We start from the raw sequence: 57671 nt of genomic DNA on the forward strand, positions 1-57671 counted from the left end.
TATTCCAGTCAAATATGCATCACTTGCATTTTGAACTAAGTGATTTATAAAACTTCTGTAAGCCTTATATCCTGGATATTTTTTCTTCATAAACGAAGCTTTCCAATAAAGCAGGTTTGTTTTAAATGATTCCAAATCTGACGCATGGTTTAAAAAGTCGTGATCATCAATAAATTCAACATATGTATTTTGCCACATAGTCAAAATATTTTTTTCCACAAAACTATTGTATCGACTTTTTATATTAAATGTTTCATCCCAGCTTTCAAAATCATCTATTTCATTAGCAACTTTAGCTTCAATTAAAAATTGCCAACTTCCATATTCTTGTTCAAAAGAGGGTTCTTCAATAAAAGCAAATCTAGCATTAATACCGTTATAGTTCTTATATGGATAGTATGCTAATTTTCTTTCCCCATTTTCATTGATTAAAATGTTTTTATTGCCTTTTGCTGGTCTAGAATTACACTTATCACCTATTGGGATAAGATTATTAAAATTAACAGATGAAAAAGGAAAAATATCTTGACAAAGCCAATGGTCTAAAGCTAATCGAGCTTGTCCATCTAAATTTAAAAAACCTTCTAAACCACAAATTGGACATACTTCAATCTTATGGTGAGTAATGAATTTATCAATCGAAGTACCAATAGTTATATTCACATAGTTTGTAAATAAATGATAATTACTAGAAGTGTTGTATAAATAAGAGAACAGATTTTCGATTGGCTGCTTCAAAGAGGCATGAATATCATTGATTGTAATTATTTCTAAAGTTTGGTCATGACCACAGATTCTTTCTATTTCATTACTATCTTTAAAAGCTTTAATTATTTTATCTCTTTCATCTTTTGCTGCAATAAGTTTATAAGCATCATATACAGCCTTGAATTTTTTTTGCAAATCTGTATTCTGAAAAACTTGTATTGACCAATTAGGAAACAGATGATTTCCAAAACTTTCACTTTCTTCTATTTTCTTAAAAAAATATTTAGGTATACTATGTAAAACTGCTATTCTAGTCTTTACTTTCTGTATGTTTAAAATCATTGTTATCTTCTGTTAATTCGAAAATTTTTTTAAAAATAAACTGTTTCTGACTAGATTCTCCATAAAAATCGACAGCACTTCTTAACTGATCCAATGAACCTGATTTAATCAACTCTTTCATCTCATCAAAAGATTGAGCTGATATCATTTGAGTCTTAAAAATATTTTTTAAAATATAATCTACTCCCGCACCATAAGTATTAATTCCTAACTGTGAAGCTTTTTTAACTTTCAACTTGTTAGTTTCTTCATCCTTATCAAAAAATAAAACAGACACTTATATATTTAGATGTACCAACATATTAAACAAAAAATCCACTTCAAATGAAGTGGATTTTTTGTTAGTACATTTCTGCCATCATAGAATTAACCTTATTTACTAGTTTAAGCATTCTAGCTAGTTGGTCAGGAGTCATATCAGATTTAACTCTATCCATTTTCTCACCCAACTCCTCAGCTTTCTCCATAAGTGCTGGTAAATCACCTAAAGCACTCATATCACTATTCTTGACCTTCTTCATGTAATCCATGTAGTCATTCATATAGCTTTCATAGCTATCAAGCAAATCATCAATATCTCTTGAACTTACTTTACTAGTTGTTTCTTCTTCATATTCACTAATATCATCCGAAGCATCATCAACAATACTTTCTGATTCATATTTAGTTTCGTTTTCTTTAGATTCTTTTGAGTTACAACCAACAAATACAAGTGTTGATAATGATAATATACCTACGATAATTCCTTTTTTGTTCATCAGTTTAAATTTTAAGATTAATTAAATATTCGATTCAACATCATATAATATGATGCAAAACAAAAAGGTATTAAGGAGGTATCTTTAATCGTATAAAATTAAAGAACAACAATTTTCAATCTAAGTATTATTGTACTTGATTTGTTTGTGTAGTTCTTTAATGTAGTAAGTAATTGTTTTCATTTTTTGTGGTATTTTAGGTTTATAAATAAAAGAAGCGTGGACATTGCAAACACACTAAACCTAGGAATACCACTCCCTAAAAAAGCAATGAATACAAGCCACGCCATATCGGCATACTCTCATATACATTATTTGCTTTATATTATTCGATGTGGTATTTCGGTTTAGCAATAATGCAATTAAGCACGTTTATTCTTTTCGTAAAAAGCAAAGATAGAAATTATAAATAACAAAAAACAGCCTAGATTCAAAAATAATCTAGGTTGTTCTTGTTGTTTAATTATACATATATAAATTAAAATGAGTTATGAAAAAAGGTGTGTTGACAGAATACAAAATAAACGAAAATAAATATTCTAGTTATATAATTGGAAATGATTATGAAGATATAAAGATAAAATTATATAAAAGAAATTTAAATGAAATTATTACTAGTAATTTAATGGAATTAGACAATATAATAAAAGATTATTCTAAATTAGATGATAATACTTTAATGTTAGAATATTCTAGTTTTTTACACACTATTTGTTTTTTATCTTATTTATGTTACAGATCTAATTCTATTGATGTTGAAAACTTGTTAAATGATGAAGGTATACTACATGAAGTTATACATATTAAAGATAGAAATTGTTTCACAAATAAAGAACTTGAAAAATCTCGTTCTTTATTTGTGAAACTTAAAAGAAATGTTATTGGCGCTTTTTAACCTTTATATCCATTTCTTTTTGCATTGTCAATACAATCTTGTCTATTCACATATCCTTGTGTTGATGCACCAACAATTCTACCATTAGATGCAGTTCTTCTCCATCTCCAATGACCTGATGGGTCAGTATACAATTCCCATTTATCCATTTTATAAAAATTTATGTTATTAAAATATTAACAAATATAATTAAAAATATTCTTTAAATAAAATTATGATAATAAATGAAATTATTTTTAAAATTTATCTATAAGTTCTTTGTATTCAAGTTTATCATCAGCTGATATTAGGGCAAGGTTGAATCGTTCACCATCAGTTAATTTTCTTGTATTGAATCTGAAGGTAAATTCATCACAATATTTTGATAGGTGTTTTGGACTTGTTATGTGGTATATACCAATAATACCTCTTTTTAGTTGACTCCAAAAGCCTTCTATACTATTTGTATGGAATTGATCTTTAACATATATTCCTTTATTATGTTCAATTATTTTATGGATATATTCTTTAGAAAGTCCTTTATAACCTTTCCATCCATCAGATACAATAATAGAACCTTTAACTACTAAGTCATCTATAATACCTTTTAAAGTTTTACCTTTAGTATCAGGAATAACTTTAGTGTATACATATCCATTAGAAATTAATCCAAATACAGGTATTTTAGATTTTAAACTTCTACCTTGAGTATTATCAATTTTCTTATTTTTGCTTCTATTTTTATTTTTACCTCCAATATAAGTTTCGTCAACTTGAGTAATACCTTCAAATACAACTTCTGATTTATCTCTAAAATTATGACGTATTCTACTTAGCATAAACCAAGCTGTCTTTTGAGTTACATTTATATCTTTTGATAATTGTACGCTACTAATACCTTTTTTATGTGAAGCAAATAGATATATAGCCAAAAACCATTTTTTCAATTTAATATGTGAACCTTCAAACATAGTACCTATGGTTACAGTAAATCTATTTCTACAATGTTTGCATTTATACATACCATTAAATATACCTTTAGCTCTTAATCTATAATGATTTTCTGATACACTTCCACAATGTGGACAAATAGGTTCATTATTCCATCTTAAGTTCTCTAAATATTCTCTACAATCATTTTCTGTTTGCAAAGTTTCCATCAAATTAATTAATGATTTAAATATTATAGTATTTGAATTCATTTTTTATTTAATTTAATACTTTTTAACGAAAGTAAAAAACATTATTTGATTAATTTTTATTAAAAGTATAAATGATTTAAATACTTGATGTATTTTGTTGTTAGATTATAATTATAAGAAATTCAAAACATTATGAATAAAATAAAAAGACACTTTGTATTAACAAAAATTGCTTTATATAAGTTTTTAAGTAAATTTATACCTTACTTTAAAAACAAGTTATATATGTCATCAATTATATTGAAAAATAAAATAGAAGAAGAAATAAACTTATTATTAAAAAATGAATTTAATGGAAAGTTTAAATTAGAAGATATTAGTAGTAGTTATATTAATCCAGAATATGAAAATATTTTTATTAATAGTACTTCACGTGTAGGTTACAAACATAACAATTATGTAGAATCAGCAAAACTATGTTTTGTTATGAATATGAAACATACTAATTTAAAAATAAAAGTAAGTGTTATTTATTTGGATAATAATCTTGAAATAAAGTTTCAAGTACCAGAAACAAATACTAGTGTTTTTGATGACTGTAAAATATTTGAACAAATAATAAAAGATAACAAGAATATAATAAACGATGCATTTAGGACTTATATTAAATAAAAAATGACTTGAATTTAAAATTCAAGTCATTTTTAGTTATTACCTACCATTGGTACAATGAAATATATAAGTGTCTATTATATTTAGGCGGATAAACTCTATCTAACGTGATACTAGTATCAAGACTATCAATCCTACCAGTAAATGGTGGGTTAGCTAAAATTTTAGTATACTTAACTCCTGCCTCTTCTTTATCAAAATTTTGCGATAAAGAATCTATATGTTTTATATGAGGTTCCTTGATATTATGCATCATTAGATTCATCATACCTAAACGAATCATTGTAGTATCGATATCATAGCCAAAAAATGTTCCTGTAGTTAATTTTTTAGCTTTTTTTGAATTTGGTTTTATTGCACTAGCTGATGTTCTTACTTTAAAACCATCAGTATCTGTTTGCCACTCTTCGTTTCCAGAGTTTTGAGCAATAATATATTGATATGCACCAACTAAAAAACCAGATGTACCACAAGTAACATCGCAAATTTTATCATCAATTGTAGGTTTCAGCAATTCACACATAAAATGAATGATATGACGAGGAGTTCGAAACTGTCCATTTTTACCAGCTTCTCCGGTTTGAGATAGAATCAACTCATAAAAATCACCTAATGTATCCTGAAAATATTGACCTTCATTTCTTTCTTTTTCCGCTTCAGCATAAATTTCATTAATAATATCTATCGCAGCTCTTAATAATGAAGGTTTAGAAATTTCAAACTTTGCGCCTTCCATAGCTTTTGTAAAAGGCTCATGTTCACTATTGATTGTTTTTAAATACTCAAAAATATCTGACATTGTTTTAGGTAAATCAATATCTGGGCATTGAGTATAAAAAGACCATTTGTATATATCCTCATCAACTATGCCTACATCTTCTGCTCTACGCATAAAAAGCAAGTAAGATATTTGTTCTAAAGCAGTTAGCGGATTAGAGGTTCCAGCTGCCCAGAACATTTCCCAAAGACTACTAATTTTAGTTTTTATTGTTGAATTTAGCATCTATTTTTTTTTATATCTTTTTTAATTTGAATCTCTTATTTACTAGAGTTCAATAATTCTCTTACATCAATCTTGAGTAGATGAGCAATCTCTAATAATTTTTCCACTGATGGCTGAACTTCATTAGTACACTAACGAGAAACTGTACTTTCACTCTTTTTCAATTCTTTAGCTAGCCATTTATTGATTTTTGAATGCTCTAACAAGATTATTTTTAGTCTATTGAGTTTCATTTAACTTCAATTAATACGCATCGAATGCGAATTTAAGTTTTATTCTCATGATAGAAGCATCAAGAGATATAATTTTCATACTAAATTTAAGTAAGTAGGATAAGTAAGCTTTGCCAAAAAGATATTTTTATAATTCGCAAAAATATTAAAACAAATTTAAAGGTATAATAAGAAGCAAAATTTGAGAAATAAATGCTTCCTAATTGTGTTGAATATTTTTTCGGACTTGTTTTTAGCTTAGCTAAAATGAAAATATTACTGTTTCACTTATCTCTGTTCAAGTTGAAAAATGAAGTAAATGCTTTGTCTTTTTAGATTTCTCGACAGACTCAAAATGACAGTTTATTAATTTAAAAACTAATTTTACCTTATTGGATGGTTGAGATTTGAATTTAACTTTGAAAAAATAATTTTTCTACCTAATATAGGATAAATATACAGTATTTTTATATTCGAATCAAACGATTCCAATCATAGTTAAAAACTTTCTGAATAAGGTGCGCGCAACAATTTAAAAAAGTGAACATCCCTATTTATAAAGCATACGGCATAAAAGAGGCTAGCCCTCTTTCTCCGCAAAGAAAACCGATGATGAAAGTTATCGGTTTTTTTATGTCTATTCCCCTATTTAGGCTATCTAATTCCTTTCCTTTAAAACGAGGAAAATTATCAAACCAAGCTTAGCCAAGTCTTCGGAAAGTTTTATTTTTACCTAAAATAGAATGTTATGAGAAAGCGGTTATTCCTTTTGTTATTCGTTGTAATCTCTTTGGCAATGAGTAGTTGTAAAGAACAAGAAGCAACGAAACCCTATGAAATAGAAGATTTAGTAGGTAAATGGGAATTAGTATCCGCTAAACTTTACGATAGAGAAGCTAAGTTTTTAACCGATACGAGTCCGAAGAATGAAATGGGATGTGGACCGCTAACTTGGGTGTTCACTGCAGATCAACTAGAGATTCACACTTTTACAGGAAAAGATGAAAAGGGACATTGCATTGAAGAAGTTATTCGTTTAAGCTATACCCTTCAAAACAGTACTATCCATACGATAGATGATATGGGCGTAAAAGAAGAAATGCTCATTACCCAGTTGACGGAAGATGAATTCACTTTTATGACTTCCTTACCTCTTCCGCTAGACGATAAGGTTAATGCGATTAAATATACTAAACTTAGGTGCAGGAGAGTGAAATAAGAGGGGTTCCCCTTCTCCATTTTGACTAGTTCCTTCCATTCAAACGGAAGGATATCCCTTTTAATTCCATTTACATGATGCTGAGTTTCTCATAGATTTGATTGCGGTAACTCAATCCTATAGGAATACTTTTTTTATTCGTTAACACAATCATATGTTGCTCTACATACTGAATCTTATGGAGGTTAATGAAATACGATTTATGCACCCTACAAATGTAATCGAGGTGTTTTAAGTGTTCTTCAATCGTAAGGAGTGTACCGTGCACGACTATTTTTTCTGTTTCTGTATAGAGGCAAATATAATTGCGCATCCCTTCGATATAAATCAATGCAGCTGGATTGACTTTGATCAGGCGTTTGTCACTTTTTACATAAAAAAAGGAATTGCTGTTGTTGTCCGTGGGTAGTGGCGTTGTTTGAAGGGAAGGTCTGAGATACTGACTTGCTTTTTGTATGCTTTTTGAAAATCGTTCCAGCGAAATGGGCTTCAACAAATAATCCAGCGCATTTTGGCTAAAAGCATCTACTGCATAGTTGCTGTATGCCGTTGTATAGATAATTGCCGGAGGATTCGCGAACATAGACACAAAATCAGTTCCACTGATTTCAGGCATTTTGATATCCAAAAAAATCAGATCAATTTCTTTATTCTTATTTAGAAAACTAATCAGTTCAAAAACAGTATTGCAAATGCCTTCCAACTGTAATACATCAAATTTTGAAATATGGTGAACTAAAACTTCTTGCGCAAGTTTTTCATCATCAACAACTAAACATCGTATTTTCATCATTTCTTAGAATTTTATTTCCAGGGTTACACTAAAGGTTGCTTCTTCTTTTTTAATTTGTATTACATGCCTTGAGGGATAAAGCAATTGCAAGCGTTTGCGTATGTTTTCAATGCCAATTCCTCCAATATCCTTGGTTGCTTTTTCTTTATAACTATTTTTACACTCAAATCGCAAGTTGTTGTCGTCACAGTATAAATGAGCCTCAATATAAGAATCATCAATTGTCGAATCAACACCGTGTTTAAAGGCATTTTCGATCAAGGGCAACAACAACATAGGAGCTATCTTGATTGAATCCTTTCCTCCAACATACTGAAAGGAAACGCGAGCATTTGAAGGTATTCTCAATTGCTCAATAGCAATATACGTCTGTAAAATATGGATTTCTTGACTGATTGTAATTTCTCTCTCTTGGGTTTCATACAAAGAATAGCGCAAGATATCAGCCAGTTTTAAAATAACATCAGGTGTTTCTTTCGCTGTTTTAAGTGATAGAGCATACAAACTATTTAAGATATTGAACAAAAAATGCGGGCTAATCTGTGATTTTAGTAAAGCTAGTTCTGCCCTATTTTGTTGTGCAAGGATCGCTTCCTCTTTTTTAATTTTAAATCCATATTCTTGTACGATATAACCAATAGCCATGATAGCCATCAACAGGAGTATTCCAGGAAAGACATCAAAGTAATGTTGATAGGCTGCTAATGAAGAAGGAACTGAAGCATGGATTGCAAAGGGAGTAAAATCAGCGAGTTCACTTTTTTCAAACTGGCTATACAGCCCTTTTAAGTATTGCCCTAAAACGATGACCGAAGTTAGAAAAAGCAGCAGTACCGCTAGCATATAGCGCCTGATATTTTTATGAAGACGCAGCTTGGGGAATAACCAGAAATTATTGATCCAGGCGGGTATAAAAAGGAGCACATTATACAGCAGAAGATACCCCACAGGTAAAACGATACGGTTGTTTTTAATGCTGATAAATGCTATAAAACTTGCAAATACTATATTTAGCAAGAGTCTTGACAAATTAAACCGATGGATTGCATTCATTCGTGCGTGATACTATAAAAGTGTAAAGTTAATTTTTTTCTGAAACGGCTTCCTTTTTTTTACACGAATGGCTCGTATTTATAGACAAACAAACGAAAAACCACCTTGAATTTTTATGTCCCCATTTCTGTGCGATTGGTCAAAAAGCGAAAAAAAAATGCTACATGCCTTACTTTATTTGTACAAAACAAGGATAAAAGATGAAAACAATTTTACTTCTACTGGTATTCAGCATTTCGGGTTTACTCGTTGCACAACATTCAGATTACGCTAAGTCCATTGATAATTTGATGCGTTCTTTAGCAGAAAATAAGGCTTTTTCGGGAAGTGTGTTGCTTCAAAAAGAGGGAAAGACAAGTTATAAAGGCGAATTCAATACCGTGGGAACCCCTTCAGATAAATATAGAGTGGGTGCTATTACTGAGGTTTTTACGGCTATTATTATTTTTCAGCTGATTGAAGAAGGTAAATTAACGCTCGAAACCACACTAGATCAGTATTACCCAACAATTAAAAATGCGGATAAAATCACAATAACCCAACTTTTAGGTCATCTAAGCGGGATCTACAATTACGCGGAATGGGACGATTATTATACTTCAAAGCACAAGAAATTTACAAAAAAAGAAATGTTAGCTTTAATTGGACAAGGGAAACCCGAGTTTAAACCTGGACAAGATCGCAGTTACAGCAAGGCTAACTATGTTCTCTTAGGCTATATTATAGAAGACATTACCCAAGCAACTTATGCAGAAAATGTAGCCATCAGGATTGCAAATAAACTAGGCTTGCAAAACACCTATTGTGAAACGGATGAAAAAGAATACCCGAAAAGGAATGCGTCTTATTTATATAATGGAGCAACATGGGTGAAAGAAACAGATTCACATCCCAGTTTTACCTTTTCTGCGGGCGCAATAGTTTCCACTACAGCAGATTTGTCAAAACTAATAGAGGCTCTGTTAACCGGAAAATTAATTGCTGAAAAATCCTTGGCACAAATGAAAAAAACCAATCAAAAAGGAATTGGGTATGGGCTATTAAAAATGCCTGTTTTTGACCAAATAGGATATGGACATTTTGGCAACATCGATGAATTTCAATCGTTTATAGGCTATTTCCCAACGGAGGGATTATCGATTGCTGTGTTGTCAAACGCATCGAATGTCAAACTGAATGATGTGATTCTAGGTATAGCCTCAAAGTATTTCAATAAGGCGTATCAACAACCCGATTTCACCACGTATCAAAATCAGGCTTCATCCTCAACCAAAATTTATACGGGTGTATACAAAGCGACCTTGATTGGGCTTATTGATGTAGGGGCATTCCAGATACGTGAAGCAGCAAACAACCACTTATTTTTAACTATTTATGCCGATGGGAAAGATGGACAAAAAATACTATTGGAACCAAAAGGGGAAAATAAATTTTATGGGAGAAAAAATAATTCGGAATTTGATTTTACCATCAACAAAAAAGGAGACGTTACTGGAATGAAAGTTACCCAAAATAAACAATCGCTCAACTGTAAGAAAATCATGTAAATAAAAGTAAAGTCTAAAAGTACTTCCTGTTTCTATGCTCAAACAACTAGATTAAATGCTTCGAATTACGCCTTGGTATCTGGGGTATAAAGCGATCGTTACTTGGCTACATACGACAAGATCACATCGTGGTAGAAAAGACAATCATCACATACCGTTTTGAATCCTTTATTTTGAATCGAAATGTTAATTATCTTAGCCTCTGTCTTTTTACACCTGATGTACGTTTTTATTTCTTACATTTAATTTGTACAAAGAAAAACATTTCATTAATACTAAAAAAAGCTATGGGATTTGATATCAGCTACCATCCAATAAGTGAACAAGAAATACACACCTGGTATTTTGATGTACTCGAAGACGAATCGAGCCTTGAAAAACTAGCACAAGAACATGATATTGACGAATTCTACGTTGAAAAGTATAGCAATACAATTGACGTAGCTAAAGCAACTGCTCCTACCGATTATTTTGACAAGACACACGGTTATTTTATTGCGGTAATACAGGGCTTTTTCAGGACGTACTTTTACACCCGAGGTTCTGCCTTTTCCTTTTTCCTTCAAGACAACCCTCAGTTTAAAGCGTACACCACTTCTTGGGAAGCTATTTTAAAAGTAAAAGTACCCAACCCTATCGCCAATAGTTTGGTTGAAAACTACAGTTCTGGCATTTATATGAATGCACAGCAAGTGGCAACCTTGCTGTCTGATTACCACACGAAGGAAGAAGTAAAAAAAGAGTTAGACGATTTTTATTCGCATAACCGAATCAATGTTTTTCTGAAAGCACTAACTTATGCAAAAGAAAACAACCTTGGACTTTTAGAAGCTACTGAAGTAGTTGAACCCAATCCGCTGAACCTCAACGAATCGACTTGCTATTCCAATTTATTCCATTGCGATACCGAAGGTGCCTTGTTGTATGAAGAGGCAATGCTAGAACAATTAAGGGAATTTGAGGGAAATCAAGGGTTAAATGACAACGAAATTCTTGAACATACGGAACGCGTCATCATCAACCATGAACCAGTGGTTCCAGAAAAGAAAAAAAGTTTTTGGCAAAAGCTGTTTGGGAAGTAAAAACCTCTTTATTTCATATTGATTTCAATGCTTTTGTTCAACGTATTTACAACACTAGATTAACTTCATCAATAACCTAAATCCATATCATCTATGTCTTTTTTCAGCAAACTATTCGGGGTAAAGAATACCCCTCAACAAGTAAACGAGGTAAAACCAATGGAGGAAACAGGACCAACTGCAGAAAACCACTCTCCTTTTACCTTGAATCGCATCGCTTGGGCTTTTTCGGCTCAGTTTTATACAGATGCGGAGGAGTTTAACCAAGAAGTAATCGATTACCAAAATCGTATTTATAAAACAAGTGAAAATTGGAAGCCCAACGAAGTTGTTTTTGACTTTCCTAAACTACAAATTCAGTACATGGCTTGGGTGAAGGGCGTATCGGATTTACTTGAAAATGAAACGTTAATTGAAGAAGATCGAGATGTTTTTGAGGAAGAACCTGATGAAGAGGAAGATAATATGTATCAGGTTGAGCTTTTAGCAACGTTTACCGCTGACAATGGCAAGCATTTTACGGCTTTAGAATTTCTACTAAAAACACATAATCAACAGGTAAACAAAGAACTTGGTGATCACGTATTTTTTGAAGGTACGGATGAAAACCCTTCCATTAGTAACGATTTACCCACTTGTTATATCGCTTGTGGTAGTTAAACAGAAATAAAAGGAAAACAACTAGTCAAGCAAAGAGTGAAGTCGTTCCTTTTTACCTAGGACATGACCAAGCTCTTTGTGCAGACAATTCAACATATAACAAAAAAACAACTTACAAAAAAACAACCTACAAAAAAACAACTTACAAAAAAACAACCTACAAAAAACAACCTACAAAAAACAACCTACAAAAAACAACCTACAAAAAACAACCTACAAAAAAACAACTTACAAAAAAACAACCTACAAAAAACAACCTACAAAAAACTATCCTTTTACTTGCTCGTTTCTAATCGTCACACTAATTAATTTATACCCCTCATCTGTTCGTAAAAACTCAAAGTGATTTTGGGTAAAGTTCTTTTTATCTTGGTGAGAAACCACAATCGTCATCGTAGGATAGAGCCAATCTTTTGCTTCCCTACACCCATTAAAATAGGGGTCAAACTCATCGCCTTCAAACAAGAAGGGATTGAGTCCATCTTTAGAAATAAAATAGTCACAATTGGGTTGTATGATGGCTAATAATTCTCTTTTCAACAGGGGGAAATTAGCGCGTATAAACGTTTCTTTGTCAGCCTTTGCCCATCCTTCTGTTGATTCCCAAATCAACGTATCATAGGACCCTTGGATCAATTTCTCTTCCGTTAAATCGACAAACAAGTCGTTGATCAACCATTGTTTAAATTCGGTTTCAAAATCCATAAACGAATAATACCATCCGTCTTGTCCTAAAAACACTTTTCGGTTAGTATCTGTAGGAGGGGTTTTTGTTTTCTCGAGGGAGTAAAAGTTGAGCGCATGATCATAAGAAAAATTGTCGACCAAGATATTATTCAACGTATCAAGCAATACTTCTTGTCCTCCTGACCAGCTAAAATGATTACACCCTGCATGATCTCCAGCAGACCAATATTTTTTTTCGGCTCCCTTTAATCCGATAATCATTCCGTTTCTTACTCTCGTTAAATCACTATATACAGCAGGAATAGCAATATCTCCTTTGCTATTGAACATCCCTGCTTGATCTGTTTTTGAATCCCTGAAACGAATAAAACCTTCGCTTTCACAATCGGATCCGTTGTCAAAAATATACAAACTATCCACGCCTACACTTCTCCCCTCTTTCGTTAGGTAGTAATTTTTCCAACTTTCTCCTACTTCTTCTGACACTGCTATAATATTGTCAAACTTATAGGCATAGGAATATCCGATAAACTTGGGTTCAATTTTAACTACTCCCTGTTGGTCTTTATAGCCAATTCGGATGCTATCATTCGCAAAAAAGGCAGTCCAACTATCTTGGTTCTGTCCAAACATTGTACAACTCCAAGAAGTTAAAAGGAAGATTAAAAGGAAATGTTTCATTATGGGTTGGGTTGTGAAAGAGTAAAAATTCGCACTATTGTTTACTCAAAGGTAGTAATTATAAATAAAAAATAGGGGTTCAAAAAATGTAGAACAAATAGGCTCAAAAAGCAAAACCTTTTGAGCCTATTCGTACTATATTTTTTGGAAATACCTTTATTGTAGATTTTCTAACTCGTCTTCACACCAAGCGATACAAGCATTTCGTCCACTTTCGTTTTCATTTCTTGTATGTAAATAATCAATAACAGCTTGAAGACTTTCCGGATTATAATCTTCATAATATCCAATATCAATTTGAGTCCTTTTATTATTTCCTTCCTTGTAGTGTGGCATTTTAATCCCTATATGCAGGTGATGTCTTGCTGGATCACCTATATACTGCTCTTTTAAAAGTAGATTTTCATATAGCATGTGAATAGGAGTTTCTATGAGCATTTCATTTGTCTCCAAATCCCTTACTCCTCCGAAATCATAAGATGTATTTGCTTTAAAATTTAGAATAAATATACCATCAACCAAAGTATACGTTTCCGTTTTTGTCACATAGTATAACACTTCACAGTTTTTTGTTTTCTCTGAAGAAGAATTATCAATTGTTACTTCATCTTTGGTTGTAAACTTCCTCGTTTCATTATACTTGTATTCATTAATCTTAGATTCGAATATTTTCTTATTGAACATCATTTTTAGAATGGCTTCATTAACAACATGGGATGACCCTTTTGCTAACTTTGCTACCAATTCAAATTCAGCCTTTGATTCTGATTTGTGATGTACTTCAATCTCTGTTTTGATTTCTGTAGTCACTTCAATCGTATTAATTTCTGACTTACTAATACTATATTCAAATTCCTCCGTAAGCACTTTATTGTATTTACTTTTAGAAGGAACAAAAAGAGGTACTTTTTTGCATATTTCTGTTGAATTAACAACGACATATTTGGATTCTACCGTATCACTTATGGAAAGCGTTTTAGTAGCCTCATCTTTAATCCACTGATCGTATTGAAACGTAGAAGACGTATTCAAATTGGTTTCTTCTTTTGCTACTCTTACTACTTTGATATCAGATAATAACCAATCGCTGCCTATATATTTACAATCACTTCGGATAGCCAATTCGTATATTTTTCCACAATCTCCTCCGAAATCCCCAAAAGGAATCTCAAATTTATCAGTTTGATTTCTTTCAAACGCATTCCCCGTAATATAGCCATTCAATCGTACTTCTCTGGAAGTCATTTTGTTTCCTTTTAAAATAAGGAAAATATTGGAGTCCGTTCCTGCGTAAACTTCGTCTCCTGTTTTTATTTCAAATTTATAAGTGCTCATTGTTTTTTTCTTTTGGTTTGTCCTATAGATGCATGCATTTAAAAATAAAAAGGAGGAGTTCTCCTCCTTTTTGTTTATCTCCTGAAAATGGTTTCACGGTAGTACATAAAGCAGGTTACGCCCATTTTATCGTATACAGTTCTGCTATATTTTTAGGTCGTGTTTCTTTGCCATCCAAAGCTTCTTTGGTTTTAGATGGAACTGGTGTAACAAGATTGGTAGTAGGTCCTGATCCACCTGTTGTAGATTGGGTGGTATTCACGGTAAAGTTTACTGGATGCTCATGTTTGAGAAAAGAATCTTGTTCCACTGTACTCACATGATCTCCTGTTAGTATTCCTTTGCCTGGAGCAGCCCGATCTGAAGCATTAGCATCAACAAGTGCTCCATTATCCCACGCTCTACTAAAATATCCGCGCATATCGATTAGCAAAGAATTACCCTTCTCTCCTTGGCCAAATCGATAATTAAGCACGGAATTTAATCGGGTGTACTGGTCATCTAATTCCATCGCTGCTTTACACAAAGACAGTTCTTCTGCAGGTGGATTTTCAGTGGCAATATATTGTTTTCGCTCGCCTATGATTCCCTCTACCATACAAGGTAAATGCTTTACACTTACTTTTCCGATATTGACATAACACTGTTTCACTCTAAATTGAATGAGTGGTACCTGTGTTTCTATTTTCAATACCAATTGTGTCGCTTTTTCCTCTATTTTTAACTGTAAATCAATGGTCGACGCCCCTTTTGTCGATTTGGTTACTGTATAGGTAGAAAGTCCATCGGACAAACTAATGTGTATGGCCCCATTATTTTCAGTAGATAGCTCTACTTTACCTGTAACTATTTCCCCACACAGCATTTCTTGCCATCGTGGGAATTCATGAAGCGCCTGTGTAAAGGTCAAGGTTTCATTTCCATCACTTTTTATCAATATTACTTCTTGTGTAGTGGCATCGAATTTAATATACCCATCCTTTCCTTTATCGGTATATACCCAGCCATCAGGTACCCCATAATCTTCGTTGTTTCGATTGCTGAAGTACTTAAAGTTGTAGTTATAGACCAGGTTTCTTTGCCCTAAGGCATAAAGATGATCATGGATTGCTATTTTCATCGTTCCTTCTTTTTTAAAAGGATTGCTTTTCCACAAAAGCAATCCTTTTAGATTTACTTTTATCGCAATTACGCTTTGGGTGCACCTGGTTCAACTAACCACTCTCCTTTTTCGGTTAACGTAACCGTTACCTCAAGGCTTTTGAAGCTTGAAAGTTCAATTTTAGCAGCTTCATTAGAAATTGTAGCAATATCTGCTAAACTATTACTTGTAAAATCACCTGTTGCAATATAAAAAGCAAATTTTGGGGTCACTGTACTTTTATCATTAGGTGATGGAGCCCAGGTAACGCCCATAAATCCATTGGCAGATTCAATACCAAAAGACATGTTGCTATACCATTTTTCATTTTCATTTTGAACTTGATTAAATTTATTCGATTTAATCCCAATGGTATTGGCTGGACTTTTTTCACCTTGACTAATACTCAAGTTAGGTCCTTGTTTTGGGGGTGCAGTAGCATATTCTGCATTCCATAATTGCTCTAATTGTGCATCTTTGATTACACTAGAATCAATTTTTACATTTAATCCTACTGCTTGATTGGTTGCTCCTGCTCCTACTTTGTACTGCAAAGGGATAGTGAACCAGTTTTTTCCGTCATAATTAGGTACCACACTTAACATGGCATCTGAGTTTGCATACACATCCGAAGTTGGAACCCCTTCTGGTTTTTGCAAAAAACACCAAAAGTTTTTGGTTGAACTTCCTTTATTTACAAGATAAATTTTGTAGTTGGTTGTTGCGCTAAATTTTTCTAAATTAATCATACTCTTGTTCTTTGGTTTTCCTACTCTATTCAAAAGCGGGCTTTTCGGAATACGCCCTTGTTCACTAGTAGGTTGAAGCTTCAGGTAAATGAACAAGACAAAGTAACGAGCCGAAACGCTCAAATTTTACAGTAGAAAACACCAAATTTAGTTTTGCGTATTTATACGGAATCAAAACAAAGTTTGAGGCGTATAAATAGCATGGGCAATAGCATAGATGACGATACCCACCGTATTTTTTGCTCCTATTTTTTCAAGAATACGCTGACGGTGACTTTCTACTGTGCGTTTACTGATAAAAAGCTGATCGGAAATCTCTTGATTGGTGAACTCTCTACAAATTAATTGCACCACTTCAACCTCTCTATCAGATAGGGAAACAGAGAGGCCTAACTTCTGATTCTTGGGGTTATCCCTTACGTAATTGAGCAGCATCTGATGATCATCTTTGGTTAGAAAAATTCCTGTTTCGTGTACTTTCTCAATGGCTTCTAATAGTAGTCCTTTAGAGGCATTCTTCGGTAAAAATGCGGATACGCCCATCTTAATCATATGCCCAAACATCAGTTGTTTGTAATGAGATGAAAGTACGATGATCTTGAGTTCAGGATAGGTCTCTTTGACAATTTCAATCAGCTCTAAACCATTCATGGGTTCCATTTGCAGATCAATCATAATCAAATCCGGAAAAGTATCTGGGGGTAAATTCTTCAAATTCGTTACAAACTGAGGCCCTTTATTTGCGCTACTTACGATGGATAGCGTATCGATATTGGATAACAATAAGATGAGTCCCTCTAAAAATAAAAGTTCATCATCAATTAATGCAATTTTAATCTTTTGTTTCATTGTTTTGAAATTAGAATAAGTAGTTGAGTTCCTTTTCCTTCAGTGCTTTTCCATTTAAAAGCAGCTTGAATGACTTGAATCCTAGCTTCTATATTATGCAAGCCCATTCCCTTTTTTACTTCCGTGAGATTAAAGCCTTTTCCGTTATCAGCCAGTAAAACAGCAAAATAATACTCCGTACTTCTCAAGTGAATGTACATTTGAGAAGCCTGAGCATGCTTTAGCACATTATTCAAAAACTCTTGAATAATTCGATAAAGCTGTATCTCAATGGCAAGAGATGGAGCCTGATAAAGGTGTAAGAGAACAAGTTGTACGTTTAACGAGGCGGAGACATTAACAGCCATTTCTTCTAGCGTAGCAATTAGTCCAATATGTTCTACATCCACAGGGTATAAAGCATGCGAAACTGTTCGCGTAGCTTCAGATAAAGCGGGTAATTGTTTTAGTATAATCTCTTTGGCTCTTTCACTCTGCCAAGCCTCTGGGTTATTTAACCACACCGAGAGAATGTGAACCCGATTGCCAATGTCATCATGTATGATTCTCGCTATGCGTTTTCGCTCTTCTTCTTGGACATCCACGCTAATTTTTACGATATTTTTTTGATGTAAAACCTCTGCTTTTGACCTTTTCAACTCTGTATCCAAGATCTTTTTCAAAGACTTTTGATGCAAAAGAAAAAACAAAAAGGTAAAGACAATAATGAATAAAAGAATAACAATCAGATAAACAATTAGAACGGAGGGGTCTTTCCATATTTCCATAAAAATCGCGTAATAATTACATAAAAAACACCACAAGAAAGGGCGTATATCATCCAAAAAATAAACTTTAAATCTGAAGGAACATGAATCAGAAAATCAAGCAATAAAAAATGAATAAACGTGATCGAAAAATAAAAAAGCAAGGTGTAATAAAACCTGACTTGCGGGCCTAATTCAAAGTTTACAAACAAGTGCCTAAAGACTAAGCTTATGATGACCAATGAATTAAAAACACGTCCTATATTCATAAAACCAGGAAATATTTCTTGTATTTGAAAGAGGTCAGCTAAACCGATCAAAACTCCTATAAACAACAAGATATAAGCAATATAAGTCCTTTGTTCCTTTTTAAGAAAATACAAGAATAACGCTAATTCAATGCTATTAAAATACGGCAAAAGTCCGATGTTTGATTTTCCGTAATAGGATAATCCCCACCCTATCAGATCAAAAACACAGCAACTAATAATGTAAAATGATAAAGCCTTGTAATTTTTTTTTACTCCACGTCTCAACAGTATTCCATTAAACACTGCTAAAATTACAAGGCTTATCGACAAACAAATGGTAAGGTAATTAGCGAATTCAGAAAGATTTATCGACATAAATAAAATCTAATAATCCAAAAGAATTTCGATCAACTTGCGTTTTAAAAGGAGGGCAAAGACGAGCCATATCATAATACTCAAGAGTTGTATCTCCTGTAATTCTAGAAATCACAATATCAGGAACTACTAGTCCTTTTTCCTCTTTTATCGCAAAATATCCCGTCAACGTAGTCGGTAGTTTTGTTGAATCGAGATCTTCGGCTGGAATCTGAAAACCATTAAACACCTGATTATACGAAATCCATGCATCGATAGTTGTCCATGCCTCAATTCGCTTTAACGCTTCTTCATCTGTGATTTTAGTATTCGTACAATTGAATTTAGTTTCAATTTTATTTGAAGTCATCCAATCCGCTAAGGTTTCCTTATTTTTTTTAATATTCTGCATCGTATCAGCGGATGCTGGTACAATGTGCATATACAATTGAGGTTTTTCCTCTTTTTCATTTCTTAGATAGGGATATAAATCTAACCCTAAGTAAAAATGATAAAATTTTTCATCTCGTTTTTTAGGTAGTGTAATTTCAAACGCATAAGAATTATGCAATAGTTCAGTGATGAACTTTTTATCCTGTTTGCGTTGTTGCCAAGCATTCATGCTATTGATTATAAAATCAAAGGAAGGGTTTTTCATTTTTAAAATTTTAGTCGTTTTGTTGGTTTAACAAATATAACCCAAAATACCAAAAGACTATCTCTTCATTTCTTATATTTAGTAAGTAAATGCACATTTATCCTTAATTAAATATCATTTCAATACCACTATAACGCATCAAACCTAAAACAACTTCATATTTAGTATAATTTAACACTATTAAAAAACAAGTAATCTTTCATTTCTACAACCTAGGCAGCGCAGCGTGGCAGTCCGACGATTTAATCAATTAACTCAGACAACACAAAAAAATCAAAATGTGTTATTTTGTTACATATACTATATTTTATTATAAAATTTAGTTTTATTTTTACTATATATTTTAAAAAATTTACATGTAAAAAACACAAAACACAATCAAAAAATGCCAACAAAAACCACCTTAATTGAACAGTTGGACCCCCTAAGAGGGAATGATTTGTATCCTTCACAGGAAATCAAAGATCAATTAATCCAATTGTATTTGCCTGCATCCGTATCGGATTTGGCACTTAACTTATCCAACATTACTTCGCAATTTTATGCGTTACTTTTGCAATCGATTGGTGCAAAATACGGGGTAGCCGCCGTACAGGAGCACTCTGAAACGCTCTTCCATCATCTTGGAAAAGTAAAAGCAGAACAAGCCTTACTCAAGGACCCATCCATGCATCGAGATTGTCGATCTTTGATTCTAGTAGTTATTTCGGCTATTTACACCTCAAGTCCGGAATATACTTTTACAATCAAAAAATTTACGGCAGATGAATCGATCATTTCATTAGCGGGAATTGACCGCTACCACAGAGCAGCTAAACAGTTTGGTATTGATACCATGTTAAGCTTCCCTACGCTTCTTTCCTTTATGCATGGGATTAAAGATTACTTGGAATTAACGGATGTGGAAATAACAGCTTCTGACACCTCGTATGATGCCAACTCCAATGTGACGAACACCTACACCTTTAAAAAACAGCCTAGATAATATGAAAGATATCGCGCAATGGTTAGGTGAGCATCCTCCTTATTTATTTCCGCTTAACACGTTAATTATTCAGGATTCAAACGTAGCCTATACTCCATCGAGCAGCTTGTCAAATTCCTTTGAAGAATTTTATAAAGTGCTGCAAATAGCTTCATCATTAGGAAGCATAGCCCTACTGCAAAAAATGAATGTGGTTTCTAAAACTTTCTTCTTGGGTGAGAAAATGAGAATCCGAAAAATCCTACATGGTGAAGTTCGCAATGAACTACAATACCAAGCACAAAGCTTGCTATTTTCTGAACGAAAGGGAAAGTCTCTAGTTGATATCTTTAATCAACACCATCAATTGGCGTATACCTTTGAACTAGATTATGTCATTTTTTCAGAAGATTCTTTTCAACGGGTTTTTAAATCGTTTTACACCCCTGAACTTGCATTAAAAAACACGAATAACATTCAAAATGAAGTAAGAATAACACCGCTTTGTTCTTCTTATTTCCAGGTTGTTATCCAAGGTTTTTCAACCGAACAATGTGCGGGTCATTTCGATCATTATCCTATTGTACCCGCTGTTTTTATTGTTAACCGATTATTATATGCCATTGAGGCTTTTTTTAAACTACAAAGCAAAGACTTATCAACTAAAACGCTTATTGTGGATAGTTTAGAAATTTTTCCGAACATTGCTACTCCACCGAATACGGAGTTACATTCTCATGTGTATTATCGTCAAGTAACCAAGAATAGCTATTTATTTGTCTGTCCCATTAGTAGTGGTCAAATAAAACATGGTAACTACCTGATTACCATACAATTACAATAAGTACAATCTGTATGCGAATTATGGATTAGTATCAAAGCCAATAACCTGTTGTTATTGGCTTTTTTCAATCGCATCTCTTAGTCCCAATGATACGCTTTTAACTAAGGTAAGAAGGCTACATTAAATTATCGCTTTTTCTCATTCAGAGTTAACATATTGATAATATAGGAATAACCTTTACTTTAAAGTAAACGATGTCTTTTGTGCTAATGAAACAGCTCTATATTCTTACACGAAAAAATCTGCTTATTCTCTCATCTTTACTCCTATTTTCATGTGGAGACAAGAACCATTCAATCAAGATGAAGGGATCGGATACAGAGGTAAACCTTGCTGTAAACTTAGCAGAAAAGTATACAGCAGTAGACGCCGATTTTAGTATTGCAATCTCCGGAGGAGGTTCGGGAATCGGAATTACTTCTTTATTAAATGGTCAAGCGGATATTGCAAATTCTTCTCGTCCTTTATCCGATAAAGAGATTCAACAATTTGAAGACAAAAAAATCAAGGTACGCACCGTGATTTTTGCTGAAGATGCCACTGCCTTTGTTGTTCATAAAGACCTTCCTATCGACGTGATTGATCTTGAAACCTTAGCCAAGATTATGAAAGGTGAAATCACCAATTGGAATCAACTTGGTTTGGTTGATTTACCTATTAATATTTACGGGCGTCAAAGTAGTTCAGGAACGCATTCTTTCATCAAAAAGAAGCTTAAAATCGAATTTTCTAATGCAGCCAAAGAAATGACGGGGAATGCTCAAATCCTTGAAGGAATCAAAACAGATAAATCTGGGATTGGATATGTTGGGGCAGGTTATATCTCTCATGAATCTGCTACAAATCCAACGGTAAAAATTTTGAGCATTAAAGAGACTCCTACTTCTACGGCCTATTCTCCCATTGATGCACACGCCATCAACAACAGCTTGTATTTCTTTCAACGCCCTCTTTATCAATTTATCTTGGAGGACTCTTGGGAAAAGGTAAAGCCATTTATTGATTTCGAAAATAGTACAATGGGGAAAGAACTCATTAAAGAACACGGGTATTACATCATAGAACGACCACAAAATGAAATATAAAGTTAGAATTAGTTTAGATATTGTCTTCAAATATATCTTTAAAGCAACAGGTCTTTTAGTTCTGTGCTTATTGGGTGGAATTTTAGCCTTGTTAGTTTACAATTCTTTTTCCTTCTTCATGGATGTGAAGCCGCTTGATTTTATCACAGGTATGGAGTGGAATCCAACAGCTAAAACTCCAGTATATGGTATGCTTCCTTTAATTTTGAGTACGACACTCGTTACCTTTGGGGCTATGCTAATTGCCATTCCTTTGGGAATTGGAACTGCAGCTTTTATCTCTGAATATGCGGGAACGCGATTGAAAAACATCTTAAAGCCTGCGATTGAAATGCTCGCAGCTGTACCTTCTGTCGTTATTGGATTTTTGGGTATTGTTGTGGTGAGTCCAGGTTTAGCGGATATGGCGGGATTGCCAAATGGTCTAAATGCTTTAAACGGCGCTATTTTACTAGCTGTTATGGCTTTACCTACGATTATTACCATAGCAGAAGATGCGATTCACGCCGTTCCTAAAACCTATAAAGAAGCCAGTTATGGCGTGGGAGCTACCAAATGGCAAACGTTGCGCAAGGTGATTATCCCTGCTGCTGCGCCTGGAATCATCTCTGCCATTATGCTGGGTGTAGGTCGAGCGATTGGAGAAACCATGACGGTTCTGATGGCAACAGGTAATGCTGCCTTAATTCCGACAGGATTCTTTGATTCTGTAAAAACCATGACCGCTACAATCGCTATCGAAATGGGAGAAGTTCCCTACCAAACGACACACTACTACGGATTATATGCTTTAGCTACGGTTCTATTCTTTATGACCTTAATAGCCAATCTTGTAGGAGAATATTTTATCAACCGATTAAGAAAATACCATGCAGCTTAATAAATTCAAATTATCTTCTATCATCGAATGGGGAACCTTAGTGGGAACAACACTCATCGTTTGCTTTTTCCTCGTTGTGATTCTCTTTGAAATTGTAAGTAAAGGTGCAGGGAGTATCTCATGGGAGTTTATTTCTAGTGTTCCCAAAGAAGGAATGACAAAAGGAGGTATCTTAACCCCCATCATAGGAACAGTACTCATTACGCTCATTACTGCTTTATTTAGTATTCCCTTTGGAGTATGCTGTGCGATCTATTTAAATGAATATGCAGAAAATAATTGGTTGACACGCATCATCCGTGCAGCTATTCGAAATTTATCGGGTGTCCCATCGATTATATATGGGTTATTTGGTTTAGCTTTATTTGTACAAACCTTACAATTGGGTACTTCATTATTCGCTGCGGGATTAACCCTAGGCTTGTTATCCCTTCCTTATATCATCACGACCACAGAAGAGGCTTTGATGCAGATTCCGAATAGTACACGAGAAGCAGCTTTAGCTGTGGGTGCCACAAAATTTGAAACGATTAAAGACGTGGTCATCCCTTCTGCCGTTCCAGGAATTTTAACGGGTGTTGTATTAACCCTGTCAAGAGCAGCTGGAGAAACCGCTCCAATTCTATTTACGGGAGCAGCCTTTTACATAAGTGATACCAATGGCTACCTCAACCAAGAATTCATGGCCTTACCCTATCACTTGTATATGTTATCTACCCAACACCAATCTATTGATGAAGTCAGACCCATTGCTTATGGTACCGCTTTAATCTTAATTCTTGTGGTGTTTGTATTAAACCTAAGCGCATTTTATATCCGTTATAAATTCAGAAAAAATGAAAACTAAATTATCCGCCGACAACTTAAATATTAGTTTTGGAAGCAAACATGTTTTAAAAAATGTAAGCGTACAATTTGAAGAAAATAAAATCACCGCTTTAATTGGCCCTTCGGGTTGTGGAAAGAGTACATTATTGCGCAGTTTTAACCGCATGCACGACTTGGTTCCTTATGCTAAAATACAAGGTTCAATCAAGCTCGAAGATCAAGATATCTATGCTAAAAATATACCCGTAACGGAGATTAGAAAGCGCATTGGTATGGTGTTCCAGAAAGCCAATCCGTTTCCTAAAAGTATTTACGATAATATTGCTTACGGATTAAAAATAAACAACTTACCACACGATAAAAGTGTCATTGAAAAAGCTTTAACCGAAGCCTTTTTATGGGATGAAGTAAAAGATGATTTAAAAATGCCTGCACATCGTTTATCAGGAGGACAACAACAACGACTATGCATCGCTAGAGCCGTTGCTCTTCGTCCAGAAGTAATCTTAATGGATGAGCCTTGTTCTGCTTTAGACCCCGTGAGTACCATAAAAATTGAAGAGCTTATTCTTCACTTAAAAGAAAAGTACACCATTGCCATTGTTACACACAACATGCAACAAGCCCAACGCATCGCCGATCATACTTATTTCATGTATTTGGGTGAGGTAAAAGAAAGTGGATTGACCCAGGATATTTTTGAACATCCTAAACACGAAATGACAAAGAATTACATCAATGGGGTATTTGGATAAACGCATTGTTTTGCATACAAACCGCTATAGAACAACCAAAAGCGGAGTAGTGTCTAACTAAACACTACTCCGCTTTGTTTTATGCGCTCAATAAGATGAAGCCCTTACTCTCCTTTATGTTTATTTTATCTTGAAATAAATTGATCTCTTTTTTCGGTGGCATCGGCAGCATTTTGCATCAGCTGTCGAACAAGAGGATTACTAATAAAATTACTTTCACAAAGTACAAATTCGGGATCTTTATCAGTATAATAGGATACCTTCATTGGTGTAGGACATTTAACTGACACCCCTTGGTTTGTTCCATAATACGTTCCTGCTGGTACTGATCCAGGTTCTTCAACTGGAATTGTGGCATTGGCATCCATCCACCAATCTATTCCCGACCCACTTGCAGATGGTTCAGCATTCGCTAAATCAAAGGTATCCCCAGGGCACATTTTGCCATCGCTTAATACAGGTAAAGAAACTGCACCACAAATGTGTACTTCAGATGTATTTTCAAAGGTATATTGGCTGAAAGAACCATTTGCAGTTATATTATCAGACATACTACCAGAGGTTTGATGTCCTACATACCCGAATCTAGCTGCACATTGTTTGATTAGTAAAGTCGTATGCCCTCCACTCTCTACCGCCATAAGATGATCACTCACATTTAATTGCTTCGGGTTGTAAGCACCTGTAGTAGTTCCTGGCATAAAAGTGGGAGGTATTGTATTGAAGGTGCCCCCTAACATTCCTCCTGAATTATTCCCCCAGGCCCATAATTTACCATCGTTCGTCAACACATTGATTGAAGCAGAATTAGTATAATGTTCTTGTGGACTAATCCACGCAATATTATTATTTATCATATAAGTTACTCCACCTACAACTGTAGAAGTAGTTACCTGATACCAACTATTACGATTCACATTCCCCCCATCTCCTAGCTGTCGAGATAAATTATCACCCAACGAAAAAAGTCTTCCATCGGTTGCTAAAAGGTAATAGGTCTTCCCAAGGCTACTACTAGTCATACCAATCATCTTAGGAGTTACGTCAACAGGAAGGGACATAAGAGTAGCAAATTTTCTATCAACTGCTGCCGTATTATTTCCTAAACGAGTACCTAATCCCCACGTATATATTTTTCCTTGAGATGTGAGAGCCATAAAACTAGTGTAACACCCTCGCACAGCTACAACATCTTCTAATGGTACACCAGGTCCCGTACTTACCCGATGCCATAAGCTATTATTTTGGGGCGTCTCTATTGCACCATCCCCGTACGAATTTCCATTCGAAGTCAGTACCCAAGCTTGTCCATTACAAGTTACAATAGCCAATCCTAAAGTAGTTCCAAACATCATCTTTACTGCGGTTGGTTGTACCCCAGCCGGAAGCCCATCTGCTTTAGGTGATCCTCCGTTTACATTGTACGAACCAACAGATACTTTCCTAAAATTATTAACCAATACATTGGGAATATTCGCTGAGACTAAATGACCAGATGCTCCCCATATATAAAGTCCTTCCGTTGTTAAGGCTGCAAATTGATGTGAACCTCCTATTGCAAACCGCAAAACATCGCCTGTCAATTTATTTGCTCCCGTTCCATAATTTGTTCCATTAAGTTCAATTGGTGGCGCAATATCGGCTCCAGATTGTCCGATACTCTGCCCCCATACGCGAACTTTACCATCGTATTCTCTAACCATCGTTGCGTGAAAACTACTCACCATATTGTCATATTCAATCGTATTGGGATCAGAGCTATTTAGATAGGTATTAGCATTGCAGACTCCTTCTACACAATATTGAGCATATACCTGAAAATGAGTCCCTAAAAGGAAGGTCAACCAGACCCCAACTAAAAGAATATTTATTTGATAACGATTCATCTCTCTCTATTTTTAATTAAACTTCAAACCTTTATTTCTTCTTACTTATTGAATAAAAAAACAGCTGTTTCTTCGCTCAATATTCAAACTTCTGATATTTGGAGCTTACTTAATTACAAAGACAATATTCATATAAGAAGTAGCTTTTGCATTTCCGATAATATCATACGTCAATATGCCACTATCATCAATCTTCACATTCGCTAATACACTCGTATCATAGTAAGTAACATAATAATCCAGTTGATTTTTTTGATAAACGACAATATCAGGTGATGAAGCTCCTGGGTTTTTAATTAAACCTCCTGTGTATGGCATACTTCCACCAGATGCCCCATGGGATATAAAATAGGTTGCATTGGCCTCTCCTACAGCTCCCCCTGTAAATTGGTTCACATAATCTTGATACAAATCCCTCTTCAGTCCTACACCCATAGTTGATGTTGTAAAGATAACGGAAGGCATATAAAAGAAATTCGGTAACGCTTTGTAGACAACTTTTCCATTGTCTCCTGTAGCAGTAGGAACCATTCCTGCAGTTGAATTTTCAGCATTCATCTTGGCAGCCGTTACTGCCATATCCGCTAATTTAGCAGTAGTGATCCCGCCATTCGCTACTCGAACACTTGCAGGAGATAGCAATTTACCTGTTCCCTCTGTTGATGCATAGAATTCGATTCCCTCAGACACGGTTAGGTCCCCATTACCTACTAATGCTCGAACATCTAGATTTATAGTATCTTTTTTTTCATCTAAATAAGTCAATATACCTGTTGTTGTATTCATTCCTAGAGAAGTTAGCGTTTCATGGGTTTTTACTACTTCTGCTAAATCATACGTTTTTAACTCCCCTTCTTCATCCGTATAGGTTAAACTTCCGGCTGCTACATCCACGCCCAGAACCGTTAGCGTTTCATGGGTTTTCACTACTTCTGCTAAATCATGCGTTTTTAACTCCCCTTCTTCATCCGTATAGGTTAAGCTTCCAGCTGCTACATCCACGCCCAGAACCGTTACAGTTTCATGCGTTTTTACTACTTCTGCTAAATCATGGGTTTTTAACTCCCCTTCCTCATCCGTATAGGTTAAACTTCCGGCTGCTACATCCACACCCAGAACTGTTAGCGTTTCATGCGTTTTTACTACTTCTGCTAAATCATGGGTTTTTAGCTCCCCTTCCTCATCCGTATAGGTTAAGCTTCCGGCTGCTACATCCACGCCCAAAACCGTTACAGTTTCATGGGTTTTCACTACTTCTGCTAAATCATGCGTTTTTAGCTCCCCTTCTTCATCCGTATAGGTTAAGCTTCCAGCTGCTACATCCACGCCCAGAACCGTTACAGTTTCATGCGTTTTTACTACTTCTGCTAAATCATGGGTTTTTAACTCCCCTTCCTCATCCGTATAGGTTAAACTTCCGGCTGCTACATCCACACCCAGAACTGTTAGCGTTTCATGCGTTTTTACTACTTCTGCTAAATCATGGGTTTTTAGCTCCCCTTCCTCATCCGTATAGGTTAAGCTTCCGGCTGCTACATCCACGCCCAGAACCGTTACAGTTTCATGGGTTTTCACTACTTCTGCTAAATCATGCGTTTTTAGCTCCCCTTCCTCATCCGTATAGGTTAAGCTTCCGGCTGCTACATCCACGCCCAAAACCGTTACAGTTTCATGGGTTTTCACTACTTCTGCTAAATCATGCGTTTTTAGCTCCCCTTCCTCATCCGTATAGGTTAAGCTTCCGGCTGCTACATCCACGCCCAAAACCGTTACAGTTTCATGGGTTTTCACTACTTCTGCTAAATCATGCGTTTTTAGCTCCCCTTCCTCATCCGTATAGGTTAAGCTTCCGGCTGCTACATCCACGCCCAGCACTGTTACAGTTTCATGGGTTTTCACTACATTCGCTAAATCAAAAGGGTTTGAATCTCCTTCTTCATCAACATAAGTCATTGTTCCAACAGGGATATTTAATTTAACAGCAGTAAGCGTTTCATGTGTTTTAACGACTTTCGCTAAGTCCATTCGTTTTGAATTTCTATTTTCATCAACATAAGTTAATGTCCCCACAGGAGTATTTAAGTCTACAGTAGTAAGCGTCTCAAAATTTTGAACAACATCTATTAAATTAATGTTGTTTACCCTCCCCTCTTCATCCGTATAGGTTAATTTACCTGTTGCAGCATCTACCCCTAGAGACGTTACGGTTTCATGGATTTTGATTACTTCTGCCAAATTAAAATTCTTTGAATTTCCATGCTCATCCGTATACGTGAATGTACCAGCAGTAGCATTCATTCCTATAGAAGTCAATGTTTCATGCACTTTAACCACTGAAGCTAAGTCAAATGTTCTGGATCGTCCTTCTTCATCTACTTGGGTCAAAATACCTGAAGCAATATTCAGTCCCAAAGAAGTCAAACTTTCGTGTGCTCGCACTACATCAACTAAATTAAAGGATTTCGAATCCCCGTGTTCATCTAGATAAGTTAAAGTTCCCGTAGCAGTATCAAGCGTTACAGAAGTTAAGGTTTCATGTGTCTTAATCATGTTTGCCAAATCCAAAACTTTTGAATCTCCTTGTTCATCTATATAAGTTACATTGCCTGCAGTAACGTCCATACTTATTGAAGTCAACGTTTCAAAATTACGTACCACCTGACTTAAATCAACGGTTTGTTCGCTTGCCTGTTCATTCGTATAAGTAACTACGCCTGTTACAGGGTTATAATCGATTGTAGTAGGAATATTAATTAATTCCAATGGAATGCTTACCGTATTTCCATCGTTATCCGTTAAAACTAACTGATTATCAACAATAGTAAACGAAACATTCATCGTGTTTTTATCCGGTTCGACTAGTTGATCTGAACTACTCACACGAACCCATTTCGTTTTATTCCAATAATAAAAACCAGGTATAATATCTCCTTGTGCTTCATTCGCATAAACTAATAAACTCTCGACATTTCCATTGTGTATAGTCGTCGTATCGGTTGTATTTTTTAATGCAATATTGGGAATAAGTAATCCTTTATCAGCAGACATTAAGGTCAATTCTGCTGATTTATTTGGTATCGCAGTACCTATTCCTACTTGACTATAAGCTCCCCAAACTGCAATAAAAAAAGCCAGTGTAGTTAAGATCTTCTTCATAATACTTTGTTTTTTTATTAAAATTATCTAAAAAACGTTAACAAAATAAACAAACTATTAATTTTAACTATAAAATATAATAAATACTCAAATTGCACCCTTTTAAGTCAAGAAATAATCACAAAATGAAAGACCTGTATTCCATGAATCAAGATTTACTCCTTCTCCCCTCTACCTTTAGTTTTTAATTCTTTACAACTTTTGACTTACTTCTACAAATAACACTGTCTTGTTTCACTTTACACCTAAAACAGCCCTTAAGTTGAACTTATTTCGATACCTTTACGACAATCAAAAGTGCCAATTAAAACGATTGATACTTCCAGGAGTGCGATAAAAAAACGTTTTTTTTATCTCTATTGACCGTTATTTTTGTACTCATACAATAGTTGATAATACAACCAACACCACATTAGATGAAAGAGCATCATTATCAATCACAAATCGAGTGGACCGGAAATCAAGGTACAGGTACCGACCACTATACCCACTACGAGCGCAGTCACAGCATTCAAATTACAGGTAAACCCACACTAGAAGGATCATCTGATCCTGCTTTTCGCGGAGATGCAACAAAGCACAATCCAGAAGATTTGTTTATTTCTTCTCTTTCCTCCTGTCACATGTTGTGGTATCTCCATTTTTGTTCCGTACACCAAGTTATTGTGGAAGCTTATACCGATACGGTTACTGGAATTATGATTGAAGAAAAGGATGGGAAAGGTCGATTCACAGCGGTGACCTTACATCCGGTAGTCACTGTTCAACATGAGGATATGGTTGAACAAGCCTTGGCCTTACACCAAAAAGCAAGTGAATTTTGCTTTATTGCCAATTCGGTGAATTTTCCGGTTCAACATGTGCCTACGATAAAAGTAAGCGAAAAATAGCCTAACCAATACATATGGGTACCCCATTGATTGGGACAATACTATTTTAAGAATCCCCATAAGAATATACCAAAATAGCCCTCCAAAAAATGGAGGGCTATTTTATATACTTGTGTACTAAACTTAAATACGATTATTTTTTAGCGGTTAAATCGAGCGTAATTTTATTGATCCACAATTGTTGTCGATCTTTATTTTTTTCAAAATTCTGCAACATAAATGAAGTATCATACCCTACTTTTTTATTAAAATAGAGTTGACCATTGACATATACCTTTACGCGTTTCTTTATATCTACCATCTCAGGAGAAATGGCAAGGACCAAAGACTTTATACGAGATGTAGTCAAGTGAAATACATTGTCTTTATACTGTGCAACAACCTTACCTGATGCACGAGGGAAATCAAACGCATCTTGGTCTACTGTTTCAGCTTTTAGTTTATCTTCTTCATTGTAACTCAACCAGGTTGTAATTTTAAAATTCAATGGTTGATGCCCATCGGCTTTAGGACGAAGGGTATCTAGTTTCATCTCTTGTAACCAATCGATACTGCCATTTGCCTCATCATCAAACTCCCAAGTCAAGGTTGATGGAAACGCTTTTCGCTTTCTTTGATTTAAATCATCAAACAAAATTTGATACGCGGGTTCAGATTCATCAAACGCAGGAAACCAATGTGGAAATCCCTTATATCGATATTCCTTGTAATCTGCTCCGAGGCGTTGCATCAAAGCTGTAAAATCATCATTCGCTTGTGGTGGATAATAGTAATCTTCATCCGTTGAAAAACTTAAGAAAGAACGGTTTTTTATATTCTCCACAAACGTGCCTCCTGTATGTACTTTTGGCTGTGTATTAAATCCATAAAACCCTGCAAAAGGTGTCGCATTTTTCATCAAATAAGAAAAAACTCCTGTTGCTCCATTGGAATGCCCAGCTAGGAATACGCGATTATCATCCACATGAATCACTTCTTTAATCTGCTTTAATATACTTGGAATCATAAAGAAACCCGCATCAGTAGTCATCCAATTATACGCTTTATTAGCACGAGGAAATACGAGAATCACCTCATACTCCTCTGCATATTTAGTGTAAAAACGATTCCAACCGCTCAAGTTCATTTCTGCAGTTTGAAATTCCAGCAACGGACTGTATCGAACGGCTCCATGTAAAAAGAACAACAACGGATAAGCTTTCGCTGGATTGTAATTTTTAGGTAGGTGAATATAATACGATGTCTTGGTGGTATCATTTAATTGAAAACCAATCGAATAATCACGTTGGTCTTTGGGTAAATAAGGGGTATCCGCTTTAATTTTCTCGTATAGTTTTTTGCCCTCCCTTATACCAGAAAAATCCTGTTTTTTCGTTTGAAGAAACGCATCTTCTTCTTTCTGTAGGGCAATATTGAGCTGTTTTTTTCGCTTTGTTGCTTCTGCTACGAGTACCTTCCAACGGGAATCTGCTAGGAGGTTTTTACATTCATCAGTGGCATCTTCATGTATAATATTCATCCATCCAGGAAATCCATTGCTGTCTTTTTTGTCTCCAAGGAGTTGATTTAAGTACGTGAATGCAAGGTCCTTTTCTTGAAGTGTCGAAGCTAAAACAGCTCCTTCATATAAATCATCTACAGCAATACTATCGGGGAATTGTGTAAACGCTTTTTGATAAAACAATAAGGCTTGCTTGCTACTCGTTTCCTCTTCTTTTTCCACTAAAGCTTCTGCTTGCTCAATCCATTGTGTATAAGTGTCTTGTGCCACAACAACAGTACTACAACAACAGACGATCCAAATAAGATAATATTTCATTTTTGGGGTTGTTTGAGGCTAAGATACTTAACTTTTACGAATTAGTGCAAATCTGCTTTTCTTTTCTACAAGAGCATAGTGACTAACACCTAATACTATACTGATAAGAAGTTTCTTTGGATAATCTCTTGGATAAATTGTGTTTTAATGATATCTTTCCTATCGGATTTTCTTATCCTAGTTTTTTTTTATTCCTTTCAGTAACACCGCTTTTATACACGATGAATGCACTTTTAAAATTTGACCGAGAAGAGAAACAACTACGAGAACAATTAGCTAAACTACCTCGGACAAAATGGAATGCCCTATTTCCCATTCCCTTTTTTGTACTTTGTGCTTTCTTAATACCTGGAATTCCTTCAAAAGGCGGTCGTTCTTCTATGGCTGAAACTATGGGCTATTGGGAAGCCTTTACTGCTATGGCCATAGTGTTTAGTTTAGTACTTCCTTTTATGATTTATTCCCACATTCAAAAAGTCAATGAAGAGATGCTCGATATAGAACGAAAACTCATTCGATTAAAATACAAGCGAAAAGAATTGGAGACCTCTCAATCTTCTAGCTTATAACCAAAACCCTCTGATCTATATCTATTGGAAATGCGCAGAAATCTTTGAATTAGAAGAGAAAGACATCGAAATTCAAAATAAAGATTTATTTATTGTCTTTTTAAAGAGACCGAAAAGAGAGGAAAGAAAAACGCTAAACCGAAGTAGATATCCTATAAAACAGCCTATTATTTTTTCAATTTAGCAAAAAATACAAGTGCAAAACAAAGTGCAAGCGAAAGTCCCAATGCAACAAAAAACCAAAGCAATTGATTTTGTATACGCGATTCAAATCGTTCAAAGTGCGGTTTAAAAATAAGCACTTCATCAACATTCTTATGCCCAAGATTAGCTAAAGCTGCTGCGTATTTCCCTCTGTCTTTTGCTTTGTCTAATCCTTCTATAAAAGTAAAACTTCGAAAGTTTGTTCCCTTGAATTCACTTTGAACTTCTCGTATAAACCGTTGGTAAATCAAATTTAATTGCTGATCATTCTTAGGATTACCCGTGTTTCTTTTATAAGAAACACACAACCAATACGTATGCTTCATAGTTGATTGATCCGAATAGCGCTTAACTATTGGAAATACAGCGTATGCTCGAAAAAGCAAATCATAACTTGTCTTTCCCGACGCTTTTATTTCGGTATACCATCCTACCTTCTGGGTATCAAGATGATAGCGATTAACGGTATAATATTTGGATTTTGGTTCCTTATCTACTTGGGTAATATCTTCCAACGTTGTCAATTTACCCATTGTCTTATCGAGATAATTTTGTGCAATCATCGTTGGTGCAATCATCGCAATACTAAAAAGAACACAATAAAAGTCCAACATTTTATCCTGTTTAAACTGCAATTGTTTCAATCTTGGACGCAACATAAAAAACACTGCAATTGGGGGTACCACTATAGGCAGAAAAAACAAATACACATCTTCGCGTACAGGCAAATCTCCTACTATAAACAACAACCAATGTAGAAAAGAAAGCCCAACAATAACGAGTAAAGTAAGCTTTACCATAGGAAAGAAAATCAAGCGTATCCCTTTTGTTAAATCATTCATTGTATCGCGCCTTGCATAGATTTATACTATATAGGATACGAAACTAAACGGATTAAGTGACTTATCACAATAAATCAAGCTTCATTTTTAAAATGCAGTTCAATCTCATCAATACAAAACAATATTATATTCAAATAATAATCAATTATTATAATAATTATTCAAACAAACAGGTATTTTTAATAAAAATCCTATTGTTTGTGATTATTTTTTGTACTACTTTTAAACAACAAAATCAGATCAATCAACTCGTGATTGATCTGATGTACAACATCATTGAATTCTCAAATGATGAGCAATAACCAACATCATACCGTTTGTAAAACGTCATTTTTCTAGTTGAAAGAGACATATAGACAAGCACCTACATCCAAAAGGCTTTCATAAACAAAAGCAATACAAGTATTATTTATTAACATTTTAATTTTTTTAAACCATGAAAAAATCAATTTTTCTTGGAGTAGCATTCGCATTTGTTACTCTTATCGGATTAAGTAGTGCTAATTCTATTGGTACAGGTACTAAAACAACATTAGTTGGAGAAAAAAGCAATGCTATTAGTAGCGAGAGCCGAAATTCAACCTCTTCTAATGCTACAACACAATCTAGTGCAAGCACTTTTGAACCATTTATCCCTAGAAGATAAAGGAAAAAAGGGTAAGGTCTAGTCCTAGACCTTACTTCTTTTTTACGTTGCCTCAACAAACAAAACGTTAATGCAATCACAGGACTAAAAACAAAGACGACACAAGCGGATGTATCAAATGCATACCCTGATTTTTTTAGGCTGTGCTATATCCCTTATCTAGGACTGGTTATTGATAACCTCCCTATCACTGTATGTATTTTCATTTTTTATTTGTCACTATGAAAAGATTATATCACTACTTCGTATACCTAGTACTACTCTTGTACTGCTCTTTTATTCTCCTAATTCAGGTTTATGATCAAGGCTATTTTAAATCTGACACCATCCAACAGCTTAAAGAAAACTATGCATTACCATTTTTTGAACAAAATTGGAGCATGTTCTCCCCCAATCCACCGATGGGCAATCACTATTTTCTAGTCCAATTCTGTACGGCAACACAGAAAAGCAATTTGATTGATATCCAAAAACTCATCAGAATAAGGAGTTATAGTTCTTTTTTTTCTATCGATCAACGACTAAAAAAATATTTTTCTGGGTGTTTCAATGATATCATTCAATTACAGCAGAACAACATAAAGATTCAAGGTAATCCCCATATTAGTCAAGGGTTAGAATCGATTGTTAACTATTCCAAATTCGTTTTTCAAAATCAAACCGATTTCCAGTCCTTGATTCAGCCTCATGACTCTGTTTTTATCAAACTATTTCTTGTGGATGAACAACTCAATACGGATATACACCTCCCCAAAACCTATACGACTATTTATACTGAATTAGATAAAATCTTCTTACTAAAACAAAACTAATGGAACATCGAACTACTGGTATTATACTACTTCGCATCTTAATAGGATTAAGCCTGATGAAGGATTTTATTGCCTATTACACCCATCGAAATTTTATTTTCGATCACAATGGTATTGTATCATATGAAACCTATCAAGATATTGTGCAATACTATAACCTACAACTTTTACATATTGATTTCAACCAACCTAGTCATGTGTTCCTCTTTTGCCTTCTAGGCTTTCTATGCAGCTTGACTTTTACCTTGGGAATGCTTCCTCGAATTTCGGCTATAGTGCTCTTTTTCTTGCTTTTTATCTTCAAATTCAGAAATATTTACCTCCTTGATGGTGGAGATAATATCATTACTGCACTACTACCTTTTTTCTTTTTTATTTCTTCTAAGAGCTTGTGTAAACCCTATACTAAAATTGTAGAACAAATAGGAATTGAATCCAGTTACTATCTCAAAAAACTCACTGCTGTAGCAATTTTTGGCATAATGATTCAAATCTGTATTGTTTATTTCTTTGCTGGTTTACATAAACTACAGGGAAAAGTTTGGCTTGATGGTACTGCCCTTTACTACATTTTAAACACTAGTGATTTCTCTGCGTATGCTGTGAATGACTACATCACCCAATGTCCCATTCTCGTTTATGCGTTAACCTGGTCTACTATTGCATTTCAGTTGTCATTCCCTATTTTTGTCTGGTTTAATTCCACAAGAAAAATTGTTTTGCTTATCGGTATTCTCCTACACTTAGGCATTTTAGTATTCATGCGAATTGATAATTTCTCTTTTATTATGTTGGCTTGTTATGCTGTTTTTTTTACAGATCAAGAATACGATACATTACAGTTAAAAACCAATCTATACCTAAAATTATAAACCTTTACCTCCGAAATTCTTCCTCCTTTTTTAGGTGAATTTAGCAACGGTTTCATGATGCTAGTCCTTTTATTCCCATTCAATGCTATTGGTATAAAAACCGTATTTTAGTTTCTATTTGAGTTCTTTTTACTGTACTTTTACGCTAACAATTGAACCTAGACGATGGCAAAATATGACGATGCAGCTTGGCATTATAATGGAGACTTTCCTCAGGATTTACCCAAAGAAAACGGAGCAACACATATGGGTATGTTGTTGACTTGGTGTATTGAAATGGATGTAATAGCAGAAGAACATATAGAAGACCATACCCCACGAATAATTCAGGTCAAAAATCGAACACAAACGGGAGTTGATTTTTTATTTAACTGCTGTGATGGCAAGTTTACAACTGATGACTTGAATGAGGTAGGTAATGATTTTATTCAGGATTACTACGATGATAAACGCCCTTTGCACAAGCGTACAGTGACTATCTCGCTGATTATGCGGAAGTACTCAATATCAAAGTAATAGAAAATTATTTAGACCATGATAGCTTATACCGCATTGAAAATTCTTGGGCCAACTACGAGTTATTGAAACCCATACTTCATCAGCGTTTTATTGAGTGGAAAAATTTCAACTCTCAATAGCCTTACTCTTTTTGCGATTTGCGCTCCCACTACTTGAACTATCTTCGGACCAATCCTTCCTCCTATTTTATTCGTTTTTCTAAGCATTTGTCAAAACGGCTATCTAGGCATACACTCATATCAGTTGTCAGGAATTCTCCTTGATAGAATAAACTAAAAATAGTTGCTGGGCTTGGTGCTTGTTGTGCTTGTTCCCTGTCTTCCAATTTGACTAGGGTCAAGGATAAATTGCGTTTTTGGGCGGTTGCTACCAAGAGATCTTCTACATGCAAAGCTGAAAACGGACAACGATTAGAATAGTATACTGTAAGGTCTGTTGTTTCTTTACATCGGCCTGTCCTTACACTTTCATTAAATTCAGGATTCACTGCAGCAGTATCAAGTTTTAGCGCTAATAAACTAAAGCCTGAACTTGTTTGTTCAACAGTTGTAAACCCTTGTTTCAACAACCAATGGGTATCACTCATAAAGTGAAATTTTTTCGTTCCCACTATTGTAACCAATCCCTTGTACTTGTTTTGCTTGGCATCATCAATAGCCATCTGCAGTAGCTGCTTGGCATATCCTTTTCCTTTGTATTGTCCAGAAACCCAAAAACAATTAATCAACAAATAATCTGGTGCTATAACAGGAGCCCAACCTTTTGCTGCAGGCCCGTATTCAATAAATACTTTAGCTCTCGCATCTAATCGTCGAAAGACATACCCATGCTCCATTTCCTTTTTCAACCAATCTTTTTTTAATTGATACCCTTCCTTCGATTTTTTATCTGCTATCGCACAACAGATATGTTCTTGTTCGATGTTATGCTGATCTAATTTGATGAAGCTTTCCATGGAATTTAAATTAAATGGCCGTACAAATGAATACCTGATTATATGTACCTAAAAATACAGCAAATTATCTAGGCCAAGAAAGAATTGTCCTTTTAATTTCTATACCTCCAACGTATAAAAAAGGCTTAGTGTAATCCACTAAGCCTTTCCCTGCTGTCTTGTATTTTTATAAACTCTTTACAATTTTTTTCGCGAAGTCTTTTCCTGTTTTTGCAAATCCTTCTCCAATTCGACTTTCATTGTTAAAATTTGAACCAAATTGACTTCCAGGCATGTCATCAAATTTATGCTGTGCTAACACCACGTTCGGATTCTCTCTACTTACTAATATTACTCTTGAAGTAACCTTAGCTGCTTGTTTTACAATTCCAGCATCCCAACCTGGGTAAATCCACAAGACATCTACCAATAAAATGTAGGTTGAATTTGGTGCATTTTTAGTAAATTTTACTTTTCTATCTACATACTTATTGGTTAATAATAAAAATTTCGGATCCCAAATATCTTCTTTACTACGCTCCCAACTCTTAATCCAAAGCTCTCCAGATCCTTCATCTTTCTTTTCTAAGTTTTTGAAGTGGTTTTGTACATATTCTGCTTCCGTAAGATTTTCCTTCATCATACGAAGATTGGTGTACTTAAACACAACCTCAACTTCTTTTTCTCCCTTTAAAAGCTTAAAATCTTTGATCGTTTGTGCAAATGATGATAGGGTTCCTAAAACAACAAGCAATACGATATAAAATACTTTTTTCATTCGTTATTAAAATTTGTTGCAAAAGTACTCTTAAGAACATATTAACCAAATTTTATATTGATTTATATTTAAATCAATATAAAATAGACACAGTACGAGAGTACTGTGCCTACAACTTAACGTAAAAAAACAAACGTTTTATTGTTTTATCAAATAATAAATAAACGTTTCAACAAAAATTTTACTACTTCTTACTTGGCTTTTATACGTTCAAAAGTACAAGTTATATGTCCCTTTATTCTTACACTTTTTGCTTGTAAAACCCTACATATCACAGTAAAAAAAGAGTATCCTTGTGGGATACTCTCTTACTTATTTTATTTCTTTAAAGACATCTTTGGAATAAATATCGTCTAATCCATAGAAAAGACGTCCTTTTAAACTTGCTGTAGGTGTAATGTATACTGAATCTAATCCGTAATTAATCGATTTAGCTACTAATTCGGTACAATACAGTTTATCATCATCCTGTGCATTAAAATTCAAGTCAAATTTTACTTGTCGCTGAACGTATTCTTTTGCTTTATTCAACATGTTGCTTCTAGCTATAGAATCCATTCGATTCTCAAAAAAGGTATAGGTTTTAGCCTGTTTAATAAAACTACTCACCTCTTCCTTTAAAGCGAATCCTTCACCTGTAAACTCATCCGCCTCAATATGATAAACAAAAATCGAATCTTGTTCCTTACTGATAATGCCAATATGAGAATATTTCTTATCCCGAGATCCCATTTGTCTAAAAAGATCGGAGAAATAGCCTGTTCCTTGTCGAACAATTAAATCTCCACTTTTTAAAGGAACTAAAATCTCCATTTCGGGTTCCTCCGTTTTGGAAGCTTGGGTACAAGAAATGAAAAGTAAAAAAAGACTAAGTAAACATCGGTTTATTTTTGAGGTTCCATATTGACCAACCATTTTCCATCCATTTTCACTAAGGTAACTTCTGATTCTTTTCCTTTTTGATTTTTCACTGTTACCCATGCTTTACTATCTACAATAGAATCTTTTACAAACTCTATTTTTGTATCAGGCTCAACTGGTAATCCACCAAAAGATACCGCCATTTCTAATAATTTCCCTGTAGGTTCTGTAGCGTACTTTTTCGCTTCATCTATTTTTCCTTTTGCTACATTCTCTGTAAACTTAATCGCTACATCTTTGGGCCCTTGAGAACAAGAAGCCAATAAAAGTCCTAAAGACAATACCATTGCAATTTTTTTCATCTCTTAAAATATTAAAATACAAAACAAAATTAACATTAATTATTTAAAATTTTATATAAAACAAAACAATTATTATTCAATATTCTCCTTTATAAAAATCGATATTCATTTTTTTAAGCCAGCATACACATTAGATAAAAAAAGAGAAAACCAGTTGCGTTTTCTCTCTTTTTTCAACCATCTTTAATGTTGCTTGTGTTTTTTTCTATATTGAATGGGGGTAACTCCAACTTGCTTTTTAAAGAATCGCCCAAGATAAGATTCTTCTGTAAAGTTGAGATCTCCAGCTATCATCGCTACGGTATCATTGGTTTGTATTAATCGGGATTTAATCTCATCAATTAGTTGCTTTTGGATGAAATAACTCGCAGGAAAACCAGTAATCTCTTTGACTACATCATTGAGATAATGGGGATGTACGTGCAACAAAGCAGCGTATTCATTTACCTGTTTGAGTACTATAATTTTCTGATTCACCAAGAGTTGAAAGCGAGCAACTAATTGTTCTTTACGCGATAAAACAAAAGGAGCTTCTACTTTCTTATGGTTGTAGATACGTTCTGCTTCCAATAAAATAATATTCAAAAACATCCGTACCAGCAAGTCGTCATTAAACGTTTGCTTTTGGCATTTCTCGTTGTTTAACTTCCAAAACAAATGCTCCATCATTGACACTTCTCTTTCCCCTAAATGGACAAAAGGTTGTTGTCCAAATTGGAAAAATGGAAAGCTATTCAACTTGATTTGGTGTTTCAAGCAAAGTAAGAAATAATCAGAATCAAAAAGACACATGAATCCCTGTACATCATCACTCCATTGTTGAATATGATGCAGTTGATTTTCGCCTATAAAATACATGTCTCCTGCAGTAAAGATATATTTGGTATAACCAATAACCTCTTCCACTTCTCCTGCTGTGATAAGCACCATGGTATAAAACTGTTTTCTCGTTTGTCTACCAGCAGCAAAAGTGGGTAATTGGGATAAGTTCTCCAACGTAAAAATCTCCAAAAAACCAATTCCACTTTGATAGGCAATCGTACAGCATTCTTCACACACAATATTGCCTTCTTGATCGGCAAAATACAGGGCTTTAAATTCTTCTAACGTGTGAATTTCTTTGATATTATCTTCGCTTTTCATCCTTCCCTTTATTTCTATTAAAGATAGCAACTACTTTTGATACTAGCGATACCGCTGTTCTTTTTCTGATCAACTAAAAAGTATCGCATGCATCACAAGTCCACCCAGGTAAAGTCCAACCCCATAAATGGTATGTGCCATCAAGCTTCTTATTCGCGCCGTTTTAGGTTGTGGAGTTTTAGAGGCTGCAATACCAAAGCCAAAAGCTGGTTGCATCATAAAGAATGGCGCCACAGTAGTAAGAATTCCAATTAATAAAGCAGGAATCACCGTTGGATAATCCACCCACTCTACACCCCAAATAAGCAATAAAACAAAGGCAAAAGTAATCCCTATTACATAATGGGCCGTCCATCCGATGGCTCTTTCGCCTGCAATAGGTGTCGCCTGCATAATATTCGCATGGCTAAAAACCCCCTGTTTAAAGTGGCCAATCCATCTTCCTAAAAAGGCATAATTGAGGGATGGAATAGAAAATACCTTCTTCAATACCAAGGCATATAAATCCATAAAAATAGTTGCACTTACTCCGATAACTATCGAATATCCTATAAGTTGTAGTATCGTATTCATTATAATCTGTTTACTTATTCCATACAAAAGTAGGATGTTCTTTCTGTGGGATACCTATCTGATTTGGACTAAAAACAGGACAAATCACAGATAAAAAAAGAGGACTGTCCAAGGTCCTCTTTTCGTCAACAAACTAGCAAACGATACAAAGTATTCGCATAGCCTTCAGTAATTAAGTAATAATATGATCTAAAAACTTTCGTTCAAACCTTTGATTTTTCCTATAAAGAGAGGGGGTAATCCCGACCGTTTTTTTAAATTGTTTACTCATGTGACTGACGTCTTTATAATGTACTTGTTGTGCGATTTCTTCCAGTGATAACTCACAATATGAAATCAATTCTTTTACCTTTTCAATGCGTTGTAAAATGTAATACTTCTCAATGGTCAAGGTCGTATGTGCTACAAATAATCGGGCAATTCTCGCATAACTCATGGAAGAAGTAGAAGCCAAATAATCGGATAAATTCAGGTTAGGCAAGTGTTTCTGTTGAACATAAGCGATGATCTTGGTTTTCACTTGTTCCACAACAATCTGTTTGGCATCCTCCAAAACTTCAAACCCCACTTGAGCCAGTTGTTCTTGGACTTGTTTTTCCATTTGTGGTACTAAGGGTTTTTCCAACTCCACTTCGCCTAAACGCACCTCTTTGACGCTCACCTCTAACTTCAACAATTCTCGTTCTACCAAGGTTATACACCTTGGACAAACCATGTTTTTTACATATAAAATTAAATCGTTACTCATACTTAAAAAATATAGGGAAGCAGGAACTACTTCCCTATGGAACAAATTAATTAACCTGTGCCTCTGCTACAAATTGTTGGTAATTCGCTTCATTTTTAAAATAAGCAACTTCACCGTTGTCTCCTATCATGACAATGTAAGCTTCGGCTTTATCTACTGTTTCTAGGGTAAAAGGGTCTTTGGCATAACGCACACTTTCATCTTCTGGAATTCTAGATTGACACATTGCACAACAACCATAATATATTTTGCCGTCATGCTCTACTTCTAATTGTTTTTTCCCCATAAAAGCATCGTTCACCATACAAACCAACTCCTTGGGAACCACATCTCCTTTTTTGTATTGTTCAGAAGACGCAACAGGCTCTCCCATGCTGTGATTCATTTCTTCTTTCACCTGCTCTAAAGCGGCCTCTGCTTGTTGGTTGTCTCCTTGTTGTTTTTCTCCACATGCAATAGCTACTACACTTACTGCTAATACCACTGCGATTTTAATACCTTGTCTTTTCATTTTCTTATTTTATTTTTTGTTCATGCATAATTTCTTCTGTTGCCATTTTTAGAATTTGTGTTCCTGCTGTTAATTCACCAAAAACCTCAACCATCATGGGCATCACTCTTCCTTTAGCAACTTTAATATGATAAGCAACTCCATCTCTTACTTCAATAACATGGATACCTAAATTACTTTCTACTAAAGCTGATTTAGGGACAAAGAAACTCGGTTCTTCTCTTTTCAATTGTAGGGTTACATCCGCAATCATATTGGGTTTTAACAGCTGTTCTTTGTTGTTGATATCTGCTTGAATTTGCTCTGCGCGTAGTTTCAAATCTAAACTCCCTGCTTTTCTAGTAATCACACCTGCAAACTCCTTTTGAGGTAAGGTTCTCACTTTAAACTTAACTGTATCTCCCTCTTTAATGTAAGGGGTATTCGCTTCGGAAATAGATAGGTTTAAGCGCAGTGTATGGATATCTTCTACAATCAACAACGGTATTTTACTCATAGGCCCAACGTATGCGCCTTTATCGACCTGTCTATCTGTAATAACACCATCAAAAGGCGCTCGAATAACCAAATACTGATCAATGTTTTGCATCTCTTCATAGGCCGATTTTGTTGCCGCTAACTGTGCTTTATCTGCTAGCATTTTGGCTGTAATCTGCTCTAAATAATCAGGAGCAATTGCACCTGCTGTTTCATTGGCTTTTAGGGTGCGATCGTACGTGGCTTTGGTCGAAATATATAGTGCTTCTTGGGCTTTCCACTTCGCTTGAGCATTGGATACTTGAGCCTGAATTTCAGGTGCTTCCAACACCATTAATACTTGTCCCTTTTTTACGTGATCCCCAATATCTACGCGCAAATCTGTCACATAACTATTTACTTTCGCAACTAGTTCCGTGCGTTGATCAGCTCTCAATTCACCAGGTAACTGTAAAGGAACCAAAGGATTACTCTTCTCAATGGCCAACGTTTCTTTGTTATTCATCCCAGGCATCATCATACCTGTTTCGCCTTTTTTCTCTTCCGTTTCTGGCGTTTTCTTATCTGCACAAGCAGTTAATACTACTAAACTAACTAGGGTTATATATATTCTTTTCATGATTCTTATTTGTTTTCAGTCGGTATATAGTGAATGCTTTCGGTATCTTCTGGATCTAAAGAAGGAGATTGTCTGTTTACTTTATTCATCACCCAAGCGAATACTAGGGGTAAAATCACCAATACAGAAATAGTTGAAGCTAACAATCCACCAATTACAGCTCGTCCTAATGGAGCCACTTGCTCACTTCCTTCTCCATGTCCGATAGCCATAGGTAGCATTCCTGCAATCATCGCTAAAGTAGTCATGGCAATTGGGCGAATACGCAATTTAGTTGCTTCAATAGCCGCAGCTGTGGAGGTCCATCCAATCTTGCGCAGCGTTTCTGCGTTGTTAATCAAGAGCACCGCATTCGCAATGGATACTCCGACGGACATGATAATTCCCATGTAGGACTGTAGGTTCACTGTGGATCCAGTTGCTTTGAGCAATAACAAAGACCCCAACATAACAAAAGGCACCGTAGTTAAGATAACAAACGACACTCTAAACGACTGGAAATTAGCAGTAAGCATCAAGAAAATCACAACAATAGCAACCAATAAACCACCTGCTAAACTTTTCATTGTATCATCCAACACAGGTGCCATTCCCATCAGTTCTACGTTTACTCCTTTAGGTAATTCTCCCAATTCAGCAATTGCTTTTTCTACATCTTCTTTGGCGCGATTCAAGTCTGTTTTATGTACATTCGCTATTACAGTGACATAACCCATCGTTCCTTCGTTATAACTCTCTGCCAATACTTTAGACTCTGTTATCGTTGCTACATCACTCAATACAGGGCGATCCGCATTTTTACTCAAAGGAATATTTCCTAACTCTTCTTTGCTATTCAATTGATTCTGGGGCATTTGTACTTGTACGTCATAGGCAATGCCCATCATACCTCCTACCCACATATTGCGGTTTGTATAGCGCGATGAAGCCGTTGTGGCAACCAAGGATTTGGCGATATCCATTGCATCTAATCCCAATTGTGCAGCGCGAACACGGTCAATATTAATCTCATACGCGGGATAATTCATCGAAATTGGCATCTGCTGATCGCGCATATAATCGATGTCCTTCAACTTCGTCAATAGCTTATTGGCAGTCATCATATTCATCTTACGCATCATCCCTGAAATGCGAATTTCGATTGGCGTATTCGTTCCTTGACTCAAAATTTTCTCCGTCAATTCAATCGGTTCAAAGGTCAATTTCAATTCGGGTAACTTCTCTTTGATTCGCTCGCGGATTTGGTCTTTTAATTCATCTGTATTTCCACTAAAATCTTTAAAGGCAATCTGCATAGAGGCTTCATGTGGACCTGCATTATACAGGTAGATTGGACTCACGGCAAACGAAGAAGGGTGTTGTCCCACAAAAGCCGAGGATATAGCAATCTTATCCTTGCCAAATAAATCTTCTAATTCAGCTAATAACTTTTTCACTTTCATTTCCGTATGCTCAATACGCGTTCCTTCTGGTGCAGTAATACGCATTTGTACCTGACTTGAATTCACCGTTGGCAAGACATCTTTTCCGATGTTTTGATACATAAACGCCACGGCTAACAATGCAAATACAATAGACCCCACAGCGATCATTTTCTTCAAGGGCATCAGTTTCTCAATTTGAGCCACCATGCGATTCTTGAATTTATCAAATCCTTTAGCTTCCTCCGAAATTGCGTGTTTCTCTGGATTGTATTTCATGATCCAGTTCGCCATAATAGGAACGAACGTCTGGGAAAGCAAGAAAGAAACAGTCATCGCAAATCCAATAGCCATGGCCAAAGGCATAAATAATGCGCCTGGAATCCCCGTCATCATGAATGCAGGAGCAAACACAGCTAAGATGCTGAATAGAATTAATAGCTTAGGAAAGGCAATCTCCTTACAGGCATCCCAAATGGCTTGTACCTTACTCTTACCGAGGGCAAAATGCTGGTGTATATTCTCAATGGTTACGGTACTCTCATCCACCAAAATACCAATAGCTAAAGCCAATCCTGACAATGTCATGATATTGATGGTTTGTCCAAATAATTTCAAAAATAAAACCGAAGAAATAATTGCAATTGGAATCGTCAGGATTACAATCAAAGCTCCTCTCGGATCACGCAAGAATAGCAAAACCATTAATCCTGTTAATAAAGCACCCAAAACGCCTTCTACAATTAAGCTTTTTACCGCGTTAATTACATTGACTGATTGGTCAAATTCGTACGAAATTTTCACATCATCCGGTAGGTTATTCTGAATATGTGGAATTGACTTTTTCAACTGTTGTACCACATCATAGGTAGAGGCTTTCCCTGACTTAGCAATATTGATGTAAACCGAGCGTTTTCCGTCCACAAGTGCATATCCGGTTGTAATATCAGCTCCATCTTTTACTGTAGCTACATCGCGTAAATAGACGTTGTCTACTTGTCCTTTAAACAACGGAATATCACCAAATTCCTCCACGGTTTTAAGCGTATTATTGGTTGGAGTCAGGTAATTCTTCTCTCCTACATATACGTTTCCTGATGGCATAGTCACGTTTTGTCTGCTTATCGCCTCTACGATTTGTTCTGGACTCATCTGATGCGTGCGCAGTTTATTTGGATCAATATTGATCTCAATCGTACGTGGAGAACCACCAAAAGGAGGTGCCGTTGTCATTCCTGGAATTTTAATCAAGAAAGGACGTGCCACGAAATTGGCGATATCTTGCAATTCGTTATTCGTTTTTGTTTCAGAGCGAAACACCAACTGTCCCACGGGTTGAGAAGAGGCATCAAAACGAATAATGAATGGCGGTGGAGCGCCTGGAGGTAAGAAAATCACAGAACGATTGGACAGGGCTGAGATAGAAGCAATCGCCTCTCCCATATCAGTTCCTTCGTAAAATTCAATTTTCATTAAGGTTAATCCTTGTGTATTTTTAGTATCGATACTTTTAATTCCATTGGCAAAAAGCATCATATTGACATACATCTTGGTAAAGTAACCTTCCATTTGTTGTGGTGTATAGCCATTAAATGAATGGGCAATATACACCACAGGTAGATTCATCTCAGGTAAAATATCCACCTGAATCTCTTTGGATGATTTAAATCCAAAGAACAACAAGCCTATAACCAATACCATAATAGATATCGGTTTGCGCAAGGCAAAACGAATTAAATTCATATTCTATTATTTTTGGGGAATAGCGTTGACTAAAAGTTGAATATCTCCTTGAGCAGAAGCCTGCATTAAAAGTGCTTGCCAAATGTTGTTTTGAGCCACTTCAAACGCAATTTCAGCACGTTGTAACGTGTACAAAGCTTGAGTAAAAGCAACCAAATCGCTCAACCCATTTTCATACAGGGCTTGTTGCTGATTAAAAGCAACAGTAGCCGCCTGTACTTCAATTGTACTGTGTGTCAAAATGCTAGCCGCGTTATCATACTGTTCTTTCGTTAATAACATTTGGTTTGTTAATTCACGATCCATTTTAGCATATTCCTCTTGCAAGCTTTGCGAAATTTTTTCTTGCTCTTTTACTTTGGATGTTGTTCGAAAGAAATGTGAAATATTCCACGTCAACTGCAATCCTACCAAATAATTACTGCGATCGATACCTACGCCATTGCTATAGTTTTTAGTAAATGCCGTATTATCTTGTACGTAGTTCCAATCAAAACCAGATCCTCTACCCTGAATAATTCCAAAGGCATTCAACTGGGGTAAACTACTGCGGTGCACGAGTTTCTCCATCGTTTGGCTTTGCTTTACTCGTTGTTCTTGCCATTGTAAGATAGGATGGTGTTCCATCGTGTATTCTTGTTCAAATACCACCGGTTTTGCTGTATAGAAAAGTGTATCTAATTCATACGATTGACGCTCAATATCCAATAAATCAGAAAGTTGTTTGTCCCATTCTAATTCTTTATCATAGGCTTTAATGTATGTCGTTTCAGCAAAAGCTACTTCAGCTTGAGCCAATCGCTCATCGACCTGAGCAATTAATCCACTCTTTACTTTTGCAGCTGTAACAGTATAGAATACTTTTGCTCGCTCCAGATTTCGCTGTTGAACCTCAACAATGCGCTGTGCTGCTACTAAATTAAAATAGGTAGCACTCGCCTTCACTTGTTGCTTGAAAATTTCTTGAGCCAAATCTTGTTGAGCGACTCCTTGTTGGGCTTTTGTCACGGCTACTCCTTGACGGGTTTTACCAAAGGAAAATAAATTCCAATTGACATTGGCAAAGTACAAAGATCCAAAGGCTGCATTCCAATTCTGTTCCGCCAAAGGCATAGAGGTTGCAGCAGACCCTAATCCGCCATAAGCGTATAAAGGTCCGTTTTGTGCATTAATTGTTCCGTAGCTTTGTTGAGCTCCGAACGTTAAATCTGGAAAATAATTTCCCTTTTGATTTTGGGTATTGTAAATGGAAGCTTGTAGTTGGGCTTCTTTACTTTTTATTAAGGGATAGCGTTGGGTAACTTGCTCAATGGCCTGTTCCAAAGTAAGTGTTTGGGCAGATACAGCACTTGCTGTACACCATAAAACAACACACGCTATTGTATTGAATTTCATTTCAAATCACGCGTTTAATTATACAATAACTCAGCAGTATCTAGCCCTGGGGGAAGATACCTTTAAAGTGTCTTGTACCAATCAAATTCGATATACGCAATGCTTGATATACAAAGGGATTTCCTTTGTTACATACAGATAATATAAGTAGGGAGTAAATACCTCTTTTGGTGCAGTACTAAATTCGTAGACCGCACCAAAATAACGGTGCAAAATAGCATCTACAAAAAACGAAACTTTTAAAACCTTAAACGTTGAATGCTGTACTTCTGACTTTACTTTTACAACTTCAACTTTGTCTTGACAGCAATTCTTCTTTGGTTCGTTAACCGTTTTTCCTTTTTTACTACAGAATGCACAATTTTCTTCTGCGTTTTGAGCAAAAGCCATACTTGTTTGCTGCACTAATCCTTTACAGATGTGCTGATATGTACTAAAGCCAGAGGCTAAAAAGAAGTACATAATACCAAATAGTATGACTAATATTCTCTTCATATATAGGGCGAAGATATCAACTCCTACACAAAAGAGTATTATATAATTTTTGGAATATATTGTATAATTTCACAGCGAAAAACACAACTGGTCGAAGATTATTTTTCGACTATATCCCCTTCTTTTACGGTTTTTAGATCCCCCACTAAGACGCGATTCCAGGCAGTATTTCCTTTTTGCACATATACTTTTCCGCCTTCTTTTTTCACGACCACAACAGGTATTGCTTCAACCGAATTCGCTTGGTTAACCGTCCAGATATACGGGGTATTATCACGCATAAAAAGCGCCTTTTCATCCAATACTTTCGTTGGAATATTTAAAATACTCAGTTCGATTTTTCGAATATCTTGTATATTGGGAATAGAAGAAACATTCAAGGTCATGATTATTTTCCCATCTTCATTAATGGATTGTTGTGTAAAAGATTCCAACACGGAAGAAGGCAATTGTAGAGCAGATTGATCTTGAAAAACAACTTTCGCTCTCGTTTGTTGCAAATGATTGCGCAAGAGTAAATAGTTCTCACTCGTCACTGCAATTTGTACTGATTTCGCTTGCCCTTGTTGTAAAAGTAATAGCGGTTGATTCACTTCAATGGTTCTACCCGCTCCTACCAGAATCTGTTTTACAATCCCCGCACTTGTTGCTTTAATTGTTTTTTCTACTGCAACTGCATTCGCAGATGAAGTTATTTTAGTTATTTGTTCTTCATACGCAGCAGCTTCTTTTTTTGCTGTATTGTATGCTTCATACTGTTTTTCATATTTGTCTTTGGCTTCCGTTCCATCTTCGCCTCGATCAATCGCCAATAGTTGTTCTAATTGCTCTTTGACCACTTGTTTCGCTTCTTTTGCTTTTCGTGTCGCTTTGCCTAAACCAATTGTATCTCCTTGCATTACACGCATCAAGGCAATTTCCTGCCCTACTTCAATACGGCTATTGACATCTACTTTTAATTGTATGAGTTCTCCTCCTCTATCTGCACGCATCGCAAGAGTTGGCGCTGGCGCCATTTGTGTCGCATAGGTTTGATTGACAACGATAACCTCTTCTGAAACAGGTTGCACCTGTACGCCTTCTGAAGCAAGAGGCAACTGTTCTTTTCCTGTTGTATTCGTTTCTTTGGTTTCACCTGCGCGTTCATTCATTCCGCGAATGCCCACCCAAACCAAAAAAACAATACAGCCCACCGTCATAATAATTTGTTGCGCTCTAACTTTTGTATTCTTCATAACTTGTTTCAATAAGAGTTACAAATATAACTAACAATCCTCCGATTTTAAAGTTCTTTTCACGCTCGATTTTCATTTTCTTCTACACCCCTACAAATCGTCTAAAAACAAAAACTGACTTCCTCAAGGAGAAGAAGCCAGTCTTTTTTTCATTCACAACAACACTTGTGATTAGTGTCCGCCTAACGCGCGATATAAATCAATTTTTGAAGCTAAGTAGTCGCGTTTTAATTCCGCATAGTTTAAATTACTTTGCAAGGCTAATGTTTGCGCATTAACCACTTCCAAGTAAGAGGCTTTATCCAAACCAAACATCACCTGAATATTGTCCAAGGAAGTATTTAAAAGTAGGACGCGTTGTTGTACTACTTTTTCTCTTTCTTGTAGTTTATCCATTTTCACCAACGCATCGTGTACATCAGCATAACCAACTACGACTGCATTTTTAAAGCTAATGGCTGCTTTTTCTCGTTCAATTACAGCAATTTCATACGCTGTTCTCAGTTTCTTCTGTTGAAAAATCGGTTGCACCAATCCTCCAATCACCGTTCCAAATAAAGAAGCAGGGGTATTAAACCATTGAGAAGCTTCAATTGCATTCAATCCTCCTTGGGCTGAGATCGTTAAGCTAGGGTACATTTCACCTTGAGCTGCACCTGCTTTTGCATTTGCTTTTCTCAATTCTAATTCTGCAATTTGAATATCTGGACGTTGACTTAGGAATTCCGCAGGTACACCTGTATTCAAATCCGTTGAAAATTGCAACGCATTAATAGAGGTTGTGCGCTGAATTTTCTGAGGAAAATGGTTGAGTAAAACCCCCAAAGCGCTTTCCTGCAACGCAATTTCTTGTTCGATTTGCGGAAGTAATTCCTGCGCCTCTAACCATTGTGCTTCTGCTTGTTGAACTGCTATGCTTGATTCGTTTCCAATCTTATACATTTTTTGCGTCAAGGCAAATGTTTTTTCGCGTAGCACCAATCCTTCTTCTGCAATGCGCAACTGCTCATCCAACATCAACAAATTGATATAAGCGGTTGCTACTTCAGCCACTAATCTATTTTGAATGGCTCTTTTTACTTCTTGTGTTTGCATATAAGAAGCCAAGGCCGCTTCTTTTTCTCGTCTAAGTTTTCCCCAAACATCCAATTCCCATGACAAATCTAGACGCGCAGTATAGTCCTTACTTATACGTGAAGCCCCTGTTTGTACAATCTCGCTGTTCTTAGACCACTCCGTGTGGTTTCCAGTCGCCTGCATGGTTAAACTAGGCAACAACGCCATTTTAGACTGTTTGTACAGCAAGTTTACTTGATCTATATTCTTGATTGCCAATTGTAAATCAGTATTTTGATCCAAAGCCAATTGAACATAATGCGCTAACTCCTCCTGACCAAAAAAGTTTTGCCAAGATAACTCAGCCATGGTATTGGCTGAACTATCGACCTGTGGATTGACATAAAACTGATTTGGAGTATCCAAAGCAGGTCGTTCATAATCTTTTCCGACTTTACAAGCCGTAAAGACAAGAGCAAGGGGTATGATATATACGTATTTTTTCATTTCAAATTTCTTTTTAAACTTCCGTTGGTTGTTCTGTTGCTGTTGGTGCGCTTGAAATTTTCTCTTGAATGTATTGGAAGAATACATACAAAATTGGGATAACAAAGACACCTAATACAACACCAAAGAACATTCCTCCAGCTGTACCGATACTAATGGAGTGGTTTCCTTGAGCAGATGATCCTTGTACGAACATCAAAGGCACTAATCCAGCAACAAAGGCAAAAGAGGTCATCAAGATTGGACGCAAACGCAAGCGCGAAGCTTCTAATGCAGCCTCCACAATGGATAATCCTGCATTTCTTCGCTGTACGGCAAATTCTACAATCAAAATGGCATTCTTCGCCAATAAACCGACGAGCATGATGAGTCCGACCTGTACATAAATATTATTGGCAATCCCCACAGCTCCAATGGCGAGAAAGACACCTATAATACCCACAGGTAAAGAGAATAAAACCACCAAAGGCAAGATGTAACTTTCGTATTGAGCAGCTAGAATGAAATACACGAATAAAATTGACAATCCAAAGATGAAAACCATCTGATTTCCGGATTGCTTTTCTTCTTTACTCAATCCCAACCATTCAATTCCGTAGCCTGTTGGTAATTTCTCTGAGGCAATCTGCTCAACTTTAGCCATAGCATCTCCTGTACTAACCCCTGGGCTAATAATACCGTTTACAGTAATCGCATTGAATAAGTTATGTCTACTAATGGCTTGTGGTCCATATACTTTTTCTAGTTTAGCTAACGAGCTAATCGGAATCATTTCACCCGATTGTGTATGCACATACAAGGTCTTAAATGAATCTTCATTCGCTCTAAAAGGCGCATCTCCTTGTACAAACACTTTAAATTGTTTTCCAAAGCGGTTGAAGTCATTCACTTGCGCACTTCCGTAAAACAATTGTACTGCAGCCATCATATCCTTTACTTCAACACCATGCATTTTCGCTTTTACTGGATCAACAACAATCTTATACATTGGGAAGTCTGCTTTAAACATAGTAAAAGCTTGTACTACCTCATCTGATGCACTTAAATCTGCATTAAATTGTGTGACAACATCTGCAAATTCATTAATGGTTCCACCTTTTCTATCTTGAACCACTAATTCCAATCCATCAAAATCCCCGAATCCAGGTACTGTCGGATTAGCAAAAACGAAGAAATCACCTTCTTTGATCGTCGATAGTTGTCCATTGATATCGGCTAAAATCTCATTGATATCGGTTACTTCCCCGCGTTCTGCTCTGTCTTTGAACGCGATGAATCCCATTCCATACGCTGGACTGGCCGCATTACCCAAAATATTAAATCCAGAAATTGTCGTTACCGATTTAATTGCTGGGTGATTGCGCATAATATCATCCCCTTCTTTCAATACTTTTGTTGTACGATCAATAGAAGATCCAGGAGGTAAAGACAACGCAAACATGGCAAAACCTTGGTCTTCATTTGGAATGAATCCCTTAGGCGTTGTATTCATTAATAGAACCATAGCTACAATTGATCCCAAAATCAAAGAAGCTCCCAGTACTTTTCTTTTTAATAAAAAGCGAATTCCACCAACATAGCGATTAGTTAATGCATTGAATCCATTGTTGAAGCTAGAGAAGAAACGAGCTAAAAATCCTTTTTTACTTGTTTCACCGTGCTCATCTGTATAGTGGTTCTTTAATAATAACGCACACAAAGCCGGACTCAATGTCAAGGCATTTACTGCCGAAATTAAAATAGCAATCGCGAGGGTAAAGGCAAACTGTTGATAGAAAACCCCTACTGGTCCTGTCATGAATCCTACTGGTAAGAATACCGCCGACATTACCAAGGTAATCGAGATGATAGCCCCTGTAATCTCACTCATCGCTTTAGAAGTTGCCTCTTTGGCATTTAATCCATCAATCATCATGGTGGCATGGACTGCCTCCACTACGACTATGGCATCATCCACTACAATTCCAATGGCGAGCACCAAGGCAAAAAGCGTCAACATATTGATGGAGAATCCCAACATATTAAGGAAGAACAAGGTTCCAATCAAGGAAACTGGCACCGCAATCGCAGGAATCAACGTCGATCTAAAATCTTGTAAGAACAAATACACAATTAAAAACACCAATAAGAAAGCTTCAATTAACGTGGTTTTCACCTGATTAATGGATTCATCTAGTTGTGTTTTACTCGCAAAGGTTACGTTGTAATTCAATCCTTTAGGCAATTGAGGTTTTAACTCCTCTAATACCCCGTAAATTTGCGTTTGAATTTCATTTGCATTCGAACCATTCGTTTGGAAAACCGCCATAGATACGGCTTCTTTTCCATTTACTTTATTTTCTTCATCATACGCTACTGCTCCAAATTCAATGCGAGCAATATCTTTCAAGTATAAAACATTTCCGTTACTATCTGCCTGAACAACAATTTGTTCAAACTGTTCTGGGGTATTGTATTTCCCTGGATATGTTAAGGTATATTGAACTGCACCACCGGCATTTTGGCCTAAATTACCTGCAGCAACTTCCAAACTTTGATTCTGAATCACGCGTTCAACATCTGAAGGAGTTAACCCGCGATTTGCCAATTTATGAGGATCCAACCAAACGCGCATGGCGTAATCTTTCTCTCCAAAAAGCTGTACGTTTCCTACTCCTTTAATACGCTTCAAAGCACGTACCACGTTAATTCTCGCGTAGTTTTGAACGAAAGTTTCATCATATAGCTCCGCATCATCACTGATGAGGTCAATCACCATAATCATTCCGCGTTGCTCCTTTTGGGTATTTACCCCTGCACGGATTACCTCTTCTGGTAGAATTCCCTGCACTTGTGCCACTCTATTTTGTACGTTTACTGCAGCTTGATCGGGATCTGTACCCAACTCAAAAAAGACTGTAATAGTCGCTGTACCATCATTACTGGCTGTAGATTCGATGTGAGTCATTCGCTCTACTCCATTGATGACTTCCTCTAAAGGAGTAACCACTGATTTTAGTACAGTTTCAGCATTCCCTCCTGGATAAGATGCATGCACAGCAACACTAGGCGGTGCAATATCGGGGAACTGCTGTACAGGTAATTCTTTCAGTCCTACAAGACCTAAAATTACCAATATAACAGAAATCACGGTAGCCAAAACAGGCCTGTGAATTATTTTTTTTAGCATGAAATTACCTTGTTAAATTGAATCTTTGTTGTTTGTTTTTTGTGGAAAGATGAACGTTATAAAACCGAAGCTTCACGCGCCGTTTCTTCTTCTTTTACTGCGCTAATTTGCTCATTGGACGTTGCTGTTAACGGTTGAACTTGATCGCCATCCGCTATTTTATCTAATCCCGTTGTAACGATTACTTCTCCGCTTTCGATACCCCCTTGAACAAAATACGTATGCAAGTTTTTACCCACAATTTTCAACTGTCTTTGCTCTACTTGATTGTCTTTTCCAAGTACATATGCAAACACTTTATTTTGTAAATCCATTGTTGCTGCGATTGGAATTTGCAAGACATCCTTTTTCTTCGCTACTAAATTGACAATGCCTGTTCCGCCATTTCGCAATAATTTGTCTGGATTCTCAAATACAGCACGTACGCTTAATGCATTAGTCGCCTTATCAAATTCACCATTAATCATATCCACTTTTCCATGTAATGGATAGGTATCCCCGTTGCTCAATTTCAATTCAATATCCATCGGTAAAACCTCTTGTTCTCCGTTACTTCCTTTAATTAAATCAAAATAATCTGATTCTGTTACTGAAAAATAAGCATAAATCTGAGAAATATCTGACATGGTAGTCAAAGGCTCTGCCTCACCTGCCGTTACTAAGTTTCCAATTAATTTGGGAATTCTTCCTAAAAACCCATCCACTGGAGCGACAACTGTACAATAGCTCAAATTCAATTTAGCTTCTGCAACAGCCGCTTTGGCTTGTGCTACCATCGCTTTTGCACTATCTAGGGCTGCATTTGCGGTTTGCAATTGAATAGGAGAGACAAACTTGTTTTCTACTAGTGATTTTACTTTGTCTTGTTCCAATTGCGCATTCACCAATTCTGCAGCTGCTGCTTTTAACGTTGCTTCTGCATTTTGTAGCTTGATTTGGTAGGGCTGTGGATCAATCAAAAATAAAGCCTGTCCCTTTTTGACATAGCTACCTTCCTTAACAACAATTTTATTGATATAGCCTGAAGCTTGTGCTCGAACTTCTACGTTAACCTTTCCTTGTAAAGAAGCGGTATAACTGTGTACTACTTCTGCATCTCCACGTTCTACAACCTCTGTTTTTACTTCAATATGTCCTCCCATCGATGCAGAATCACTTGAAGTCTGCTTACACCCTACTGCCGTGAGCAGGGTAATTACTGTTAGCCCTACATAAGCCAATACGCTTAGGTTTCTATAAACTCTATTCATAAATTTTCATATTTCACAACAAAAATGAAAAAAAGAGATTTTCAACACTTTTTTTTTATTTTGAAGTGTAAAAATTGGTTCCTGAACCGTAAAAACCGCGAACTAATCTGTAGGGGACAACTAAAAAAAGCTACCGAAGTAGCTTTATGAATTCAACCAATTTTTAAATAAGGGGGACTTTTCTCTACTGATTATTATTTCTCGTTGAGGGTCTTGAACAAGGGTAACTTTAAGCTTCCCATTGTAGTAATTTTGAATATTGTGGATACTATCGATATGCAAGATATGTTGTCTATTCGCTCTGAAAAACACAAGAGGATCTAGTTCCTCTTCTACCTCTTCCATCGTTTGACCGATGATGATTTCGCTTTTGTCTTTCAACACCAAATGCGTAATTTTTAACTCGGAATAGATATAGTCGATTTCATCTACTTTAACTGTTTTAAAACCATCCTTGTAAGGAATTAAAAAACGGGAACGATAGACAATTTCCTTTTTGTTTAAACTTCCTAAAATATGTTGAATAGAATCATTCAATCCCGCGGGATTTAAACTTTTATACTTTGCCAAGGCTTGAACCAAATCCTCCTCTTGCACTGGTTTCATTAAGTAGTCAATACTATTAACCTTAAATGCTTTTAGGGCGTACTCATCATACGACGTGGTAAAAATAACGGGAATATTCACTTGAATTTGTTCGAATATTTCAAAACAAAGACCGTCTTCTAGGCGAATATCCATAAAAATAAGATCAGGATCCGCATGAGTTTGCAACCAACTCACTGCCGACTGTATTCCTTCGACTACTGCCAATACTTCGATTGTTGGGTCAATTTGATGCAAGAGACGCATGAGTTTATTTGCATTTCTTTCTTCATCTTCTACAATCAATACCTTCATATCCCTATTTTTTAATTGGTGTAACTTCTTTCTCTAACTGCTAACAAAGGTAGCTTCACTATAAACTCCTCCGTTGTACTTGTAATTTCAACATCCAATTGACTCAACAAACGATAGCGATCGACAATATTGTCTAATCCTACTTTTGAGGATGGTAATTCGACCACCAGCTTTTGTAAATTATTGCGGACCACCACATATTGATTCACGACTTCGATGTGAATAATAAGGGGATGTTCTTTGGATGCGGTATTGTGTTTCACTGCATTTTCAACCAAAAGTTGTAAGGCAATTGGCGCGACAGCTTGTGTATTTTGAACGGTTTCTGGAATGTCAATAATTAGCTCTACCTTGCGTCCCATTCGCTCTTTAATCAAGTAAAAATACGATTCTACAAAGCTGATTTC

General features: G+C 35.7%; 55 protein-coding genes (2 of these 55 cut by a window edge). 18 read left to right on the top strand and 37 right to left on the bottom strand.

Annotation, left to right across the window (positions count from 1 at the left end):
* From AWV75_RS03790 to AWV75_RS03800, 3 genes are all read right to left on the bottom strand, one after another.
* A protein-coding gene (locus AWV75_RS03790; RefSeq protein WP_060873106.1) for a hypothetical protein crosses the window boundary here: on the bottom strand, positions 1–1050 show its 5' portion. The gene continues 36 nt to the left of window position 1, outside the view; 1050 of the gene's 1086 nt are visible here — the first part of the coding sequence; the start codon lies at positions 1048–1050; its stop codon lies beyond the left edge, outside the window.
* Positions 1019–1327 carry a hypothetical protein gene (locus tag AWV75_RS03795; protein ID WP_060873107.1) on the bottom strand — a complete coding sequence of 103 codons (309 nt, stop codon included), beginning with the start codon at positions 1325–1327 and terminating at the stop codon, positions 1019–1021. The genes AWV75_RS03790 and AWV75_RS03795 overlap by 32 nt, the downstream gene beginning before the upstream one ends.
* 64 nt (positions 1328–1391) lie before the next feature.
* Entirely contained in the window at positions 1392–1808 is a 417-nt protein-coding gene (locus AWV75_RS03800; RefSeq protein ID WP_060873108.1) for a DUF6591 domain-containing protein, read from the bottom strand.
* Between the two features lie 490 nt (positions 1809–2298).
* Here AWV75_RS03800 and AWV75_RS03805 point away from each other — a divergent pair, with 490 nt between their 5' ends.
* Complete coding sequence (locus tag AWV75_RS03805) at positions 2299–2703, top strand: hypothetical protein (RefSeq protein ID WP_060873109.1); 405 nt, start codon at positions 2299–2301, stop codon at positions 2701–2703.
* On the opposite strand, the gene AWV75_RS18390 is transcribed toward AWV75_RS03805, so the two are convergent.
* Together AWV75_RS18390 and AWV75_RS03810 are read right to left on the bottom strand one after the other, a co-directional pair.
* On the bottom strand, positions 2700–2852 hold the full coding sequence (locus AWV75_RS18390) for a YegP family protein (protein ID WP_082711023.1): 153 nt from the start codon (positions 2850–2852) through the stop codon (positions 2700–2702). The two genes, AWV75_RS03805 and AWV75_RS18390, sit on opposite strands and share 4 nt — an antisense overlap.
* An 87-nt stretch (positions 2853–2939) precedes the next feature.
* Complete coding sequence (locus AWV75_RS03810) at positions 2940–3884, bottom strand: IS1595 family transposase (RefSeq protein ID WP_060873110.1); 945 nt, start codon at positions 3882–3884, stop codon at positions 2940–2942.
* Positions 3885–4016: 132 nt separating this feature from the next.
* Between AWV75_RS03810 and AWV75_RS03815 the strand changes: the two genes are divergently transcribed.
* On the top strand, positions 4017–4496 hold the full coding sequence (locus tag AWV75_RS03815) for a hypothetical protein (RefSeq protein ID WP_060873111.1): 480 nt from the start codon (positions 4017–4019) through the stop codon (positions 4494–4496).
* Between the two features lie 43 nt (positions 4497–4539).
* Here the strand turns inward: AWV75_RS03815 and AWV75_RS03820 are convergent, their stop codons facing one another.
* Positions 4540–5499: an HsdM family class I SAM-dependent methyltransferase gene (locus AWV75_RS03820; RefSeq protein ID WP_082711024.1), complete on the bottom strand. Its 960-nt coding sequence runs from the start codon at positions 5497–5499 to the stop codon at positions 4540–4542.
* A 960-nt stretch (positions 5500–6459) separates the two neighbouring features.
* Here AWV75_RS03820 and AWV75_RS03825 point away from each other — a divergent pair.
* A complete protein-coding gene (locus AWV75_RS03825; RefSeq protein ID WP_060873113.1) occupies positions 6460–6930 on the top strand; it encodes a lipocalin family protein in 471 nt (156 codons plus the stop codon).
* Positions 6931–7000: 70 nt separating this feature from the next.
* On the opposite strand, the gene AWV75_RS03830 is transcribed toward AWV75_RS03825, so the two are convergent.
* Both AWV75_RS03830 and AWV75_RS03835 read right to left on the bottom strand, forming a co-directional pair.
* Positions 7001–7723, bottom strand: a complete 723-nt coding sequence (locus AWV75_RS03830) for a LytR/AlgR family response regulator transcription factor (RefSeq protein ID WP_060873114.1) — start codon at positions 7721–7723, stop codon at positions 7001–7003.
* 3 nt (positions 7724–7726) lie between these two features.
* The gene (locus AWV75_RS03835; RefSeq protein ID WP_060873115.1) at positions 7727–8566 is read right to left on the bottom strand and encodes a sensor histidine kinase; all 840 of its coding nucleotides are present in this window, start codon (positions 8564–8566) and stop codon (positions 7727–7729) included.
* Positions 8567–8976: 410 nt separating this feature from the next.
* Between AWV75_RS03835 and AWV75_RS03840 the strand changes: the two genes are divergently transcribed.
* The 3 genes from AWV75_RS03840 (at position 8977) to AWV75_RS03850 (ending at position 12065) form a co-directional block, all read left to right on the top strand.
* Positions 8977–10323: a serine hydrolase domain-containing protein gene (locus tag AWV75_RS03840; protein WP_060873116.1), complete on the top strand. Its 1347-nt coding sequence runs from the start codon at positions 8977–8979 to the stop codon at positions 10321–10323.
* 287 nt (positions 10324–10610) lie between these two features.
* Positions 10611–11405, top strand: coding sequence for a hypothetical protein (locus AWV75_RS03845; protein ID WP_060873117.1), 795 nt, complete (start codon positions 10611–10613; stop codon positions 11403–11405).
* Positions 11406–11498: 93 nt separating this feature from the next.
* Positions 11499–12065, top strand: coding sequence for a hypothetical protein (locus tag AWV75_RS03850; protein ID WP_060873118.1), 567 nt, complete (start codon positions 11499–11501; stop codon positions 12063–12065).
* A 267-nt stretch (positions 12066–12332) separates the two neighbouring features.
* Here AWV75_RS03850 and AWV75_RS03860 read toward each other — a convergent pair whose 3' ends face one another.
* The 7 genes from AWV75_RS03860 to AWV75_RS03895 all read right to left on the bottom strand — a co-directional run bounded on the left by AWV75_RS03860 (position 12333) and on the right by AWV75_RS03895 (position 19516).
* On the bottom strand, positions 12333–13433 hold the full coding sequence (locus AWV75_RS03860; RefSeq protein ID WP_197429548.1) for a hypothetical protein: 1101 nt from the start codon (positions 13431–13433) through the stop codon (positions 12333–12335).
* 156 nt (positions 13434–13589) lie between these two features.
* Positions 13590–14768: a PLAT/LH2 domain-containing protein gene (locus AWV75_RS03865; protein ID WP_060873121.1), complete on the bottom strand. Its 1179-nt coding sequence runs from the start codon at positions 14766–14768 to the stop codon at positions 13590–13592.
* A 115-nt stretch (positions 14769–14883) separates the two neighbouring features.
* Positions 14884–15888, bottom strand: coding sequence for a hypothetical protein (locus AWV75_RS03870; protein ID WP_060873122.1), 1005 nt, complete (start codon positions 15886–15888; stop codon positions 14884–14886).
* A 68-nt stretch (positions 15889–15956) separates the two neighbouring features.
* Entirely contained in the window at positions 15957–16781 is an 825-nt protein-coding gene (locus AWV75_RS03875; protein WP_231737977.1) for a hypothetical protein, read from the bottom strand.
* Between the two features lie 48 nt (positions 16782–16829).
* A complete protein-coding gene (locus tag AWV75_RS03880) occupies positions 16830–17507 on the bottom strand; it encodes a response regulator transcription factor (RefSeq protein WP_060873123.1) in 678 nt (225 codons plus the stop codon).
* Positions 17504–18169, bottom strand: a complete 666-nt coding sequence (locus AWV75_RS03885) for a sensor histidine kinase (protein WP_231737979.1) — start codon at positions 18167–18169, stop codon at positions 17504–17506. Before AWV75_RS03885 ends, AWV75_RS03880 begins: the two co-directional genes overlap by 4 nt.
* 690 nt (positions 18170–18859) lie before the next feature.
* Positions 18860–19516: a hypothetical protein gene (locus AWV75_RS03895; RefSeq protein ID WP_060873126.1), complete on the bottom strand. Its 657-nt coding sequence runs from the start codon at positions 19514–19516 to the stop codon at positions 18860–18862.
* Positions 19517–19901: 385 nt separating this feature from the next.
* On the opposite strand from AWV75_RS03895, the gene AWV75_RS03900 reads away from it, so the two are divergent.
* The 6 genes from AWV75_RS03900 (at position 19902) to pstB (ending at position 24872) form a co-directional block, all read left to right on the top strand.
* Positions 19902–20501, top strand: coding sequence for a hypothetical protein (locus AWV75_RS03900; RefSeq protein WP_060873127.1), 600 nt, complete (start codon positions 19902–19904; stop codon positions 20499–20501).
* Between the two features lies 1 nt (position 20502).
* Complete coding sequence (locus AWV75_RS03905) at positions 20503–21324, top strand: hypothetical protein (RefSeq protein ID WP_060873128.1); 822 nt, start codon at positions 20503–20505, stop codon at positions 21322–21324.
* 302 nt (positions 21325–21626) lie between these two features.
* Entirely contained in the window at positions 21627–22409 is a 783-nt protein-coding gene (locus AWV75_RS03910; RefSeq protein ID WP_231737981.1) for a substrate-binding domain-containing protein, read from the top strand.
* Positions 22399–23289, top strand: a complete 891-nt coding sequence (gene pstC / locus AWV75_RS03915; RefSeq protein ID WP_060873130.1) for a phosphate ABC transporter permease subunit PstC — start codon at positions 22399–22401, stop codon at positions 23287–23289. The genes AWV75_RS03910 and pstC overlap by 11 nt, the downstream gene beginning before the upstream one ends.
* Complete coding sequence (gene pstA, locus AWV75_RS03920) at positions 23279–24136, top strand: phosphate ABC transporter permease PstA (protein ID WP_060873131.1); 858 nt, start codon at positions 23279–23281, stop codon at positions 24134–24136. Before pstC ends, pstA begins: the two co-directional genes overlap by 11 nt.
* Positions 24126–24872 (top strand): phosphate ABC transporter ATP-binding protein PstB, encoded by a 747-nt coding sequence (gene pstB / locus AWV75_RS03925; RefSeq protein ID WP_060873132.1) that lies wholly within the window; start codon positions 24126–24128, stop codon positions 24870–24872. Before pstA ends, pstB begins: the two co-directional genes overlap by 11 nt.
* Before the next feature lie 125 nt (positions 24873–24997).
* Here the strand turns inward: pstB and AWV75_RS03930 are convergent, their stop codons facing one another.
* Both AWV75_RS03930 and AWV75_RS03935 read right to left on the bottom strand, forming a co-directional pair.
* On the bottom strand, positions 24998–26758 hold the full coding sequence (locus tag AWV75_RS03930) for a hypothetical protein (protein ID WP_060873133.1): 1761 nt from the start codon (positions 26756–26758) through the stop codon (positions 24998–25000).
* Between the two features lie 105 nt (positions 26759–26863).
* Positions 26864–29914, bottom strand: coding sequence for a hypothetical protein (locus AWV75_RS03935; RefSeq protein ID WP_060873134.1), 3051 nt, complete (start codon positions 29912–29914; stop codon positions 26864–26866).
* 416 nt (positions 29915–30330) lie between these two features.
* Here AWV75_RS03935 and AWV75_RS03940 point away from each other — a divergent pair, with 416 nt between their 5' ends.
* The gene (locus tag AWV75_RS03940) at positions 30331–30804 is read left to right on the top strand and encodes an OsmC family protein (RefSeq protein WP_060873135.1); all 474 of its coding nucleotides are present in this window, start codon (positions 30331–30333) and stop codon (positions 30802–30804) included.
* 133 nt (positions 30805–30937) lie between these two features.
* On the opposite strand, the gene AWV75_RS03945 is transcribed toward AWV75_RS03940, so the two are convergent.
* Positions 30938–32623 carry a hypothetical protein gene (locus tag AWV75_RS03945; RefSeq protein ID WP_060873136.1) on the bottom strand — a complete coding sequence of 562 codons (1686 nt, stop codon included), beginning with the start codon at positions 32621–32623 and terminating at the stop codon, positions 30938–30940.
* Positions 32624–32844: 221 nt separating this feature from the next.
* Here AWV75_RS03945 and AWV75_RS19085 point away from each other — a divergent pair, with 221 nt between their 5' ends.
* Positions 32845–33192: a cuticular collagen family protein gene (locus tag AWV75_RS19085; protein ID WP_231737983.1), complete on the top strand. Its 348-nt coding sequence runs from the start codon at positions 32845–32847 to the stop codon at positions 33190–33192.
* A gap of 167 nt (positions 33193–33359) precedes the next feature.
* On the opposite strand, the gene AWV75_RS03955 is transcribed toward AWV75_RS19085, so the two are convergent.
* Positions 33360–34238: a hypothetical protein gene (locus tag AWV75_RS03955; RefSeq protein ID WP_060873137.1), complete on the bottom strand. Its 879-nt coding sequence runs from the start codon at positions 34236–34238 to the stop codon at positions 33360–33362.
* A 436-nt stretch (positions 34239–34674) separates the two neighbouring features.
* On the opposite strand from AWV75_RS03955, the gene AWV75_RS18400 reads away from it, so the two are divergent.
* The 4 genes from AWV75_RS18400 to AWV75_RS03980 all read left to right on the top strand — a co-directional run bounded on the left by AWV75_RS18400 (position 34675) and on the right by AWV75_RS03980 (position 37084).
* Positions 34675–34884: a hypothetical protein gene (locus AWV75_RS18400; protein WP_082711026.1), complete on the top strand. Its 210-nt coding sequence runs from the start codon at positions 34675–34677 to the stop codon at positions 34882–34884.
* 221 nt (positions 34885–35105) lie between these two features.
* Entirely contained in the window at positions 35106–35696 is a 591-nt protein-coding gene (locus AWV75_RS03970) for a DUF5819 family protein (RefSeq protein WP_231737985.1), read from the top strand.
* Positions 35696–36568: an HTTM domain-containing protein gene (locus AWV75_RS03975; RefSeq protein WP_060873141.1), complete on the top strand. Its 873-nt coding sequence runs from the start codon at positions 35696–35698 to the stop codon at positions 36566–36568. The genes AWV75_RS03970 and AWV75_RS03975 overlap by 1 nt, the downstream gene beginning before the upstream one ends.
* Positions 36569–36733: 165 nt before the next feature.
* The gene (locus tag AWV75_RS03980; protein WP_231737987.1) at positions 36734–37084 is read left to right on the top strand and encodes a DUF7832 domain-containing protein; all 351 of its coding nucleotides are present in this window, start codon (positions 36734–36736) and stop codon (positions 37082–37084) included.
* 184 nt (positions 37085–37268) lie between these two features.
* On the opposite strand, the gene AWV75_RS03985 is transcribed toward AWV75_RS03980, so the two are convergent.
* The 18 genes from AWV75_RS03985 to AWV75_RS04070 all read right to left on the bottom strand — a co-directional run.
* The gene (locus AWV75_RS03985; protein ID WP_060873142.1) at positions 37269–38042 is read right to left on the bottom strand and encodes an N-acetyltransferase; all 774 of its coding nucleotides are present in this window, start codon (positions 38040–38042) and stop codon (positions 37269–37271) included.
* Positions 38043–38208: 166 nt separating this feature from the next.
* Positions 38209–38799, bottom strand: a complete 591-nt coding sequence (locus AWV75_RS03990; protein WP_060873143.1) for a hypothetical protein — start codon at positions 38797–38799, stop codon at positions 38209–38211.
* 312 nt (positions 38800–39111) lie between these two features.
* Positions 39112–39612: a YiiX/YebB-like N1pC/P60 family cysteine hydrolase gene (locus AWV75_RS03995; RefSeq protein WP_231737989.1), complete on the bottom strand. Its 501-nt coding sequence runs from the start codon at positions 39610–39612 to the stop codon at positions 39112–39114.
* A gap of 71 nt (positions 39613–39683) precedes the next feature.
* Positions 39684–40022 (bottom strand): DUF4878 domain-containing protein, encoded by a 339-nt coding sequence (locus AWV75_RS04000; protein ID WP_060873145.1) that lies wholly within the window; start codon positions 40020–40022, stop codon positions 39684–39686.
* A 183-nt stretch (positions 40023–40205) separates the two neighbouring features.
* On the bottom strand, positions 40206–41165 hold the full coding sequence (locus AWV75_RS04005; protein WP_060873146.1) for a helix-turn-helix domain-containing protein: 960 nt from the start codon (positions 41163–41165) through the stop codon (positions 40206–40208).
* Positions 41166–41234: 69 nt separating this feature from the next.
* Positions 41235–41738 (bottom strand): DUF2938 domain-containing protein, encoded by a 504-nt coding sequence (locus AWV75_RS04010; protein ID WP_060873147.1) that lies wholly within the window; start codon positions 41736–41738, stop codon positions 41235–41237.
* Positions 41739–41910: 172 nt separating this feature from the next.
* Positions 41911–42486: a helix-turn-helix domain-containing protein gene (locus AWV75_RS04015; protein ID WP_060873148.1), complete on the bottom strand. Its 576-nt coding sequence runs from the start codon at positions 42484–42486 to the stop codon at positions 41911–41913.
* Between the two features lie 46 nt (positions 42487–42532).
* Positions 42533–42997, bottom strand: a complete 465-nt coding sequence (locus AWV75_RS04020) for a hypothetical protein (protein WP_060873149.1) — start codon at positions 42995–42997, stop codon at positions 42533–42535.
* 4 nt (positions 42998–43001) lie between these two features.
* Complete coding sequence (locus AWV75_RS04025; RefSeq protein ID WP_060873150.1) at positions 43002–44093, bottom strand: efflux RND transporter periplasmic adaptor subunit; 1092 nt, start codon at positions 44091–44093, stop codon at positions 43002–43004.
* 5 nt (positions 44094–44098) lie between these two features.
* Entirely contained in the window at positions 44099–47257 is a 3159-nt protein-coding gene (locus tag AWV75_RS04030; protein WP_060873151.1) for an efflux RND transporter permease subunit, read from the bottom strand.
* A 6-nt stretch (positions 47258–47263) separates the two neighbouring features.
* Positions 47264–48652, bottom strand: a complete 1389-nt coding sequence (locus AWV75_RS04035; protein WP_060873152.1) for a TolC family protein — start codon at positions 48650–48652, stop codon at positions 47264–47266.
* An 81-nt stretch (positions 48653–48733) separates the two neighbouring features.
* Entirely contained in the window at positions 48734–49147 is a 414-nt protein-coding gene (locus AWV75_RS04040) for an HYC_CC_PP family protein (RefSeq protein ID WP_060873153.1), read from the bottom strand.
* Positions 49148–49245: 98 nt separating this feature from the next.
* The gene (locus tag AWV75_RS04045; RefSeq protein ID WP_060873154.1) at positions 49246–50382 is read right to left on the bottom strand and encodes an efflux RND transporter periplasmic adaptor subunit; all 1137 of its coding nucleotides are present in this window, start codon (positions 50380–50382) and stop codon (positions 49246–49248) included.
* Positions 50383–50553: 171 nt separating this feature from the next.
* Positions 50554–51945 (bottom strand): efflux transporter outer membrane subunit, encoded by a 1392-nt coding sequence (locus AWV75_RS04050; protein ID WP_060873257.1) that lies wholly within the window; start codon positions 51943–51945, stop codon positions 50554–50556.
* A 13-nt stretch (positions 51946–51958) separates the two neighbouring features.
* Positions 51959–55114, bottom strand: a complete 3156-nt coding sequence (locus tag AWV75_RS04055) for an efflux RND transporter permease subunit (protein WP_060873155.1) — start codon at positions 55112–55114, stop codon at positions 51959–51961.
* A 56-nt stretch (positions 55115–55170) separates the two neighbouring features.
* The gene (locus tag AWV75_RS04060; protein ID WP_060873156.1) at positions 55171–56364 is read right to left on the bottom strand and encodes an efflux RND transporter periplasmic adaptor subunit; all 1194 of its coding nucleotides are present in this window, start codon (positions 56362–56364) and stop codon (positions 55171–55173) included.
* A 144-nt stretch (positions 56365–56508) separates the two neighbouring features.
* A complete protein-coding gene (locus AWV75_RS04065) occupies positions 56509–57264 on the bottom strand; it encodes a LytR/AlgR family response regulator transcription factor (protein ID WP_060873157.1) in 756 nt (251 codons plus the stop codon).
* 11 nt (positions 57265–57275) lie between these two features.
* Positions 57276–57671: the final stretch of a sensor histidine kinase gene (locus AWV75_RS04070; protein ID WP_060873158.1), read on the bottom strand. 735 nt of this gene lie beyond the right edge of the window; 396 of the gene's 1131 nt are visible here — the last part of the coding sequence; its start codon lies beyond the right edge, outside the window; it ends in the stop codon at positions 57276–57278.

Source organism: Myroides odoratus (genome assembly GCF_001549985.1).
Lineage (GTDB): Bacteria > Bacteroidota > Bacteroidia > Flavobacteriales > Flavobacteriaceae > Flavobacterium > Flavobacterium odoratum_A.

Excerpts from the sequence above, each read along its gene's own strand:
- AWV75_RS03975 (WP_060873141.1), top strand. The coding sequence starts at position 35,696 with ATGGAACATCGAACTACTGGTATTATACTACTTCGCATCTTAATAGGA.
- AWV75_RS04055 (WP_060873155.1), bottom strand. The coding sequence starts at position 55,114 with ATGCTAAAAAAAATAATTCACAGGCCTGTTTTGGCTACCGTGATTTCT.
- AWV75_RS03995 (WP_231737989.1), bottom strand. The coding sequence starts at position 39,612 with ATGGAGATTTTAGTTCCTTTAAAAAGTGGAGATTTAATTGTTCGACAA.
- AWV75_RS19085 (WP_231737983.1), top strand. The coding sequence starts at position 32,845 with ATGAATGCACTTTTAAAATTTGACCGAGAAGAGAAACAACTACGAGAA.
- AWV75_RS03850 (WP_060873118.1), top strand. The coding sequence starts at position 11,499 with ATGTCTTTTTTCAGCAAACTATTCGGGGTAAAGAATACCCCTCAACAA.
- AWV75_RS03930 (WP_060873133.1), bottom strand. The coding sequence starts at position 26,758 with ATGAATCGTTATCAAATAAATATTCTTTTAGTTGGGGTCTGGTTGACC.
- AWV75_RS03880 (WP_060873123.1), bottom strand. The coding sequence starts at position 17,507 with ATGAAACAAAAGATTAAAATTGCATTAATTGATGATGAACTTTTATTT.
- AWV75_RS03900 (WP_060873127.1), top strand. The coding sequence starts at position 19,902 with ATGCCAACAAAAACCACCTTAATTGAACAGTTGGACCCCCTAAGAGGG.
- AWV75_RS03910 (WP_231737981.1), top strand. The coding sequence starts at position 21,627 with ATGAAGGGATCGGATACAGAGGTAAACCTTGCTGTAAACTTAGCAGAA.
- AWV75_RS03870 (WP_060873122.1), bottom strand. The coding sequence starts at position 15,888 with ATGAAAATAGCAATCCATGATCATCTTTATGCCTTAGGGCAAAGAAAC.
- AWV75_RS03820 (WP_082711024.1), bottom strand. The coding sequence starts at position 5,499 with ATGCTAAATTCAACAATAAAAACTAAAATTAGTAGTCTTTGGGAAATG.
- pstB (WP_060873132.1), top strand. The coding sequence starts at position 24,126 with ATGAAAACTAAATTATCCGCCGACAACTTAAATATTAGTTTTGGAAGC.
- AWV75_RS04030 (WP_060873151.1), bottom strand. The coding sequence starts at position 47,257 with ATGAATTTAATTCGTTTTGCCTTGCGCAAACCGATATCTATTATGGTA.
- AWV75_RS03905 (WP_060873128.1), top strand. The coding sequence starts at position 20,503 with ATGAAAGATATCGCGCAATGGTTAGGTGAGCATCCTCCTTATTTATTT.
- AWV75_RS18390 (WP_082711023.1), bottom strand. The coding sequence starts at position 2,852 with ATGGATAAATGGGAATTGTATACTGACCCATCAGGTCATTGGAGATGG.
- AWV75_RS03895 (WP_060873126.1), bottom strand. The coding sequence starts at position 19,516 with ATGAAAAACCCTTCCTTTGATTTTATAATCAATAGCATGAATGCTTGG.
- AWV75_RS03990 (WP_060873143.1), bottom strand. The coding sequence starts at position 38,799 with ATGAAAAAAGTATTTTATATCGTATTGCTTGTTGTTTTAGGAACCCTA.
- AWV75_RS03865 (WP_060873121.1), bottom strand. The coding sequence starts at position 14,768 with ATGAGCACTTATAAATTTGAAATAAAAACAGGAGACGAAGTTTACGCA.
- AWV75_RS04050 (WP_060873257.1), bottom strand. The coding sequence starts at position 51,945 with ATGAAAAAATACGTATATATCATACCCCTTGCTCTTGTCTTTACGGCT.
- AWV75_RS04040 (WP_060873153.1), bottom strand. The coding sequence starts at position 49,147 with ATGAAGAGAATATTAGTCATACTATTTGGTATTATGTACTTCTTTTTA.
- AWV75_RS03825 (WP_060873113.1), top strand. The coding sequence starts at position 6,460 with ATGAGAAAGCGGTTATTCCTTTTGTTATTCGTTGTAATCTCTTTGGCA.
- AWV75_RS03935 (WP_060873134.1), bottom strand. The coding sequence starts at position 29,914 with ATGAAGAAGATCTTAACTACACTGGCTTTTTTTATTGCAGTTTGGGGA.
- AWV75_RS04025 (WP_060873150.1), bottom strand. The coding sequence starts at position 44,093 with ATGAAAAGAATATATATAACCCTAGTTAGTTTAGTAGTATTAACTGCT.
- AWV75_RS18400 (WP_082711026.1), top strand. The coding sequence starts at position 34,675 with ATGAAAAAATCAATTTTTCTTGGAGTAGCATTCGCATTTGTTACTCTT.
- AWV75_RS04010 (WP_060873147.1), bottom strand. The coding sequence starts at position 41,738 with ATGAATACGATACTACAACTTATAGGATATTCGATAGTTATCGGAGTA.
- AWV75_RS03970 (WP_231737985.1), top strand. The coding sequence starts at position 35,106 with ATGAAAAGATTATATCACTACTTCGTATACCTAGTACTACTCTTGTAC.
- AWV75_RS03945 (WP_060873136.1), bottom strand. The coding sequence starts at position 32,623 with ATGAAATATTATCTTATTTGGATCGTCTGTTGTTGTAGTACTGTTGTT.
- AWV75_RS03980 (WP_231737987.1), top strand. The coding sequence starts at position 36,734 with ATGGCAAAATATGACGATGCAGCTTGGCATTATAATGGAGACTTTCCT.
- AWV75_RS03955 (WP_060873137.1), bottom strand. The coding sequence starts at position 34,238 with ATGAATGATTTAACAAAAGGGATACGCTTGATTTTCTTTCCTATGGTA.
- AWV75_RS03860 (WP_197429548.1), bottom strand. The coding sequence starts at position 13,433 with ATGAAACATTTCCTTTTAATCTTCCTTTTAACTTCTTGGAGTTGTACA.
- pstA (WP_060873131.1), top strand. The coding sequence starts at position 23,279 with ATGCAGCTTAATAAATTCAAATTATCTTCTATCATCGAATGGGGAACC.
- pstC (WP_060873130.1), top strand. The coding sequence starts at position 22,399 with ATGAAATATAAAGTTAGAATTAGTTTAGATATTGTCTTCAAATATATC.
- AWV75_RS04000 (WP_060873145.1), bottom strand. The coding sequence starts at position 40,022 with ATGAAAAAAATTGCAATGGTATTGTCTTTAGGACTTTTATTGGCTTCT.
- AWV75_RS03815 (WP_060873111.1), top strand. The coding sequence starts at position 4,017 with ATGAATAAAATAAAAAGACACTTTGTATTAACAAAAATTGCTTTATAT.
- AWV75_RS03800 (WP_060873108.1), bottom strand. The coding sequence starts at position 1,808 with ATGAACAAAAAAGGAATTATCGTAGGTATATTATCATTATCAACACTT.
- AWV75_RS03835 (WP_060873115.1), bottom strand. The coding sequence starts at position 8,566 with ATGCTAGCGGTACTGCTGCTTTTTCTAACTTCGGTCATCGTTTTAGGG.
- AWV75_RS03985 (WP_060873142.1), bottom strand. The coding sequence starts at position 38,042 with ATGGAAAGCTTCATCAAATTAGATCAGCATAACATCGAACAAGAACAT.
- AWV75_RS04045 (WP_060873154.1), bottom strand. The coding sequence starts at position 50,382 with ATGAAGAATACAAAAGTTAGAGCGCAACAAATTATTATGACGGTGGGC.
- AWV75_RS04035 (WP_060873152.1), bottom strand. The coding sequence starts at position 48,652 with ATGAAATTCAATACAATAGCGTGTGTTGTTTTATGGTGTACAGCAAGT.
- AWV75_RS04065 (WP_060873157.1), bottom strand. The coding sequence starts at position 57,264 with ATGAAGGTATTGATTGTAGAAGATGAAGAAAGAAATGCAAATAAACTC.
- AWV75_RS04005 (WP_060873146.1), bottom strand. The coding sequence starts at position 41,165 with ATGAAAAGCGAAGATAATATCAAAGAAATTCACACGTTAGAAGAATTT.
- AWV75_RS03845 (WP_060873117.1), top strand. The coding sequence starts at position 10,611 with ATGGGATTTGATATCAGCTACCATCCAATAAGTGAACAAGAAATACAC.
- AWV75_RS03805 (WP_060873109.1), top strand. The coding sequence starts at position 2,299 with ATGAAAAAAGGTGTGTTGACAGAATACAAAATAAACGAAAATAAATAT.
- AWV75_RS03810 (WP_060873110.1), bottom strand. The coding sequence starts at position 3,884 with ATGAATTCAAATACTATAATATTTAAATCATTAATTAATTTGATGGAA.
- AWV75_RS04015 (WP_060873148.1), bottom strand. The coding sequence starts at position 42,486 with ATGAGTAACGATTTAATTTTATATGTAAAAAACATGGTTTGTCCAAGG.
- AWV75_RS04020 (WP_060873149.1), bottom strand. The coding sequence starts at position 42,997 with ATGAAAAGACAAGGTATTAAAATCGCAGTGGTATTAGCAGTAAGTGTA.
- AWV75_RS04060 (WP_060873156.1), bottom strand. The coding sequence starts at position 56,364 with ATGAATAGAGTTTATAGAAACCTAAGCGTATTGGCTTATGTAGGGCTA.
- AWV75_RS03840 (WP_060873116.1), top strand. The coding sequence starts at position 8,977 with ATGAAAACAATTTTACTTCTACTGGTATTCAGCATTTCGGGTTTACTC.
- AWV75_RS03940 (WP_060873135.1), top strand. The coding sequence starts at position 30,331 with ATGAAAGAGCATCATTATCAATCACAAATCGAGTGGACCGGAAATCAA.
- AWV75_RS03830 (WP_060873114.1), bottom strand. The coding sequence starts at position 7,723 with ATGATGAAAATACGATGTTTAGTTGTTGATGATGAAAAACTTGCGCAA.